Raw genomic sequence first — 46,107 nt, forward strand, 5'->3', positions numbered from 1 at the left:
CCGCCGCGCAGGCTTTTTGCATCACCAATCGAAGAGACTGTGATATCGATCGTCTGCCCGCGCGCATACATCGGCGGCAGGGTGGCGCTTATGGCAACGGATGCAACGTTTTTGACCTTCGGGTCCATCTTCGGCGGCAGCTGAACGCCAAACTGGCGTAGCATGTTCATCATCGACTGGCTGGTAAATTTAACCTGATTTTTATCGCCGGTTCCGGCCAGACCAACCACCAGGCTATAGCCTACGAGCTGATTGCCGCGTACCCCCTGAATGTCCACAAGTGAACCCAGCGATTGTGCCAACGAGGCTGGAACGGCCAGCCACAGCCCGATAAAGACAATAAAGGCCCGATTCATAATGCTACTCCTGGGATGTCGCTGCGGTTAAATGGGAAAGAAAGGATGGTTGAACAGGCGCATTAGCCAGCCTGCCGAATTCGAATCACTCAACGCGCCACGGCCAGAATAAGAGATGCGGGCGTTGGCGATACGCTGTGAGGAAACGGAGTTGTCGCGCTCGATATCCTCCACGCGGACCAGTCCCGAGACGCGCATATATTCATCACCCTGATTGAGGGTCAGCCATTTTTCACCACGGATCACCAGCACGCCGTTGGGCAGCACCTGATGGACCGCAACGGTTATCGCCCCGCGCAGCATATTTTGCTGCTCAGAGCTGGCATCGCCGTTGAATTTACGATTGCCCGACACCGAGCCGCCGAGCTTGTCCAATGATTTGCCGAAGATCTCCGGCACGCCGATGGATGCATCATTTTTCTTGCCGAAGTGAGTGTTGGCCTGTTTGCTCGATTGGGTGGATTCGTCCAGTTTTACGGTCAGAATATCGCCGACACGATAGGCGCGGCGGTCCTGAGTCAGAGACCAGTTATAACCGCTTTGAAACAGCCCTCCGCCGCTGTTTGGCGTAAGAGGCTGGAGCAGGTTTTCAGGCGGCGCGAACGCGGCATCGTCTTTATGCACCATCATCGAAGAGCTTTCACAGCCGCTCAATGACAAAATAATCAGCCCGCTTAATAATTTGTTTTTCATAGGATCTTTTTATTCATCGCGATGCCGAACCTGACGGATTAACATCGCGCAGATGGCGGATTTACAGCGTTTGTGTAGCAAACTTCAGCATGTCGCCCGCGGCCGAAACCATTTTCGCGTTCATCTCGTAGGCGCGTTGAACGGTGATCATGTCGACCATCTCCTCCACGACCTGAACGTTGGAACCTTCCAGCGATCCCTGTTCGAGCTGTCCAAATGACTCTTCGCCCGGCACACCTTCGACAGCTTCGCCGCTGGCCGCAGTTTCTTTATAGAGATTGGAGCCGAGAACCTCCAGACCGCCAGCGTTAACGAAGTTGACTAGCGTAATCTGACCAACCTCGACCGGGTCTGCCTCTCCACCGACGCTTGCAGTCACCGTGCCGTCTTTGCCGATGTGTAACTCTTTGGTATTCGCCGGAATTTCAATCCGCGGGATCACCGGTAATCCTTCTGCGGTGACCAACGTACCGTCCGGGCTGGACTGAAAGTTTCCGGCACGGGTATAGGCAATATCGCCGTTGGCATTTTCGATCTGGAAAAAACCCTGACCTGAAATTGCCAGGTCCAGGTTGCCTTTGGTGACCTGATTCGAGCCTTGGGTAAACTGCTTTTGGGTGCCAACAACTTTAACGCCGGTACCAAACTGAATACCGGTCGGGGCAATGTGCGCCTGATCCAGCTGGCCGCCGGGAGCGCGCTGATTCTGGTAAAACAAGTCCTGGAAGATGACCCGATCGCGCTTGAAGCCGTTGGTATTAACGTTGGCGAGGTTATTGGAGATGGCACTCATCTTGGCATCTTGTGCCGCTAGCCCGGTTTTGCTTATCCATAACGCAGGATTCATGGGGTCTATCCTTTAAATTCAATGAATTGATTAACTGTTTCGCAGTAAACGATCGCCGGCCTCAGCCAGTTCCTCCGCCACTTTCATCATCTTGATCTGTGCCTCAAACTGGCGAGTCAGGGCGATGCTGGCCGTCATTTCGCTGACCGCAGACACGTTGCTGCCTTCAAGATGCCGGGCCTCAAGCTCTACGCCGTCATTGCGTGCGAGGGCGCGCCCGCTTGCCACTAGCCAACCCTGAGCATTTTTGTGCAGACTTTTGGCGGCAATATCCACTAGCTTGATACGGTCGATATCCTGCTCTGCGCTTACGTCGCCATCGGCTGGAATAATGGAAATCGTGCCGTCGCTGCCCACCGAAATATGTTTGTAAGGTGGCAGAATGATGGGGCCGCTATCACCAAGTACCGCCAAACCGCCGATGGTGAGTTCGCCGCTATCGTTGACGTTCATTAAACCATTGCGGGTATAGGCTTCTCCTGCATCGCTGTGAACGGCAATTAGGCCCGCGCCGCGAATAGCGATATCCAGATCGCGACCGGTAATGTCGGCATGCCCTTGCGTCAAATCCACCCCGGCATTTTTCTCCTCCACCAGATAACGAGTGTTGTAACCGGCACCCGTGATGCGCTGCGCCTGCGCGCTTTCCAGATCGGCGCGAAATCCTTGAGTATTGACGTTGCTCAGATTATTGGCGTGGATAACTTGCTGGTCGAGGCTGCGTGTTGCGCCGCTGACAGCGGTATAAATAAGGTGGTCCATTACAGTGCCTGGAACAGCGCGGTCATCATGCTGTTATCTGTACTGATGACTTTGGTATTGGCCTGATAGCTGCGCTGAGCGGTCATCAGTCCCACAAGTTCGGCGGTTAAATCGACATTTGACTCTTCAAGCATTGATGCCTTGATGCTGCCATACAGACCTGTTCCCGGATTGCCGGTCAGCATTTCTCCCGAGGCGCTGGTCTGCTGCCAGGTCGTGTTGTCCTGCGGGCTAAGGCCGTTGGGATTACGGAAGTTGGCCAGCACAAGCTGCCCCTGCAACAAGCGTTCGCCATTGCTGAAGGTGGCATAAACCGTGCCGTCTTCATCAATTCTTTGGCCGGTTTTTTGGCCGGTCGGGTATCCGTTGGATTTATCCTGTGTGACGTCAAATGGCGATTGGTACTGACTGGTCCCGGCATAATCCACGGCAAGTGAAATCGTGGCGGCACCGGTCGTCGGGGTAAAGATCGAGTTCAGCATCAGCGGGCCGGTCGGGGTAAATAATTTACCGCTGCTGTTAAAGGTCAGGCTTTGCGGCGGAGTGCTCGACACTTTACCGTCGGCGACATAGTGAACGTCCCACTTATTGACGCCGGTTTTCACAAAATACTGCGTCAGCTGATGTTTGCCGCCGAGAGAGTCATATACCTCACTGGTGTGTTGCGAATTAAAGCTGCTGGCATCGGCAGGGTCGAACGTTTTTGTGGTCGGCACTTTTGCATTGCTGTCCAGATTGGCGGTAAAGCCCAGTGTATCGCTGGCCTTGGCCGGTATCGCGCCGTTGGAGATTTTCAGATCCGTCAAAGCGCCGGTTTGCAATGCGCCTTTGGCATCAACGCCATGCCCCTGCAACAGCATGCCGTTGCTGCTCAGTCTGCCCTGATTATCGAAACCAAAAGTACCTGCGCGTGTCACGGCCGGCGCGCCTGAACTATCGCGAACGATAAAAAATCCTGCGCCATTGATAGCCAGATGCAGCTCGCTGTCAGAAGCCAAAAAGTTGCCTTTACGGGTTATGCTTTGCGCTATTTTACTGACGCCAACACCCATTGGCTGACCGTTGGCATAGAGGGCGGAAAATTGGGTGTGCCCAGACTTGAATCCCACGGTTCCCGCGTTGGCAATATTATTACTGACACTGTTCATCTGCTGAGTCACGGCGTCTAAACCTGAAGTGGCGATACTGAAGCTCACGATAAAATTCCTTGATTAATAGAGAGTTAAAAGCTGTGTGCAGGCTTGCCATGGGCAGGACCAAACTGGGTGATCCGGTCGTAAGGCACATCACCAAGCCCGTTGATATCCAGTAGTATTTGCCCATCGGCCGGGGAGATCCGTACCGTATTAACCGTGCCAGCCAGCTCGATAGTCGGGCTTTTCTCTCCGGTATCGGTCACGATGCTGAGGGTATATTTACCCGCTGGCAGCCCATTTTTTTGCGGATCGAGAGAGAAACCGTTTTGGCCGACCGGCAGTTTTCCAAGCGATATAGTGTGGTCCGTACCTTGCTTATCTTTGAGATGGAGGGTCACAACCGAGGCCGGGTTTTTTAGCGTTATGCGGGCTTCAATTGGCTGATTTTTCAGGTCAACGCTGTCCGATTGCACCATCACCTGTTTACCTACCAGATTGGCGGTGCTCAACGTTTGCAGGTTATCCATCAACATATTATTGGCGTTCAGCAGCTTCGCCACGGTAGTGAGCGATTCGGTTTGTGCCATCTGCGCGAACTGGTTAGCCATCTGATTGCTGTCAGTAGGATTGCTGGGGTCTTGATGGGTCATTTGCTCAAGCATCAGGCGCATAAACATATTTTCCTTGCCCGCGACGCTGTTGCTTTGTGGCACCGCTTCGGCGGCGTAAGGAGTCAGGTGCTGGCCGGTGGTACGGTTGTTGACGTTCATTTATCAAGCCTCTCCCAGCTTCAGTAAACTTTGCTGCATGCTTTTCACGTTATTCAGGACTTCGACATTGGTCTCAAAACCGCGCGAAGCAGACATCATGTCGGCCATTTCCTCTACCACGTTGATATCAGGATAAAAAACGTAGCCTTGCTTGTTGGCCAACGGATGATTTGGCTCATAGCGCTGCACGCTGGCCTGAGTTTCCGTGACGTCGATAATTTGTACTCTCGCACCGGCAACGGCTTTAAAATCCATCAGCTGACTATTTTGATAAACTGCCGCAAACAGCGGATGGCGTGCCTTGTAAACCGACTGTGCATTGGCTGCCGGGGTTTCAGCATTGGCCATGTTGCTGGCGATAGAATTTAGCCTGACCGTTTGCGCTGTCATGGCTGAGGCAGAAATGCGATAAATATCAGTAAAGGCCATACTTATTTCCCTTCAATGGCTTTCTTTAGCCCGCTAAATTGCAGATTCAAAAAAGCCAAACTTGTCTGATAATCGAGAGTGTTTTTAGCAAACTCAGCCTGCTCAACGTCGAGCGCAACGCTGTTGCCGTCTTTAGACGGTTGATAAGGAACGCGATATTTCAATTGCGCTGTTGAAGCCATTCCAAAACTTTGTCTGGCGCGTTGCATTTCCGAAGAAAAATCAATATCTTTTGCCTGGAAGTTAGGTGTGTCTACATTCGCCAAATTTGCCGCTAACAGCTCTGCTCTGGTCAGTCGAAGCTGTAAGGCCGCAGGATGAACGCCTAACGATTTCTCAAAACTAATACCCATAAAACTTCCCCCCCCAATTTCCCATCGAACCCTGCGCGGGTATTTCTCCATAGTCCATTCATTTGCAACAACTATGCCAGGATGAAATATCATGATTTTCAATGAGTTAAATTTTTATATGTTCCATAAGCGGAAAGGCGTTTTCCTGCGGAATTTCCGCCTGCGTGCATTAATGCTGTTGGGTTTAATGCTCTCGTCAACAGCCTTTTCCGCCACGATAAGTGCGCGTAAACAGGTCTATGCCGAGGCGATTCAGGCGGCTACCGCAAAAGTTAACGCGCAGGCAAAACTGCAAAAGTGGCAAGATTTCAGCGCGAAATTCAGCGTGTTTATACCTGGTGAGATTGCCCAATATTCGTCCTGCCATTCTGCGCTGGTCGCTGCAATACCGGCCAATGACCGCAGCAGTTTTCAGCGGCTGCGTTATGACATTCGCTGTGAGGATGCACAGGGCTGGGAGGTGGCGGTGACGATAAAACCTGATGTTTATCTGCCGGTGTGGGTCGCGAAAAAAAATCTTGCGCGCGGGCGTTGCGTGTTGGCGAGTGATATTGAATTGAAAAAGCGCAATATAACCAACATGAACGGTGGTTATTTAACACAGCCGGAAGATGTGCTGGGCCTGACCTTGAAAAGACGCGCACAGGCTATGCAACCGCTGTCTGCGTCACTGCTTGAACAACCTTTGTTGGTTGAACGCGGTCAGGTCGTGACGATGATTGCCGAAGAACAGGGAATTAGCGCACATACTCTGGGAGAGGCTGCTAAAAAGGGCCATAAGGGCGATATTATCAAAGTCAAAAATCTGGCAAGTCACAAAATGGTCATGGCGCGAGTTACCGAGGCAGGCGTAGTAAGAATTCTTGGTTCAGCAGAAGAAAAAGGCGAGGAGTGAGGGGGGCGGCAGAGCAAAATAATATTAAAGTTTTGCCGATCGGCTGACGCCTGTAGGCATTATGAAAAAAAATTTTCGTGCCCTGCGCTGCAGGGTAACGTTGATGCCTTCACTAGGAGAGTGTGATGAAAATTAATCCGCTGAATTTGAGGCCGATAGATTCGGCAAGAATTGATAAAAAAGCAAAGCCAAAAGAGGGCGTTAACAACTCTTCTATTAAAGAGGCAACGCTTTGCGAGACTCTTAAACAGGCCAGAGAAAAGCTAGCGAACATGCCAGAGATAGATACAGAAAGGGTTGCATGCATCAAGGCGGCGATTGCCGACGGCAAGATGGACGTTTGTCTGGATACTCTAGCCGAAAGCTTGCAGCAATTTTATAAAGGCTGAAGCGAATGGATGGCAATGAAGATCTCAAATCTCTGGTAGTCGTTCTGAATGAAGATAGAAAAGATTACCTGTTGCTGTCTGAACTGCTCAGGCAGCAGAGAGTGCTACTGATTGAACGGCGTGGGAGGGCGTTGATGGCGATGAATCTCAGGCTAATGGAAATCTATGGGCAGTTAAACGATCGCGCGCAACGGCGCCTGCAGCTGTTTAGCCTGTTGGGGCTTCCAGCCAGCAGTATAGGTTTCGAAGGTGTATTGCTTCAGGTTGCGCCTCAACATCACACATCGCTCCGTGCGCTATGGCAGCAGCTGGCTCATCACGCTAATAGTTGTAAAATTCTTAATGAACGCAATGGCGTTTTGCTTCGAATGCAGCAGGCGATTCTGGCTCCTTTGTTGCAGCAGGAGTCAGAAGAACTTTATTATCGTTAAGTGTCGCTACTTTATCTGGACGGATCAGAGACAAATAAGCGCTAGAGCATTCAGCAGATTATTCGTTTTATCTCCCAAATCGTGCTTGCCTGGGTTGGTTTCCTGCTGATTTTCGCCTGCCTGATGAAAGGCAGTGAATATTTTAATTACGCTATCCTCATCCATTGCGATATCACTCGATAAAGCTATCGCCAGCAGTGTTTTTAATTCGTAAATATCAGCAAGCAGCTCAAAATAACAGTCCGTTATGCGGTGAGATACGGTCGGGCTAAACGGCTGATGATACAAGCAATAAAGCAAATAATTACGCCAGATATGCGAGCGCTTTGCGAAATAGGGCGTGCAACTATCTTGCCAGACAGTTTTTATCTCATCATGGCGTTCGGCAAACTGCGCTGGACTCAATAGGGATAGCTCACTCAAAGCCATCTGTAACGCCATTTTTTGCAATTTTGGCAAAGCAAACGCAAAAGACTTTTTACCCAATGTTTTAAAGGCTTTGGCCTGAATTTCCGGCACTGGGGGTAATAAAATGTACTGCTGCTGTAGTTGACCATTTTCAGCCAGCGCCTGTAAATCTGCTGCCATGTTTAACAGAGCGTCGAGAGATTCGCCGGCCTGAGGATCGAGACTTTCGGCTTTGCTGACCAATATTCCAAGGGCAAACAGGCTTTCTTCAAAACTTGGCTGCGGGGCAATCGCCAGATTAATACACTGCTGATTCAAGGCTTGCTCAAACGCAGTAAACTCTTGTCGGACCTGATTTTCTTCTGTATCCAGACTGCTATCATCCAACATAAAAGCCTGGGGATCGAGCAGGACCGCCCGGCAGGCACTTTCACAGCGTAGAGACACACTTTCACGTTGTTGATTTTTCCAGTATTGCGTCACCAACGCCGTTTTTGGAGGCGACTTTTTGCAGCTCAGGCAAGTACAGCATGTTGAAGTTTGCTTGAACTTCACCACATAGTTTGGGGTATAGCGCTTAATCATCGGCATGTTGATTTTCTTCTTCTGAATCTGCGACTCGGGCTTCTTTTCTGAAAAATCGATGGGCTGAATCCAGATATTTTTGCTGTTCTTCATTCCAGAGCGTGGGGCAATAGGCAAAACTCGGGTATAGCGCCAGCCAGGAATCTGTAGCCATCAGGGAAGACCAATATTTATCGAGGCGGTATTCTTCCATCAGCGAGTTTTCTGATAACAGAGCCAATCCCTGTTGATAATTTTTAAGTAAAGTCGAGTAATAAGGCTGGTTGACCGCATAGGCACAGGGCACTTCACCCTGGTTAATTCTAACTACGCGATTTAGGCTGTTTAGTATCGAAATATTTATGTGATCGGCGCCCAGCATCGCGACTTTCCAGTCAATTTGCTGTAGCGCATGAATAAATTTATTCACATCCAACACGGTTTTTTCTTGGCGAATAAATTGAACGTCGTCGCTGAGTAGCAGATAATTTTTCCAGCCTGAGCGCTGGGCCAAAGTGAGAATATCGAGATGGGTCTGGCTTTCGGCAATGGCGTGTACTGAATGCTTATGCAAAGGAAAAGCCATGAGTTGGCTGGGACTCATGCCCAATGCGGTCCACTGTTTTTGCAGGTCCAACCCCTTTTCCGGGTCGTCTGATTCGGTAATCACGATGATTTTTTCAAACGCTTGCCAGTTAACCTTTTGCGATACCGGTGCGTGACTCATGCGCCGGTAGTGGGCTAATAACGTTTTGTCGGTCACCCAGTCTTCCAGCGTGAACTCGGCGGGGGTGGCGCTGCCCATCACAAAATCTTTATCGAAGGTATTCGCGCTGTGCGAGATGCATAAAATACTCTTCTCGGGCGCAATTTGTAGTACCGTTTCTGTAAAACCATTGAGAAAACCGCGCTCTTCGCCGAGCATACATTGATCTTCATAGCGATGATTTTTGAGAAACCGCCGATGACAGGCAAAGGTGCCGTTGAGAGCAAAATTGTCGCTAAACTTGACGGTTTTGTAGATCTTGTTCAGGTGGCTGTACCAGATATAAATCTGCCCGGAGGCCGAAAACATCGCCCGGTTTTTCTTCATCTCGTGCAATGTGTAGCTGATTTTATCTGCCGGATAATAGTCGTCGTCATCCATACAAATAATGTATTCACCTATCGCCAACTCGTTTAATTTATTGCGTTTTTCACCTAATGCCAGTCGTTTTGGGCTGAAAATATAACGAATATTTTCCCCGCTATCGGCATCTACGAGCTGATCGATCAAATCCTGACTGCTGGTCTCTGAATCATCGAGGATCACCAACTCACGTCGGTGCGCCGGATAATCCTGATACTGAAACATATAAAGCAAATAAGGCAAGAAATGGCGACGATTAAAGCTTGGCGTCACGATGCTGACAAAGGGAAATTTATCGGCACTCAGCGGCGCTTGCTCGCGTTGCCTGTCGATGAGCGTGGTTAGTAGGTTTTTGCCTCCAGCACGCGCCATGGTGGTTTTTTTGTTTTTCACACTCAACGGAAAATTCCTTTTCTAAATAGTCTTAAAGAATCTTTGATCGCTGCCGTAACCAGCATTGCACCGACGCCGCATCAGTGAGCTTTTGCTCTTTACGGTCCCGCATTTTGCAATACTCAATGCGTTGAGCCGCGAGCAAAACATCGACCGCCTTTTCTTTGCGAGCTTCGACAAGCAGCTGTTTATTCAATATAAATAGCTGCTTTTCTGCCAGAATCTGCTCCTGTTTTTGCCAGTCAACGATGCGCTGAAGATGGTGCTTATAGCGCGACTGATTGTTCATCAGCACTGCACAATCCCCGGCCGCTTCGGGCGTGTTGTCATAAAGGCCAGTCAGTGCGCTGACATTTTTCTGGAAACGCTGGCACTGCTGTTTTTGCTGCCCCACTTGTCCGACAAGCTTTTCGACAGCTCGCACCCGCATCTGCTGTAGGTGATGCAAAGTATTGATATTGCTATCCATCACAACCCCTTATTCTGTTGAGCCGATGTTGATCACTGTGGCGATAGCTTTTGCCAAGGAGACATTTTCATCAACGGCTTGCTGTAAAAATTGCCCAATTACCGGCTGAAGATTCACGGCACGGTCAATCGCCATTGAAGCGCCAGCGACATAACCTCCCAGAGGGATCAGTGGCCGGATACCCAAGTAATCTGCGTTGAGTAATTTGAATTGGCGAGCGCTGTGCTGATGGCGGGCGGTAGTCACCTGATTCATGCAGCGACTAATCGACTGGTTGATATCAATCGCCGGATAATGTCCTGACTCGGCGAGCGTGCGAGACAACACAATATGACCGTCAAGCACTGCGCGAGCGCAGTCGACAATTGGGTCCTGCTGGTCGTCACCCTCGGCCAGAACAGTATAAATGGCAGTCATCGATCCGTTGCCATTGCTGTTTCCCGCGCTTTCGACCAGCGTTGGAATGGCGCTAAATGCTGAAGGCGGATAGCCTTTGGTGGCGGGCGGTTCACCCAGTGAAAGCGCAATTTCGCGCTGCGCCATGGCGTAACGAGTCAATGAATCTACCAGCAACAGTACGTCGAGGCCCTTGTCGCGGTAGTAGGTTGCGATGGAGTGGCAAAGCTCGGTGGCCTTAATGCGCATCAGAGGGGATTCGTTGGCCGGAGCCGCGACAACCACTGATTTCGCCAGACCGCTGACCTGCAACGCGTTGTCGATAAACTCTTTTATTTCCCGCCCGCGCTCGCCAATCAGCCCTACCACCACGACATCGGCTGCGGCGTATCGGGTTATCATGCCGAGTAGAACGCTTTTACCGACGCCGCTCCCCGCCATGAGTCCGACGCGCTGTCCTTTACCCAGCGTCAGCAGGCCGTTAATGGCTTTGACTCCGACGTCCAGCGGCGTATCAATGGCGCGGCGAGTCAGTGGATGCAACGGTGGCAAGGGTTGCTGTAATGGCGTATCGCCACCAAGTTTTCCCTTGTCGTCTATCGGTTCTCCTATCCCATTGATGACTCTGCCTAACCAACTGTTGCCAATCAGAGGTGCGCTTTCCTTTTCTGCAGGTAAAACTCGCGCCCCGGCTATCAGCCCGGTAGTGGGTTTAAATAGCATAAGAAAGGTCACGCCATGGTTGAATCCGACGACCTGCGCCTTGATTAACTGGCCGTGAAGCGCCTCCACCTGACAGCGCTGACCAATTGCCAGACAGCAGCCCACGCATTCCAGCAGCATCCCGCTAACGCGAGTCAGCCTGCCGGCAATTCGCGCGAGGCTGATGTTTTCAAGGGATTTAAGCGCATCATCGAGATAATTAGCGGGCTTCATACGACGTCTCGGGGAGCAAGTTTGCCTGTAATCCCTGCATGCATTGGTCAAGACGGTGCTTGCAGCCAATATCCAGCTCGGCGCTTTCTGTGATAATCCGGCATTCACCTACCTGCATCTCAGGGTCAGCTTTCAAGCCCCAATCCAAGGTTTTTTCAGGTTCAATATCTTGAATGCGCTGAAACTCTTGGGGATTAAGGTAAATTTTAAGCTGTTCAGGTTTAGTCGGTAATCCTGCTAATGCTTCATCGATCAGCGCCAGAATTTGCGTGGGTTGCAGAGCTAATTCGCAGCGGATCACTTGATGGGTGACCTTTTCAACCAGCTGTAAAAGTTCTTCACGGCGACGGATTTCATGTCCCGCCAACGCCTGATTCATCTGCTCGATAAGCAGAGAAAAAGGGCGTGAGGCTTGCTGAAAAGCGGCTTTTTCAATCTGCTGTGCCTCGATACGGCCTTTGAGATTACCTTCGATAAACCCCTGAGACACGCCCTGAGTAAAGCCCTTTTCACGGCCTTCCTCAACGCCTTTGGCAAACCCCTGACTCACCCCTTCCTGAAAACCCTCGACCAGCCGTTGTTGATATTGCGTGTCGTCGAGCTGTTCTTCATTATCACCCGAAGGCCTTTTACGCAAAGGAGGAAAGGGGTAAAGACGCGGAATATCGCCTGTCGCGGTATCGGGTCGTAACCCATTTTTAAGCACCATTACTCGAGGGTCCTTTCTGCAAAGAGCTGAATCTGAATCTCGCCTTGCTCGGCCATTTCCCTCACCTGCGCCATAATGTCTTTGCGTACCTGCTCGATTCTACTAACAGGCACTGCACCAAGGCGTTCGATGGTGGATTTCAGCAACTGCACCTGGCGTTTGGCCATCGCACCATAAATTGCATTACGTAAAACAGGTTCTGTGCCTTTTAGCGCAATTGCCCAGTTATTTAACGGGATTTCATCAATCAGGCTTTGCAAGGTTTCGCGATTTTGACGGCTGAGGATGAAGAATTCATACATTTCATTCTTCAATTCGTTAACCACTTTTTCGTCGCGCTCCGCGAGGGCATCCAGCATCTGCTGCTGGTTGGCGGGAATACGATTCATGATGTTGGCCGCGCGTTTAATTCCGGTCACTTTTGAACCGTGTTCAGAAAGCATTGCCAACCCTTTTTCTATTAACCTGTCGAGCTCGGCAATCACATCTCGGTTAACGTCGTGGAGCTTGGCAATACGATAAAGCACCTCATCCTGCCGACTCGACTCAAGATACGACAGCACCTCAGCGGCCACGTCCGGCGGTAAAAAAGCCAAAAACACGGCCTGCAATTGCAGATGCTCCTGCTCGATCAACGCCGATAACTGCAGAGTATCGACCCACTGTAAGCGCGCCATGCGAAAGCGAATTTCATCTCCGTAGATGCCGTTAATGACGTTTTTAGCGATTTCTCCACCGAGTGCGCCCTGCAAAATATTTTGCAGATAACTGCGAGAAGCTCCGTTGATGCCGCTTTGCTCCTTATAATCGGCAAAGAAATCATTGATAGCCAAACGCGCCTGCGACAGTTTGATCCCGCGCAGCCGAGCCATAGTTTCACTGGCCAGGATCACTTCCTCGCGACTAAATTTCTGCATGACATTGGCGGCTGCCTCTTCGCCAATGCTTAGCAGTAAAATTGCGGCCTGCTCAACACGGGTGTGATCAGAACCTGGAGAGGCAAATCCCGACATCGGGTTTTTATTAAGAATCAGATCGCTCATTACAGTTAATCCATTGTTTGATAACTTCAGCGACCCGTTCGGTTTCTGAATGGGTCAGGGCTTGCAGACAGCGAATTCTTTCTTCGACCCCAGAGCTTTGTGGCAGGAATTCGTCATCTTCGGCAAAGACGTTTCGTCTGGTGAGATCACTGATGCTTTCCGAAGCTTCCTGAGAAGCCACCTCGACAGGAACTTGCGTATTCTCGGTATTTTCCGAGGATGCTTCTTTGGCCATGAAACGCTGGATCAGCGGGCGTGCTACAAACAGGGCAATCAGCAGTGCAATCAAAGCCATCAATCCAAGTTTGGCCCATTCTTGTGCCGCACTGTCCTGCCACCAACGAACGATCGGCAGAGCGATTTCAGGAGGGTTACTAAAGGCCATCATGTTCAGGGTTAACGAATCACCGCGAGACAGGTCGAGACCCGCTGCATCAATCATCAGTTTGTTCAGTGCAGTAAGCTGCTCGGCCTTCCATTTTGCCAACTGCGGCGCCGATTGATTGAGCACAATCGCAACACTCATTTTTTCCAGGGTATAACCGGGAAAAAGCACGTGGCGAATATTGCGATCATAGGCGTATTTGCGCTGTGCCTGGTTTCGGGTGGAAAGTGCCTGTGGAGAGGACGTATCAGCTTTGTTGATAGGCCGATTACTTAACGAACCGGGGATGCCAAGCGCCAGTTCATTGGTGGTATTTTCCTGATTCACATTTTCATCGCTGACTCGTGGCGCGCCGATATAGCGTTCTTGAGTCTCTTCGACTTTATTGAGATTTAAGGTTGGAGAGACACTTATTCGGAAATTATTGGCACCGACAATTGAAACCAACAGATTGCTCAGGTTGGTAGTGGCTTCATTTCTTAATTTTTCGGCAATATCGTGTCCATTTTTGGCATTGGGAGTGCCTTCTCGCCGGGCAAGATAATTTTCTGAAAGCAGGTTACCGTGCTGATCCACTACACGTACATTTTCCGCTTTCATTCCAGGGACACTGCCTGCAACCAGCTGGATAATCGCGCCAATCTGCTGATCATTCATCTGCTTTCCATAACGCAGATGAATAACGACCGAAGCGCTGCTATCGGGCTGTGAGTTGACCACAAACGAGCTGGATTCGACAATTGCCAGATGAACACGAGCATGCTCAACGGCGTCGAGAACCATAATACTTTTCGCCAGCTCGCCTTCCAGACTACGTTTGTAACGTACATTCTGAATAAATTGGCTGCTTCCAAGCACCTGATCTTTATCCATTAGCTCATAGCCGGTGGGTATAATTGCGCTAATTCCTTTACTGGCAAGCGCCATACGCGCCCTGCTCAGCGCATTTTCTTTTACCAGAATTTGTCCGTTATCTGGATTGACACGATAAGGGATAGCTTCACCGCCCAACACCTCCGCAACCTGTGCCATAGGAATATTTTCTTGCGAACCAAACAGGGCTATAAATCCCTGATTAGAATTCCACAGCGAGAATGTAATTACCGCCGTAAGAAACACAGCCGCGGCGGCAAACATGATCGAATTTTTACTGCTTGGGAATTGCAGTAGTAGTAAATATTGTTTTATTTTCTCAAACACAATTTAGCCTTAAAGAGCGGTATTCATTACGTCATCCAGACCGGTGGTCAATTTATTGCGCACCTGAACTAGTGCCGAGAAAGCCACGCTGGCTTTTTGACTCTCCAGCATGGTGGTCGATAAATCATCGCTGATTCCCATATCGACAGCGGTTTGCTTATTACTTGCGCTAACCTGAATGTTGTTCACCTTATTCAAGGCATCTTCAAGAACATGGGAAAAAGAAATATTCGGAGCAGTCGATATGCCGTTATTAGTAACAGAACGATACGGGGATGCCGTTTCCTGAATGCTGTCAGTGCTTGTTACCATGCGTTGCATATCCTGCAACATTTGCCGTTGGGCATTTTCCATTCCAATTGCGGAGAGCTTTTCCATCTGAACTAATCCTGCTTAAGGGTCGAAAAATGATTTATGAACAACAATCAATGCCGATACCATTTTGTCGCATAGAGGCTAGCCGGTAGCGCAAAGCGCGCGTAGTAATTCCCAGCGTCTGTGCAGTTTTAGACTTGTTGCCTTGGCATTGGCGTAAAAGATCGATGATGTATTGATATTCGGCCAGTCGACCATGCTGTTTAATATGATTTTTTGAGCCATCATCTTGCAGGCCTGACTGAGAAGTTTGTTTAATTGTCGGGATCAGTATTGAGGATTGGCCAGCTATTGGCAGGGCAAGATCTTTGGGCGTAATAAGCGCATTATCGCAAAGAATAATGCCGCGTTGAATAACGTTCTCTAACTCCCGCACGTTACCTGGCCAGGAATATCTCTCAAGCAATTGCAGCGCCTGCAATGAAAGGCGGGCTTTGTTAACGGTTGATGCTTGATACTTTTTTATAAATACCTGTGTCAGCGGAAGGATATCTTCTGGTCGTTCGCGTAACGGTGAAATATGAATTGGCACTACCGAGATGCGATAAAAAAGATCCTCGCGGAAGTTTCCAATTGCAACTTCATTGCCAAGATTTTTATTAGTCGATGCCATTAGGCGGATGTTTAAAGGGATACGCTTATGACTGCCTATTCTTTCGATTTCCTGCTCTTGCAATACTCGTAACAGCTTGGATTGCAAATTTAAAGGCATATCTCCAATTTCATCGAGTAATAGAGTTCCGCCATTAGCTTGCTCAAATTTACCTTTTACACTTTCATGCGCTCCAGTAAAGGCTCCTTTAACATGACCAAAAAGGATTGCCTCAATCATGCTTTCCGGAAGGGCTGCACAATTCACCGCAATATAGGGGAAGGAATCCCCTAAAGCACAATGGTGAATATAGCGAGCAACATGTTCTTTCCCTGTTCCGGTTTCACCAGTAATTAATGTGGGAACACTAAATTTAGCCACTCGTCGTGAAAGAGCCATTACATTCAAGCTGGATTGCGATCGAGCGATATAACCCACGTCATCTTCAGCATCATTGTATACGTGCATTTTCGCTCCACCTATTAGGCTTGATTTCACAGAGGCTGGTCGATGTATTTTCGATATCTTCTGTGTAAGACCAATTGAATTATAAGTAATTTGTATTTATCTTTGAACAGGACTTGTCTGGTAGTTTTTGGTTGTGAGTTTTTTAATGTGATGATAAATGATAAGTTTTATCATTATATTCACGGAATTTAAGCTTATGATTTATATTTTATTCATCGAATGATGATTTCTATTGTTGTGATAATTAAATTTACTTAAATTAATTTATTTTTCACGATGGTTTAGGTGGTATTTATTAACTGTAAGTATATTGTGGTTGCAATTTTAATTTTATAGGTTTCAAATTGTCGAAATAAAATCTCCTGGCAATCTACCTGGTGAAAGAATGAGCGAGATAAGTAATAACAAAAAAATATATCAAAGTAGTGAGTTGTTAAATCTTATTAAACTTGATGTCCAGAAATTAGGCCGGCCTTATCATAAATTGCCCAAGTTGCTTAAATCTTGTTTTGATTTGATTGATGTCAATTTTGTTTGTTATTTTTTAAAAAAATACCGAATGAATATTTCTTTAGAAGATATACAATTCAATGCTGACTGTGTCGATAAAAATGTTGAGGTTTATGGCAATGAGGCGGGACACATAGGGTTTGATCTGGATCGATTTTTATTATTGAATATCCTCAATGATTATTACGGTTTAAACAGAGATGACATCGCCAGTGTATTGCCAAATCTGAAATCCTCTGACGAGTTAACACAGTCCAATATTGTGCCGTCGAAAACCGAAGAGCGGCTGAAAAACAAGCTGGGCATTGAACTGTCGCAAATAATTCTAAATCAAGAAAAGTTTGGTAAACAACTTGAGTCCAGAACCGAGCATTCAGTGATGATTGGCAAATGGGCTTACCGCATCAGCTTTATCCTAGCCGGAGGTAAGGGAGCATTTCATTTATTTTTAGACAGCGGCAATGTTGACCGTTTACTTAATGCACTTCGTCATCCGCAAGAGTTTGGCACCCTAAAAAGTTATACAGTTCTAACCAAAGCTAACGGCGGGCAAGGTGCCTCAACAAATATGCTCGAAACATTACCGGTAAAACTTTACGGCAAATTAAGCAGCCTGACTCTAACTTTGTCACAGCTGATGGAGCTGAAGAAGGGCAGAATACTGCCAATTTCACTCCCTGACTCAATTCCACTGTTTGTTGGTAAACAGCAAATCTTTAGCGCGATGATTGCAGAAGATCGCGGAAAACTCTTCTTTTCTGAATTTCAGGATATTACTAGCGAGATTAAACATGACTGAGCAGCAGGATGGGTTCCAAGCGGACAGCAATTTTGACTTTATTAATTCCGATGATTTATTTACGTTGGACAATAGTATTGGGGATACCCCTGCAACGGCAGAAGTCCTTAATCAGGATCAGAGCACGCCAGAAAATATCAGACGTAAAATGTCGTTGTTTAGCCGTATTCCCGTAACGCTGACACTAGAAGTCGCTTCTGCCGAGTTCTCTCTGGCAGACTTAATGACAGTGAATAAAGACTCGGTTATTGAGTTGGACAAGCTGGCTGGAGAACCCCTGGACGTTAAAGTCAACGGTATATTGTTCGGTAAAGGCGAAGTCGTAGTGATTAACGATAAATACGGGCTGCGATTAGTCGAATTCAACAGCCGCGATCTCAATGAGTTCATTTTATGAGATTGGCGTTACATCCAAAGTTAATAGCTTGTTTACTGCTGGGAGCAGGATTGAGTTTTTCACCTCAGCTTTTAGCGGCCGGAGGTGATATTACTTTGTTCAGCTCTGTCGCACAGGGAGCGGGGCAAGAATACAACGTCAAAATTGAAATTCTGATTTTGATGACATTGCTCGGGCTGCTGCCGATCATGCTGCTGATGACCACCTGCTTTACCCGCTTTATTATTGTCCTGGCAGTGCTTCGTCAGGCATTGGGATTACAGCAAAGCCCACCCAATAAAATCCTCACCGGTATTGCGCTGGCATTGACGCTTTTGGTAATGCGGCCAGTATGGTTGCAAATTTACAGTGAGGCCATTGTCCCTTTTCAGAACGATGAAATTTCACTAAAACAGGGTTTGGCTAAAGCAGAGTTCCCTCTTAAACATTATATGTTGGCGCAGACCAGTAAAAAGGCGCTGGATCAGATGATGGGTATTGCTAAGGTTACGGGGGAAGCTCAGGACCAGGATTTAAGCGTGGTAACGCCGGCCTATGTGCTGAGTGAATTAAAAACCGCCTTTCAGATTGGCTTTATGATTTATATCCCCTTTCTGGTGATCGATTTAATTGTCGCAAGCATTCTTATGGCGATGGGGATGATGATGCTATCGCCTTTGATTGTCTCCCTACCGTTTAAGTTGATGTTGTTTGTGCTTTGCGACGGCTGGACTCTGATTGTCGGCACGCTAACCTCCAGCGTTCAGGGATTCTAAAACATGATGAATCTCGATACGGCCGGAGATATTGTGGCCGAAGGTATGCGTCTGGTGCTAATCATCTCGGCGGTGGCGATTGTTCCGAGCCTGGTGGTGGGCCTTTGCATCAGCATTTTTCAGGCAGTGACACAAATCAACGAGCAGACGCTGAGCTTTCTTCCTCGGCTTGCGGTGACGCTCGGCGTGTTGATTTTCAGCGGAAAATGGATAATTACCCAGCTTTCTGATTTCACCATTGGCATCTTTGTTCAAGCCGCAAAGTGGGTGGGATAAATAATGATGGTGGATATCGATATCAATGCGCTGGTTTCGCCACTGCTGGCGCTGTGGTTGCCTTTTGTGCGTATCCTTTCCTTTTTACATTTCTGCCCGATTCTGGATCAGAAAGCCTTTTCCAGAAAACTTAAAATCGTAGCGTCATTACTCTTATCTATTCTGATGACTCCAATGCTGCATCACCCTCCGTTAATTGGTGAACTGTTTTCAATGAAAGCGCTGGTCTTAATGGGGGAGCAAATCCTCTGGGGCTTGCTGTTCGGTATGATGTTGCAAATGGTGTTTGTCACATTGGAGACTGCGGGAAGTATTTTGTCGATGAATATGGGGCTAAGCATGGCTGTGATGAATGACCCCAGCAGTGGCGCATCGACAACGGTGATTTCACAGATTATTTTCGCAATGAGCGCCTTACTGTTTTTTTCCATGGATTGCCATCTGCTATTTATCACTATTCTCTATAAAGGTTTTACTTTTTGGCCGATGGGTGAGGCAATTAATACTGCTTCATTGCGCAATCTGGCACTTAGCCTGGGATGGATTATGTCAGCGGCGACGTTAATGGCACTGCCTACGACGTTTATTATGCTGACGGTACAGGGTGTTTTTGGCTTACTTAATAGAATTTCGCCTGCGCTTAACCTGTTTTCTCTAGGTTTTCCAATATGTATGTTATTTGGTCTGCTGTGTTTAATCCTGCTGGTTGCAAATGTACCCGAGCACTATCTTAATTTAACCAACGAAGTCTTACGGCATTTAGATTTATTAAGGGGTCAGGATGTCGTCAGGTAGTGGAGATAAAAGTGAAAAACCCACATCGGGAAAGTTAAATAAGGCGCGAAAAAAAGGCGATATTCCACGTGCCAAAGACGTCACTCTGGCAGCAGGATTGATTGCTTCTTTTATTACACTCTCGTTTTTTTTCCTTATTACAAACATCTTATTGAGGAGTCTTTTCTTGCCATGGGCGCAATGGCAGGGCGACAGGATGATAGCGGCGCTATGGGTGAATTTATGCTGCGTAACATGCTTATTCTATTCAAAATCCTGGCAACTTTATTGCCGATCCCCGCTGCTGGCGTCATTGCCTCGTTAATCCCCGGTGGCTGGATATTTTCTCTGGAAAAAATAAAACCTGATATCAAGAAAATAAGCCCAATTGCCGGATTTAAACGCCTGTTTTCGAGCAGTCACGTCATGGAGGTTTTCAAGATGCTGGGCAAGTGCTCAGTGTTGCTGGCGATTTTATACGCAATGATTACCGGTTCTCTGGCGGCCTTTATGCAACTGCAGTCTCTGGGGTTACATGAGGCGATTGTGCGCGGCTTTTCAATTTATGACGATGTGATGCTCGAGATGCTCGGCAGTATTGCCTTATTTGCCCTGATTGATATTCCTCTCAGTAAATTCATGTTTACTAAAAAGATGAAAATGACCAAGCATGAGGTCAAAGAGGAATTTAAAAGTAATGACGGCAATCCGCAGATTAAGGGCCGGATTCGCCAGCTACAGCGGCAATTAGCTCTCGGGCAAATAACTCGTACCGTACCGCTGGCAGACGTTATTATTACCAACCCAACTCATTATGCGGTGGCGCTTAAATATGACCCTAATCGCGCTACAGCACCCTATATTGTGGCGAAAGGGCAGGATGATATTGCTCTTTATATTCGCGAGGTGGCGAGTAACCATCAGGTCGAAATTGTCGAATTTCCCCCTCTGGCGCGGGCTATTTATTACACGACTCACGTTAATCAGCAAATTCCCGCGCAGCTTTATCGGGCAATCGCACACGTATTGTCCTATGTGCTGCAAATTAAATCTTGGCGCACAGGTCAGGCTGAGAAACCGAAGCTGAATAAATGTATTGAGATCCCTACTGAAACGCTCATTCCTCCTGGCGAAATAAAATGATGAAACAAATAATAAAGTTCCTAAAAAATTGCCACGTAGGCGTACCCGTTTTATTACTCAGCATTCTGGCGATGGTGATTTTGCCGCTATCACCGCTGGTGCTGGACATCCTGTTCACCTTCAACATTGTGCTTTCGGTACTGGTGCTGCTGGTCAGCGTCAACAGCCGCCGCCCTCTTGATTTCGCTATCTTCCCGACAGTATTGCTAATCACCACCTTGATGCGACTCACGCTGAATGTAGCGTCTACTCGAGTTGTGTTGTTGCATGGCCACGAAGGCGTTGGTGCCGCGGGGCGAGTCATCGAAGCTTTCGGCCAGGTTGTGATCGGCGGCAATTTCGTGGTCGGATTCGTCGTTTTCGTGATTCTAATGATCATCAACTTTGTGGTGGTGACCAAGGGAGCTGAACGTATTTCCGAGGTCTCGGCACGTTTTACGCTTGATGCACTGCCGGGCAAGCAGATGGCAATTGACGCCGATATGAACGCCGGGCTTATTAATCAGGAGCAGGCCAGACTTCGCCGAAAAGAAGTAAGCAGCGAAGCTGACTTTTATGGCGCAATGGACGGGGCTTCGAAGTTTATTCGTGGCGATGCGGTAGCGGGGATCATGATCCTGTTAATCAACGTCATTGGCGGCATTTGTATTGGTATTTTTAAATACGATCTCGGTGCGGGCCAGGCGTTTCAGCAGTATGTGTTGCTAACAATCGGTGACGGACTGGTCTCGCAAATTCCTTCGCTTTTACTGGCCACCGCGGCGGCAATTATCGTTACCCGAGTCAGCGACGGCGGGGACATGACGGATGAGATCAAGCATCAATTATTAGCGAAACCCACCGTGCTTTACACCGCCGCGCTGGTCATGTTTGTGCTGGCCATCGTGCCTGGCATGCCGCACCTGGTATTCTTATGCTTCACCGCACTGCTGGCGTTTGCGGCGTGGCGTCAGTCAAAAAAAGTAGCCCTGGCGCGGCCTGACGACGAGATTGAGGCCATTACCCAGTCGCTGTCTGCTGACAGTGCCCCGACGGTTGGCTGGGATTCAATCCCTGTGGTTGAGCCTATCGGACTGAATCTCGGCTATAAGCTGGTGACTTTGCTCGATTCGCAGCAAGGTAGCCCTCTAACCCAGCGCATCCGCGGCGTTCGCCAGGTGATTTCTGAAACCTGCGGCGTACTGCTGCCCGAAATTCGTATTCGTGAAAATTTTCGACTGAAGCCGGCGCAATATTCGATATATATCAACGGGGTTCGCATTGGAGTAGGGGAAGTCCACGGCGATAGGCTGATGGCTATCCCGACCCCGGAGATGTACGGTGATATTGATGGGATTGTAGATATTGACCCGGCTTATGGCATGGCGGTCACTTGGATAACGCCGGAAAACAAAGGCAAGGCGTTGGGGCTGGGTTATCAGGTAGTGGACTGTGCCAGCGTAGTGGCCACCCACGTCAATAAAATTGCCCGCCAGCGTTTGGCCGAGCTGTTTAATTATGACGATATTACCCTACTCGGCAATCGCCTTTCACAGCTTTCGCCGAGGTTGGCCGAAGATCTCAACACTAGCCTGAATTTCAGCCAGCTGCTGCGAGTGTATCGCCAACTGCTGCACGAGCAGGTGTCGCTGAAAGATATTGTCACTATTGCTTCAACGTTGCTGGAAACCTCGGCGACATCCAAAGATCCCTTTATGCTGGTCGCCGATGTGCGCTATGCCCTGCGCCATGCAATTGTTAATAATATCAATGGGGAAAACGGCGAACTAGCGGTATATACCCTCGACAGCGCGTTGGAAAATATCCTGCTGGGGGCATTAAATCAGTCACTTCAAGCCTCGAAAGTGCCACTGGACGGTTTTCCGGTCGATCCCAATATCCTGACGCAGTTACAAAATAATATGCCCTTGCTGTATGAGCAGATGAAGGCGCTGGGCAAGCCGCCAGTGTTGCTGGTAACACCACAGCTGCGGCCTTTGTTGTCGCGTTACGCCAGCCTTTTTGCCGCAGGACTGGCGGTGCTTTCCTATAATGAAGTCCCCGACACTACTTCACTGAGCGTGATAGGTACGCTGGCTTAAGCATTTTCAACAAATTGATTAACCGATCTGATGCTGATTATCTTCCGTGCAGCGGGTATACTGTCCGACTCTTTATAAACTCACTTGTCTCGCGTGCGAAACCAACATGCAAAAGTTTGATACCAAGACCTTTCAGGGCCTGATCCTGACACTTCAGGATTACTGGGCACAACAGGGCTGTACTATCGTGCAGCCATTGGATATGGAAGTCGGCGCGGGAACTTCCCACCCGATGACCAGCCTGCGCGCGCTGGGTCCGGAGCCGTTTGCTGCCGCCTACGTTCAGCCTTCTCGTCGTCCTACCGATGGCCGTTACGGTGAAAACCCTAACCGCCTGCAGCACTATTATCAGTTCCAGGTGATGATCAAACCTTCACCGGAAAATATCCAGGAGCTGTACCTCGGCTCGCTGAAAGAGCTGGGTCTGGATCCAACCATCCACGACATTCGTTTCGTTGAAGACAACTGGGAAAACCCGACCCTGGGCGCCTGGGGTCTCGGCTGGGAAGTCTGGCTGAACGGAATGGAAGTGACGCAGTTTACTTATTTCCAACAGGTTGGCGGCCTTGAGTGTAAGCCGGTGACCGGCGAGATTACCTACGGTCTCGAGCGTCTGGCGATGTACATTCAGGGCGTAGACAGCGTTTACGATCTGACCTGGAGCGACGGCCCGCTGGGTAAAACGACCTACGGCGATGTATTCCATCAGAACGAAGTGGAGCAATCTACCTACAACTTCGAATACGCCGACGTGGATTTCCTGTTCCATAGTTTCGAACAGCACGAAAAAGAAGCACAGAAGCTGTTGGCGCTGGAAAAACCGCTGGCTCTGCCTGCTTACGAACGCATTTTGAAAGCGGCACATTGCTTCAACCTGCTGGACGCGCGTAAAGCGATTTCTGTGACTGAACGTCAGCGCTATATTCTGCGCATCCGTACCCTGACCAAAGGGGTAGCTGAAGCCTATTACGCTTCCCGCGAGGCGCTGGGCTTCCCGATGTGCAAAAAGAACGAGAAGTGAGAAACAGTGATGACTGAAAAAACATTTCTGGTGGAAATCGGCACGGAAGAGCTGCCACCAAAGGCGCTACGTAGCCTTGCCGAATCTTTTGCCGCCAATCTGACCGCCGAGCTGGTTGCTGCCAATCTGGCACACGGCAAGGTGGAATGGTTCGCTGCTCCGCGTCGTCTGGCGGTTAAAGTTTCCAATCTCAGCGCGGCGCAGGCCGATCGCGAAGTTGAAAAACGTGGACCGGCGATTGCTCAGGCGTTTGACGCCGAGGGCAAAGCGACCAAGGCGGCTGAAGGTTGGGCGCGCGGCTGCGGGATCACCGTTGATCAAGCCGATCGTCTGGTTGGCGATAAAGGCGAGTGGCTGGTGTACCGCGCACACGTTAAAGGTGAGAGCGCGCAGGCGCTGCTGCCTGCAATGATTGCGACCTCACTGCAAAAACTGCCTATTCCAAAACTGATGCGCTGGGGCGACTCCGACGTGCAGTTTGTGCGTCCGGTTCACACCGTGACCATCCTGCTGGGCGATGAACTGATCCCCGGCACCATTCTGGGCATCGACTCTGCGCGCACTATTCGCGGCCATCGTTTTATGGGCGAGCCGGAATTCACTATTGATAACGCCGACCAGTATCCGCAAATTCTGGCCGAGCGCGGTAAAGTGATCGCCGATTACGAGCAGCGTAAAGCCACAATCAAGCAGGGCGCAGAGAAAGCGGCCGCCGAGATTGGCGGTATTGCTGACTTGAGCGAAAGCCTGCTGGAAGAAGTGACCTCGCTGGTTGAATGGCCGGTGGTATTGACGGCGAAGTTCGAAGAGAAATTCCTGGCCGTTCCAGCGGAAGCGCTGGTTTACACCATGAAGGGTGACCAGAAGTATTTCCCGGTATACGACGCCGCGGGCAAGCTGCTGCCTAACTTTATCTTCGTTGCCAACGTAGATTCAAAAGACCCGCAGCAGATCATCTCGGGTAATGAGAAGGTGGTACGTCCACGCCTGGCCGATGCTGAGTTCTTCTTTAATACCGACCGCAAAAAGCGTCTTGAAGACAACTTGCCGCGCCTTGAAACCGTGCTGTTCCAGAAGCAGCTGGGTACTCTGCGCGACAAAACTGACCGTATTCAGGCTTTGACCGGTTGGATCGCCGACAAAATCGGTGCCAACGTCGAAAACGCCAAACGTGCCGGTCTGCTGTCAAAATGTGATCTGATGACCAACATGGTCTTCGAGTTCACCGACACGCAGGGCGTGATGGGCATGCACTATGCGCGTCACGACGGCGAAGCTGAAGAAGTTGCTGTTGCGTTGAACGAACAGTATCAGCCGCGCTTTGCCGGCGATCAGCTGCCAGAATCGCTGGTGGCCTGTGCCTTGGCAATCGCCGACAAGATGGACACCCTGGCCGGTATCTTCGGCATCGGTCAGCATCCAAAAGGCGACAAAGACCCGTTTGCGCTGCGTCGTGCTGCGCTGGGCGTGCTGCGCATCATCGTAGAGAAGAACCTGCCGCTGGATCTGCAAACCCTGACTGAAGAAGCTGTGCGTTTGTACGGCGACAAGCTGACCAACGAAAAAGTGGTCGATGATGTGGTTGATTTCATGCTCGGTCGTTTCCGCGCCTGGTATCAGGAAGAAGGCCACGCGGTTGACACTATTCAGGCGGTGCTGGCGCGTCGTCCGACCAAGCCGGCCGATTTCGACGCTCGCGTTAAAGCCGTGACCTACTTCCGAACTCTGGATGAAGCCGCTACGCTTGCTGCCGCAAACAAGCGCGTATCCAACATTCTGGCTAAGTCTACAGAGGCACTGTATGACCAGGTTCACGCATCGGTATTGAAAGAAGCTGCTGAAGTTAAGCTGGCAACTCATCTGGTGGTGCTGCGCGACAAGCTGGAGCCGCTGTTCGCTGCCGGCCAGTATCAGGAAGCGCTGGTTGAATTGGCTGCTCTGCGCGAGCCGGTTGACGCCTTCTTCGATGGTGTGATGGTGATGGCCGAAGACGAAGCTGTGCGTATCAATCGCCTGACGCTGCTAAGCAAGCTGCGCGAGTTGTTCCTGCAAGTCGCGGATATTTCAGTCTTGCAGTAATCGTGTGCGAAAGTCGCATAGCTAAAGTCGAATAGCTGAATGTTGAATAAATAAGTGAAAACCGGTTCCGGCCCCGCGCCCGAGCCGGTTTTTTTCACGGTAAAGTAATCCACGCAGTTCCAATATAATGTTTTCTAAACAAGAGTTATAAAAAATATAAACCTGCTGATGAAAGTAAATATATCCTCTGGCTTGAAATTAGTTTTTATTTCTCCCGTATAAGTCAGTAGTCCGGCAATAACTTTGAACAGGAAAACGATGTAAAAGAAGTTTGGCGTATATCATGGTCTTTTTAATTTTTTCATTCATTTAGCCGTACGGATTTCTATCACTTCTGCAGATAAAGTTATTTATGATATTCGTTTGGCATATAAGAGCTGCGGCACTTATTGATGGCCTTATTACCTGCTAACATAAAATTGAATATTCATATTTTATAACCAGGAACGCCTTATGATAAAGCCAGTCAATCATTCCTCTCTCGGCATGCGTACTCTCGCGGTGCACGGTGGTCAGCGGCCTGACGCGCAGAGCGGAGCGATAACCACACCGATTACGGCGACGTCTTCCTTCTCTTACGGCGATTTCGACAGCGGCGCTCGTCGATTCAGCGGCGAAGATCCGGGTTATATGTATAGCCGCTTTGGCAATCCAACAGTGACGGCGTTTGAAGAAAGAATGGCGGTGCTGGAAAATGCGGAATCAGCCGTAGCCTGCGCCAGCGGAATGGCAGCGGTTAGCGCTACGCTGTTTGCGTTGCTGAAAACCGGTGATGAAATTATTCATATCGGCGCGCTTTATGGCGGCACGGAAGGCGTGATCCGCAATCTGCTGCCGCGCTACGGCATCAAACCGGTTTTTGTTGCCGATCTCGAATCGCTGAAAGATGCGTTCACCGCAAACACCAAAATGGTGTTTGTAGAAACGCCAGCTAATCCGGTGATGGGTATTATTTCGCTGCAGGAAGTGGCCAGACTGTCGCGTGAAGCTGGAGCGGTTAGCGTGGTTGATAACACCTTCGCGACCCCTTATCTGACCCGCCCGCTGGAACTGGGCATCGACGTAGTGCTGCACTCGGCGACCAAATATATCAGCGGTCACGGCGATGCAACCGGTGGTGTGGTCGCCGGGCGTCGTGAGCTGATCGACCCAATTCGTACCCTTTGTCTCAAGCAGTTTGGCGGCTGCCTTAGTCCATTCGAGGCGGCGCTGATGACTCGTGGGTTAAAAACGCTGCCACTGCGCGTCGAAGCCAGCGCCAACAGTGCACAAAAAATTGCCGAATACCTTGACGAGCATCCGGCGATTGCGGCGGTGTTTTATCCGGGTTTGGTCACTCACGCGGGTCATGAAGTAGCACGCCAGCAAATGAGGCTGTTCGGTGGGATTATGGCGGTGGAACTGAAAGGTGGCAAAGCAGCGGCGCGTCACTTCCTCGATCATCTTAATCTGGTGACTCAGGCGGTTTCGCTCGGTGACACCGATTCGCTGGCCTGCCATCCGGCGACTACCACTCACAGCGCAGTTTCGGAAAAAATCCGTCTGGAAAGTGGTATTACCGATGGACTAGTGAGGATCAGTATCGGCATCGAAGATACTGAAGACCTGATTGCCGACTTCAAACAGGCGCTGGAAGGGCTCTAACTTCCTTGCTGTGCCAGCCGTCGTATCCCCTGCGGCGGCTGACCCGTCAGGCGAATAAAGGCGCGGCGCATTCGTTCCGGATCGATAAATCCGACCTGCCGCGCAATAGTTTCCAATGTGCCGTGGCCGCTTTCTATACGTTCTCGCGCCGCTTCAACACGCAGTTGCTCAATAATCTTGGCCGGTGTCTGGCCGGTTTCGCTGCGAAAAAGCCGCCCAAACTGGCGTAGGCTTAGGCAGGCGGCGTCGGCAAGATCACTGACCGACAACGGCTGAGCCAGATGCTCGCGGGCATAGCTCAAAGCAAGGCGGATGCGGTCAGACGCGGGGTCCAATTCTTGCAGCACGGAAAACTGTGACTGACCACCGGCGCGGCGTTGATAAACGACTAATTGCCTCGCAGTTCTGGCGGCAACCTCTGCGCCATGATCTATCTCAATCATCGCCAGAGCCAAATCGATCCCTGCGGTTATGCCTGCCGAAGTCCAAAGCCGGCCCTGCTGTATGAAAATCTTATCCTGATCGACCTTGATGGCCGGAAAAATCTGCTGCAAACGCTGTGCCTTAGACCAATGAGTCGTAGCACGCTTGTGGTCGAGCAGGCCGGTAGCGGCAAGAATAAATGCCCCCGAGCAGACGCTGGTGACTCGCCGCCCCAGACTGTGCTGATAACGCAGGAAATCCAGCAACGGTTCACTGCTCATCGCCTCGGCAATACCGCGGCCACCGGAAATAACAATCGTGTCGTAGTCGTGACTATTGTCGAGCGGCCGAGTCATCACCTCAACGCCCGGCGTGCTGGAAATTAATCCTCCGTTCACTGACAAAGTGTGGCACTGATAAAGCGGCGTGGGCAAATCCCGCGACACGGTATCAAAGGCGGTCAGCGGCCCGGCAAAATCCAGTAAGTTGAAATCCGGGAAGACGATAAATCCAAGCTGCTTCATAACGGGCACCCTAATAATGTGGCGTGATATGAGGGAAATATGACCTTTGCGTCAATTTTAATGCAGGTATTCTGAAGATAACACCCTAACTTGCAGGAGTTTGTGATGAATAAACCATTAACTATCGTTTTTCCGCTTTATCCCGGCGTAACTCAGCTCGATTTTACTGGCCCATGGCAGGTTCTTGCGCGACTCTCGAATGCGCGACTGATAGCGGCCTCGTTGCATGGCGAAAGTGTTGAATCGGAAGGGCTGCATTTTGCCGAGCTGGCGTCGCTTGATGAAATTGTAGATTGCGACGTGCTGTGTGTTCCTGGCGGCGGTGGCTGTACCGATGCAATGCAAAACACGGATTTTATCGCGCAAATTCAAAGGCTGGCGAGCAAAGCAACTTATATCACTTCAGTTTGTACCGGTTCGTTAATTCTTGCCGCTGCCGGATTGCTGCAAGGAAAACGTTCCGCCTGTCATTGGATGTATTTGGATACTTTGGCGTGGTTTGGGGCGATCCCGGTATCAGAACGGGTGGTGCGCGACGGCAAGTTTATCAGCGGCGGCGGCGTGACGGCGGGGATTGATTTTGCTTTAACGCTGGTCGCAGAGCTTGAGGACGAGGACGCCGCGCAGAGAATTCAGCTGGGGTTGGAATATGCGCCCGCGCCGAGCTTCAACGCAGGGCATCCGGACGTAGCACCGGTTAAAATTGTTGAGCAGTTAACCAGCAGGATGGCGACGCAACGCGAGCAGCGCCGCCAGATAATCCGCGCCATCAGCCTACACTAGCTGCTTGCTGGTCAGCCGTTGCAGGGTGCTCAGCGGCGCAGCCTCCGGATTGTGCATATCTTTTACCGACTACAGGAAGGTTTGCTCGAGCATAAACTGGCCGCCCATTGCCGCGTGCGGAGTCTGATCAGAGAAACAAATCCAGGTACTGCCCGGCGGGAAACGCTGAGTTATCTGTTGGCCGTTTTTCTGATAATCGGCATCGGACTTCATCTTGTCGTGCATCTGTAGCATTAAATGATCGTAATGGCTGCGCGGCGTTTTGGTGATATGCAATTTATGCTGCAACCAGCTTTTGAATGGCGAAAAACCGTCCAGCTGTGGTAAATAACGTGCTGCCAGCTGTGGGAAAGGTTCACCGATGCGCCATACGCGATCTTCACCGTTTGGATTGATGTTAGTAAAAATACGCAGGATGCGTTCGCCATAGTTCGGTCGTGAAGGGAAGGCATCAACGTGCAAACGGGTATCGTCTTTGCGCCATGAACTGTTATTAGTCCATTCGCTGACCGGATGCAAACGTAAGCTATTGACCGGCTTGCGTAAAACTGCCTGATATTCTGGCAGTACCGTCTCGATTAATCCGAGAGAAGACTGGTAAAAATCTTCCAGCAGTTTTCTGATCTCCGGTTCTTTATCCGCACTGGCGACTCCTTTGATCTGGTGGCTACCTGCGTCATAGCTGATATTTTTTCTTTTCGGATCAACCAAGGCAGGATCTAGCAATTTCTGCTGATCAGGGGTGAGAGAGAATGCCAGATGGGGGAAAAATAAAACTTTCCCCTGTTCCAGCTCATTTACAGCTGCGGATGCGGCAGCTGAGCTTCCTCTCCAGTCACTGTTTGGATAAGAAACAACAGTCTGTGGTTCTATTAAATTATGTTCGGCCATTTTCCCTAACTCGCAGCGTAAATGTTAATGAGAGTTATTTAAACATAGTTAGACAACAATCAATACACCATAAGAGCGGCGACATAGTGGAAAAAATCCTAAAATACCGCTCACTCAGTGTGAGCGGTGCGGTTTTATTCCTCGATAATCAACAGTGTCTGGCCAGCCTGCACCTGCCCGCCCGGTTGGCGAGACAGGCTCTTCACCGTGCCGCTGACAGGGGCAGAAATCGGGATCTCCATCTTCATGGATTCGAGTATTCCCAGCGTTTGGCCCTGCGTCACTTTATCGCCGGGTTTAATCAGCCATTGCCAGACACTGCCTGCAACCTGGCTATCTACACCGTAACAACCTGCGGGTATTGCCAGCTCATCCTCCGTTGAAGAAGGCTGCAAGCTGCTGTCGTAGGTAAATTGACCCTCCGCCCGCCAGCGCGCCAGCTCTTGATCAAACGCCCGTTGGCGCTGTTGCGAAAACGCCTCTATTTCCTGTGCCTGCGCCGCAAGATCCTGCTGATACTGGTCGAGGCGGAATGTCCCCTCCTCGACGCGCAACGGATAATTGCCGTAGGGGAAGGCTGAACGAATAGTTTTCAGCTGGTCGGCGCTAACCGGATAAAAACGGATTTGGTCGAAGAAACGCAGTAGCCACGGTTTTACAAAGGCCGATGTCTGGCGGTCGCGGTTCCACATTTGCAGCGTTCGGCCCACAAACTGATATCCTCCCGGGCCTTCCATACCATAGACACACAGGTAAGCGCCGCCGATGCCGACCGAGTTTTCTGCCGTCCAGGTGCGAGCTGGATTGTACTTGGTGGTCACCAGGCGATGGCGCGGGTCCAACGGCGTGGCAACGGGCGCGCCCAGATAAACATCACCCAGCCCCATGACCAGATAACGGGCGTTGAAGACCGTGTCTTTGACCTGCTCAATGCTGCTCAAGCCATTAATTCGACGGATAAATTCGATATTACTCGGGCACCACGGCGCGCCGGGCCGCACGGACTGGGTATATTTTTCGATTGCCTCGCGGCAGGCGTCGTCGTCCCAGCTTAGCGGCAGCCACACGGTGCGCGATGGCACTTCGGCCTGTTGTAAATCGCCCAGTGAAGCTTCTGCTTGCTGCAAATGGGCGATTAATTGCTCGCGCGGACACAGCAAGCTGTCGAAATGAATTTGCAGCGATCGAATTCCCGGCGTGAGTTCCTGCATGCCCGGTAATGGATGATTTTCCAGCCATTGCATCAGCGCGTGGGCACGAAAACGAAGGGCGATATCCAGGATCGGATCGCCGTATTCCACCAAAATAAATCGATCGCCTGCGGCGAGATAAGCCACTGACGGCAGCGCGCCTTGCTGCGCACGCTGCCACAGAACTGGATTTTGCAAAATTGTCGCGATCCCAGCCTGCGGCTGGGAATGCAGCGTTGAGAGTTCCAACTCAGCTTCGCGAGACAGTTGGTCGGCATCTTGCAGTGAAACCGGTACAAAACGGATCTTGTCACCTGACTTGAGCTGCCCGAGCATCCACAGGTCCGCATTGATAACCGTAGCGGGGCAGACAAAACCGCCGAGCGAAGGCCCGTCGGGGCCGAGAATTACCGGCATATCGCCAGTGAAATCGACAGTGCCAAAGGCATAGGCATTGTCGTGAATATTCGAAGGATGCATTCCTGCTTCACCGCCGTCGCTGCGCGCCCATTCAGGTTTAGGGCCGATCAAACGGATACCAGTGCGGCTGGAATTATAATGTACCTGCCAGACAGCTTCGAAAAATTGCTCGATATCTTGCTCGGTGAAAAATTTCGGCGCGCCCTGCGGGCCATAAATGACCCGCAGGGCGCGCACCTCTTGCCACTCTGGCAACAGCGATGCCGGCAGGCTCTGCTCGGCCCTTGCGACGGGAGCCACAAGATGCAACACGTCACCGCTGCGCAATTGTCGGCCTGCATGTCCGCCAAATTTCCCTAAGGTGAAAGTGCTGCGGCTGCCGAGGTACTCTGGGCAATCGATGCCGCCCGCCAACAGTAAATAGCTTCGGCAGCCTTCACCGTCTATCTGCCCAAGGCTCAGGGTTTGACCCGCCGACACATTACAGACTTGCCACATCGGCAGCGGTTGATTATCAAGACGGACATCTATTGTCGCGCCACTAATGACGATCGCGCAGTCCTGATTAAAACGCAGTGTCGGGCCGCGCAAGGTAATTTCCAATCCGGCAGCCTGTTCATCGTTGCCAAGCAGGCGATTGCCAAGACGGAAGGAACGGCTGTCGAACGGGCCAGATGGCGGGACGCCGACGTGCCAATAGCCGCGGCGGCCGGTGGCATCCTGAATGCTGGTCAGCGTGCCCGGCGCGATCACGTCCAAGGTCGCGGGCTGATACGTAACACATCCCAGCGTTGCGGTGATAACTTTTCCCTCGCGCACAGCCGGTTGATTGAGCAGATGGCGCAGATAATCCAAATTGGTTTCAATGCCGTACAGCGAGGTGTTTCGTAAAGTCTGGCTCAGCGCATTCAGCGCCTGATGTCGATTGGCGGCGTGAATAATGACTTTTGCCAGCATGGGATCGTAGAAAGGCGAAACCTCACTGCCGCTGTCTATCCAGCTATCGATGCGCAGCTCGGCATCTGCAGGGGCCAAAGGGAAACTGACATGACTCAGCAGACCGGCGCAAGGCTGGAACTGTTTGGCCGGATCTTCGGCATAGAGTCGCACTTGAATCGCATGACCCTGCGGAGCACTCACTGCCAGCGACGAAAGTGGCGGTAAACATCCGGCCCCAAGTTGCACCATCCAACTGACAATATCGACGCCGTAGACCATCTCGGTTACGCCGTGCTCGACCTGCAATCGGGTGTTAACTTCAAGAAAATAAAACTGCTCGCTGCTGACATCGTAAACATATTCCACTGTGCCTGCGCTGCGATAGTTTACCGCTTTGCCGAGACGTACGGCAGTTTGCGCCAGCGCCTCGCGTATCGGCTGGGGCAGGTTTGGTGCCGGAGTTTCTTCAATCACTTTCTGATTACGCCGCTGGGCCGAGCAGTCTCTCTCGCCCAGGGCAATCACGTTGCCTTCGCCGTCACCAAAAATTTGTACCTCGATATGGCGTGCATCAGCGACGAATTTTTCTAAAAAAACGCCATCGTCGGCGAAATTATTGCCCGCAAGACGTTTTACGCGAGTGAATGCTTCGCTGAGGATCTCTGCGTCATCGCAACGCTGCATGCCGATACCGCCTCCGCCCGCAGTGCTTTTCAGCATTACCGGATAACCGATTTCCCTGGCAGAAACCAACGCCTGCTCGAGATCTCGCAGCAAACCGCTGCCCGGCAGTAGCGGCACTTGATTATCCTGCGCCAGCTGCCGCGCGCTGTGCTTGAGACCAAAGGCCGCCATCTGCTGCGGCGTCGGGCCGAGAAAAATGACTTCCTGCTGGCGGCAGCGCTCAACGAAGCTGGCATTCTCCGAAAGAAATCCATAACCGGGGTGAATAGCTTCGGCACCGCACTGCTTGGCGATAGCGAATAATTTGTCCTGATCGAGATAGGTTTCGCGCACACTGCCATCACCCAGACAGAAGGCCTCATCGGCCTGACGAACGTGCAGCGAATGCCTGTCGGCTTCGGCGTAAACCGCCACGGCGCGCACGCCCATCTGTTTCAAGGTACGGATGATGCGCACCGCAATGGCGCCGCGATTGGCAATCAAAACGCATGTAAACATGGTGGACTCTCTATGCTTCGTCGCGCAGGTCGTCCTGCTGAGTTTTTGCGTGACATTCTGCGGGTCGTCCCGAAGCACGCGTTTAGCGGGTTGGATTTACCAGACGGCGACTTCAATCGGCGTCGGATTATAGCCATTGCAAGGATTGTTAAGCTGCGGACAGTTGGAGATCAGCACCAAAATGTTCATTTTCGCCACCAACTCGACGTATTTCCCCGGTGCAGAAAGCCCGTCGGCAAAAGTCAATCCGCCCTGCGCGGTTACCGGTACGTTCATGAAAAAGTTGATATTATGGGTAATATCTTGTTTGGAGAGGCCATACTGCGGATGTGCGGCAATCGCCAGCATCCAACTGTCACGGCAGGCGTGCATATGGCGCTTTTCCAGCGAGTAACGCACGGTGTTGCTTTCGGTGGAGCAAGCCCCGCCCAGCGTGTCATGGCGGCCGCAGGTGTCGGCGACAATCTCCAGCATTGGACGATCATCATTGGAGCGCAGCACGGTTCCAGCGGTCAGAAACACATTTTTTTGCCCGCGCAGGGTATCGGTCATGCTGTAGCGTTCGCCAATATCATCGGCGTTGAAAAACAGCGTATCGGCAGCCTGATTCCCCTCGCTGTCGACGATACGCAGTGTTTGCCCGGCTCCGATGCGATGCAGCCAGTAATCACCGGCACCAACCTGCGCGCGGTAAACTGCATCTTTAATAAGGCGTGAACTGGTCTGGATCATCGTTGTGCCTCCTGGCAGCAGGCGGTGTGGCGATAGAGGGCATTATTGGCATTGCCGCGACGGTTTTCCTCTTGGCTCAGACAGTGTGCCGGCAGCGGCGCAGTATTGGCGAGCAACTCAACGGTGACCGCTGCGCGGGGATAACTGTCTGATTCAGTTAATGGATGCGGGCAAGTATGCATAATCACCAGCGTATCCATGGCGAAACGCAGCGTGATGCTGGCGGTTGGCTTTGGACGAGCATCCAGCGCAAGATTGCCCTCATCATCGACTGTGACTTTGGAAAACCAGTTGACGCAGGCGGCCATATCTCTTTTGCCTAGCCCGTATTTCGCCAGTTCGACTAAAAAGCTGTCGTAGCCATTTTGATGACGCTCGTTGCGGGCTTGCTGATAGTTCAAAGCGCCAAAACGCTGTTCGGCCAAGCAGGCGTTCATCGTGCCACAGACGGTGTCGTGCCAGCCAAAAGTGTCCTGTTCAATGCCGCAAAAGATACGTCCCATGTCGGAATACAGGCAATGGCCTGCGGTGAGTCTGAAGGTGTGCTGACATTTAAGAGTGTCGGGCGCGTTATATCTTTCAAGCAGGTTTTCTGGATTGTAAAAAAGCATGCCAAGATTGGCGTTGCCTTCGACGTCGGTCAGGCGTAGCGCCGATCCTGCTTTAACCCGCATTGACCAGTGTGACCCGCCGGGGAGCAGGGTCTGATATAAGCTGTCGCTGGATTCGTTCATCATATTTTCCTCTCTTGATAAGGGGTCAAGCCACGCGCGCGGTGGAATAAACACGCTCGCTAATTTGCTGTTGGGTCAAGGCCGAGGGGCCTGCGGCGGCCTGTCGGTCTAAGGGGATGTCATAGGTTATGCTCGCGCCCCAAGCGTCGGGAGCCTGTGGATCGTGGCGAATTTTGTCGAACACCCACAGGCGCGAGCCGAGTGAAAACCCCTCTTTCAGGTCGTGAGTAATCATAAAAATTGTCAACTGATGCTCTTGCCACAAGGTGGTAATCAACTGGTGCATGTCTTTTCGGATACCTGGGTCCAGCGCGCCAAAAGGTTCGTCGAGCAGCAAAATGCGTGGTTTCTTGGTCAGAGCCTGTGCTAGCGCCAAACGCTGCTGCATGCCGCCAGAAAGCTGGTGCGGATACTTATCCAGTGCGTGTCCCAGCCCAACCTGTGCAAGCATCTCGGTTGCACGTTCGGCAATCGCCCGCCGCTTGCTGCCCCACACCCGGCCTAACCAGCGCGCCTGCACAAACTCCTCTCCGAGCATCACGTTTTGCAGCGCTGTCAGGTGTGGAAACACCGAATAGCGCTGAAACACCACACCGCGATCCTCGCCCGGCTCTTGTGGGATGGGTTTGCCGTCGAGCAAAAGTTCGCCTTTGCTAGGACTTTCTGTGCCAAGCATCATCTTCAAAAAAGTGGTTTTCCCACAGCCAGATGCCCCAACGATCGACACAAACTCGCCTTCCTGCACCTCGGCATTGACCCGTTCCAGCACCACCTGATTGCCGTAGTGTTTTTCCAGATTGCGCATACTCAGTAAGCTCATAGCGTGCTCCGTTTTAAGCTCATTTAACGTAATACCACGGCCAGCAGCGGCGGCTAATCAGGCGCAGCAGGGCATCCAGGGCAAAGGCCAGCAGGGTAATCCAGGCGACGTAGGGCAGAATGACGTCCATCGCCAGATAACGGCGCATCAGGAAGATGCGATAGCCCAGGCCTTCGGTGGCGGCGATTGCTTCTGCGGCGATCAGGAAAAGCCACGCAGAGCCTAAGGAGAGGCGCACGGCGTCGAGCAGGCGCGGCATCAGCTGTGGCAAAATAATACGCCACAGGATTTGCCCGCTGTGGGCGCTGAGAGTTTGTGCCTTGATTAGCTGTTCCTGTGGGATCGATTGCACGTGCTGCTGTAAATCGCGGGCGATAAACGGCGTCACGCCAACGGCAATCAGCACCACTTTCGACAGCTCCCCCAACCCGAACATAATGAACAGGATTGGCAGCACTGCCAGTGGAGGAATAAGGGCGAACAGCGTCACCAGCGGAGAGATAAGCGAACGTACAGCAGGCAACGCGCCGCAGAAAATGCCCAGCGCCAACCCGAGAAAAGCGCTGATCAAGATGCCACTGAGCAGGCGAATCAGGCTGGCGTAAGTGTCGGCCCACAGCAGATATTGGCCGGTGCGCGGGTCAGGCTCGAAGGCGACGCGGTAAAGTGCATCGCCCATTGAACTAAAGCTTGGAAGCAGCTTGTCGAAAGCATTGACCGACAGACGAGCATCCGACGCCATCAGATACACCAATACCAGCAGCAGCAGGGGCAGCAACCCTAGCAGGCTGCGTGACAGGCGTTGGGGTTGGTAGTTGATCATTTTGCGCATCGAATGCTCTCCTTTAACGATCGTGGTCTGGCGATTACAGTTTGTTAGCCGCGGCGAGCTTCACAAATTCATCGGTGAAATGCAGTTTCTGGTTAGCCGGATTGCCCCAGTTACCCGCAGGCGTTGTGATACCAACGGTCGTGGCATCAGGCGCGCCTTCGCCAAGCAGGCCGTGCGCGAAAGAGAATTCGGCTACCGACTGCATGGTGGTTTTGATTTGTGGACCGTCAATGAAATCCAGGGTTTGCCTGGGTGTGCCAAAGAGGTAGGTGTCGGCGATCTGCTCGTCGAAACCTTTAAGGTCAGTGCCCGATTCGTGCGCCATATAGGTGCGCGCCTTAACGGCATCCGGGCCATTACCTTTCATGGCGTTCAGCGTTTCATACCAGGCACCGGTCAGCGCTTTGCCCAGCTCGGGGTGAGCTTTCAGGGTTTTGCCGTTGACCACCAACAGGTCGAGGATTTCACCGGGAATTTGTGCAGAAGAGAATATTTCGTGGCTGTCTGGCTGCTTTTTAGCTTCAGCCAGCAGCGGGTTCCAGGTAACGATGGATTTTACTGCCGGAGTACCGAAAGCGGCGACCAGATCGGCATCGGCGGTATTCACTACAGTGATATCTTTTTCGCTCATGCCGGATTTCTCCAGCGCGCGGGCCAGCAGATATTCTGAGACTGAAAGCTGAACCAGATTAATTGACTGACCTTTCAGTGATTTAACATCACCGCCGCCTTTAAGCATGATGCCGTCGTTGCCGTTGGAGTAATCACCAACAATCAGCGCGGTGCTGTCTACGCCACCGGTTGCCGGAATAGTCAGGGCGTCCATGTTGGTCATGGTGCAGCCGTCAAATCCGCCAGAAGTGTACTGATTCACCGATTCGATGTAGTCGTTGACCTGTACGAACTGAATTTTGATGCCGTACTTATCGGCCCATTTCTTGAGGATCCCACTTTGTTGGGCAAAGTCCCACGGCATCCATCCGGCGTAAATAGACCAGGCGATTTTAAACGTAGGTTGGGTAGCGGCCAGAACGGGCTGGCTGAGAAGGGCAGCAAAGCATAAAGCGCAGAGCAGCAGGCGTTGGCAAGCTTTAATCATGACATTTCCTCTGACGTTGACCACGGGTAAAGTGCAGGAGGTCGGCGGCGAGAATGGTTCTCGCTTTGGCCTCCCGGGCTTTTATCCCGCCGTGTAACCGCCAGAGGGCGGTCGGTCACTCTCGGACCAGCCATCTGCGTATTGCAGACCGGAACCCTAGTGACCTTATTTCAAATTGTATGGCGACACCGGTTTCCCGCTATCGCTCCTGCTGGATAAATACAGGCAAGATTCTTGCCAGATCTCCTTAAATCATGAATAAATCACAAAAAAATCAGGTAATAATCATTACAATACAAAGTAGTAAAGGGTTTTTAGTCTCTGTGAACGTTTAGCCTCGATGAAATGGATGCGATAATTTGCGGATGTTTTTTAGGCAGGCTTCACCGTATTTGTGCAACCTGCACTGGCGCGGAGCAGTCGCTTCTTTGCTGTATCCTAAGGCCACAGGATGTTCTATCCTACTAAGCTGGGATGTCAGTAATTAATAAGAATATTGAATCAGGAGTCTGGAAATGGCTGTAGGGATCAGGAGCAGGACCTTCGCGCGCTGGCTGGCGCCTGTAGTTGCATTACTCGTGGTTTTTCAACTCACCGCCTGTGGCGATAAAGAGCCAGAGCAAAGGAAAGCCTTCATCGACTATCTGCAAAATACCGTGATGCGCAGCGGGCAGAATCTGCCTACATTGAGTGAAGATCAGCGACAGAAATTTGGTAATTACGCCAACGATTACACCATCATTTTAAACTTCTCACGTCAGTTGAAGCAGTCCATCAACGAAGGATTGGCTCCTGCGGTTAACACTATCGCGCAGATCCACGTTCCGCAGGACTACTTGCAGCAGAAAGGCGCATTGCAGCAGGCCGCGGGTTCACTTAACAGCGTGACGCAGCAAATTCAGACCGCCAAGGCCACTGCCGACACGGCTCAGGCCGCGCTTAAACAACCTGACGATCTGAAAGCCGTTTACAGCAAAGTCTATGCGCAAGACGTGACTCAACCGGCTAACGCGCTGCTTCCGGTGGTTCCGGCTCTGGCAGGCTTCACCCAGGATATTGCAGCGGTTGGTGATTTCCTTTCCCAGCAAGGAACCCAGGTGGCCTTTGCCAACGGTTCGGTCCAGTTGCCGACTCAGCAGCAGGTTGCACAGTACAATGCTCTGATGACGGGCCTGCTTGGTAAGCAACAGTCGCTGGTGGATGCACAAAAAATCATTGCCGGTAATTTTTAATAACTTACTGAATAGATAGATTTTATTGGAAAGCCACGTTCTGTTACGTGGCTTTTTTGTCAAGAAAATCAGCAGGATTAATAAAAGTTCACAATTTAGTGATGCCAGCCAGTGACGTAATCCTTTAGTTTTTATGTCATCTAACTGTTCTAAATTTTGAAAAAATTTAAGCCGAATATTTTAAGGAAGTCTTTTTTATGAAACGTCACATGATGACATTGCTGGCTGCGCTTATCGCCACGCCAGGCATTGCGGCCGCCGCAGACAGCAGCGCTAACTTTACCGATGCGCAGCAGCAGGCGATTGGTAAAATCGCTTCTGATTACATCATTGCTCATCCAGAAGTGCTGGTGCAGGCAAGTCAGAAACTTCAGGCCCAGCAACAGCAGCAGCAGGCTAGCGATTCGCTGGCGGCGGTAGTGGCAAATGCGCCAGCCCTGTTGCAGGACAAAGATACTCCGACTTATGGCCCGAAAGATGCCAAAGTGGCATTTGTAGAATTCTTCGATTATCAGTGTATGTACTGTAGCCGTATGGCGCCGCTGGTTGAGCAAACGATTAAAGCCAATCCAAACGTACGCTTTGTTTTCAAAGAATGGCCAATCTTCGGCGATCGCTGGAAAGCGTCAATCACCGCAGCTGAAACCGGTCTGTCGATTTGGAAACAAAAAGGACCTCAGGCGTACCTGGCTTATCACAATGCGATTTATGCAACCGGGCATGACGAAGGCAAGCTGACTGACGCAGACATTTCTGGTGCAGTTGAGAAAGTTAACGGCGCGCTGCCAAGCGAAGCACATCGTCAGGAAACACACGCTGCGCTGGCGAAGAATGACGATCTGGCAAAATCGCTGGGCTTCCAGGGCACCCCTGGTTTCATCGTAATGCCAGTGAGCGGTGCGAATGCCAACAACACCACCGTGCTGCCGGGCGCTGTGTCTGCAGAAGATTTGCAGGCTGCGATCAGCAAGGCACAGGGCAAGTAATTGTGCTTGAGTCGATGATGATAATCCATTAAATATCATTGCCTTAATAAAACGCAGAGCTCAACTTGGCTCTGCGTTTTCTATTTTGACTCAATATCTAGATTCAAAATTACTGATTAATTTTTATTGTCCGGACCCGTCGCCATTACAGATATGCAAGTATCAAGATTTTGGGCCGCAACGGCCTTCTGCCGAGGGCTCAGTGACTTATATCGTTGTACTGAAACCTGTGCCACGTTTGCATCAAATTTCACCTTATTAATCGAATAATCACTGTTTTCGTTATCGATCACAATATGGATGTTATTGGAAAAATCTGCATCATCCGCAGACGCCTGGTGCATGACGTCTACTGCTACACAGGCCGCCGCATCGTAATGAGGGTCATGAGCTGGTGTGCGATTGAACCACCAAGCGACCAGGCCAACAATAACGGCAATAATTACTACCCATAGCAGGGATCTTTTTTTCATCACAAACACTCATTTTGCAGGGGAAAATCCAATGGGGCCAGAATAAAGATCTACAAGCTTAAAAGCTAGCGCTGAGAAATAGCCTTACTAGGAGTAATAGCAGCTTCTAACTTAACAATTACATAATTATATTAATCTTCGGTTAACATTTTAGACCGAGGTGGTCGAAATGTTAATTTACAATAGTTATTAATTTTTATTTTTATCAACTAAATGTATCGCCATAATATTAAGAAACTTGTTCCTGATAATGTAACAGGATATTCAATAACTCAGGCTGATGAGGTGTTGCTGCTAATTTCACAAAAGTTGGGAAGAAAATATTTGGTGCGGGATAAATATCGACAATATGGCAATATTCTTCTGCCTGTGGGGGAACCTCGGAGGCTGGCATCATTGATGCAGCGGCTATTCCGGATGCTATCAGTTCGTACACCATTCTAGGTTCGTTGGCAGAGATAATAATATTAGGGCGAACGCCTAATCTAAGTAGCTGATTATTAATATATTCGAAAGTCCCTTCTCCATTAATTCTACGGATTAAGATTAACGGCAGCTGGCCAAGTTCAGAGAGCAACACCTGATCTTTCGGCGGGCTAGGCAGCAGCTTTTTCGAGATGAGCGCGACGGCCTTAACCGGCTGCATGCTGATACACTCATAACTCCCTGCCATGGTGGGCTGTTGAAATAGGCCAATATCGATACGTTTTTTGTCGAGCATGCCTTCAAGCGTGCTTGAATCGGCAACAATAGTTTCAATCTTAACGCCTTCAAGTTGTTGATAAAACTGTGCAACTAGCGGACTGAAATGGCGTTGAAACAGGTAAGAAATCCCAATCCGCAGCACTTCTTTTTTATTGTTGGCAACAAAGATGGCTTCGCTGCGCGCTTCTTCGACGTTACGTAAAATGTCACAGGCGCGCAGGTAGAGCACCATACCGGCTTCAGTAGTAGTGATGCCGCTGCCGTTGCGTAATACCAGCGGTGTCCCCACTTCTTCTTCCAGTTCTTGCAGGCGTTTACTTAATGGAGGCTGGGAAATATTAAGTATTCGAGATGCTTTGCTGATAGAGCCTTGTTCTACAATGACACAGAAATAGCGTAAACGTTTTAAATCCATACAAAACCTTTATTAATATTATTGTCTATAATGAAAAGATTTAACTAAGTAAAAATAGAACTGTAAAACGCCGAAACAGCCTTGATGTAGATCATGTTAATTAATCTAACATACTACTTTTTCGGTATGGCTTACTACCGTAAAACAGTATTCCCACCTTATTTAATTTTATGGTTAGTCTTAAGTCTCGAAAATAAGGTTGAAGACGTTGGCAAGGTTCATCAATGAATAAATCTACTGTAAAGAAAGATAGCTTGAAGTTGATATGGGATATTTCGTAGCAGATTGCAAACCCTAAACCAGCGCTATGACCCGCAGAGTTATTTTGACTCGGCACAGATTCGCTCGCCCATATTTTAAGAAAAACAGTAGTTATGACTACCTGGAGAATTATTGTGGAAAAATATAAAAATCAACTATTTATCAATACAGTATGTCTTTCAGGATCGACTGAAGACAAGCTGCGAGCCGCCAGTGTTGCCGGATTTAATCAGGTCGAGCTATGGCGTCAGGATGTGCAAGCCGCCGATGGTGATACCGCAGGGATTAAAGCCCTGTTGAAAACATTACCGTTGGGACTGACAGATTATCAGGTTCTGCTGGATTTTGATGGCGCACCGGACAGCATTCGAGCCGAGAAAAGACAAGAAGCTTTGCGCATGCTCGATACTGCGGTGGCATTGGGCGCAACGACTCTTTTGACGCCAGCCTGCACTCATAAAGATTGCGTCAAAGAACGCGTGGAAGAGGATTTACGCTGGCTAGTCGCCGAGGCAGCTAAACGTGGACTGCGTATTGCCTATGAAGGAATGGCCTGGAGCACCTGGATAAATAATACTGCCGATGCCTGGAAAATGGTGCAGCGCATCAACGCGCCGAATCTCGGATTGGTGATCGATGCTTTCCACATCTTTGTCCGTCACCGCACTGCTGCGGATCTTGATGGTATCCCGATGGACAAAATTTATCTGGTCCAGCTCTCTGATCTGGCGATTGATCCAGCACCTGAGCATCTGATTGATATCGCGCGACACAGTCGTTTGCTGCCGGGAGAAGGCAAGTTTCCTATCCACACTATTATTGAACGTCTGGAAGAGGGCGGATGTCACGGTCCGATTGGCCTGGAAGTTTTTAGCGATGAACTGAAAGCGCAAGAGCCTACCGGGGTTGCCCGTAAGGCGATGAAAGCTTTGCAGTCAGTCTGTTTTGGCAAGACGGCGCAATACACACTGTAATTCGAGGTGTTTTCATCGTTAAGGAGAAGCAGGATGTCCGAGTTACATAGTGCACTTAATGTTGATTCTCAGGCCGTGAAAACGGCCCCACAGGGCAATAAACCGGCCGAGCACGGCATTCCCACCCAGCGTGCGCTAGTTCTTGTCGGTATTATTTTGGTATCGCTAAATCTGCGTGCCGCCGTGACGTCGCTCAGCGCTATATATGGCATTATCAGCCATGATATCAGCGGTTTTAACGCCAATATTCTTGGCATTCTACCGCTGCTGTCCTTTGCCGTATTCGGATCGCTTACCTCCACGGTTTCACGTCGTTTGGGTTACGAAGGTGCCTTGCTGTTGTCGATGCTGATGGTGTGTGCGGGTATCGCTTTACGCACATTAACCGGCAGTTTCCCCGTTTTTATGGCCTGCAGCGTGTTGGCACTGGCGGGGATGGGGTTTGGTAATGTATTGGTGCAGCCGACCATCAAGAAGTATTTCCCTGATCACGTCGGGGCGTTGACCGCGACCTACGCGGTGATGATCGCAGTTTCGGCAGGGCTACCTTCGGCGATTGCCGTTCCGCTGGCTCAGAATGACGGCTGGCGCGCCAATGTGGCGTTGTGGTCAGTTACCGCATTGATTGCGGCATTACCTTGGCTTTTTCAACTACTGCGTATTCATCATCGTGGCCAGAAAGGAGAGGTAAATCATACTATTGCAAAACCGGTGATCCCACACGTTGCAGTATGGAAATGGCCGATTGCCTGGTCGATGGTGGTGCTGTTTGGCGTTAGCATGATGAGCATGTACGCAATGCTTAACTGGCTACCCACCTATCTCATTCAGAATGGAATCAGTGCAGCCACCGCGGGCAATATGCTGTTTGTTTACAATATCGTCGGGATAGCGCACTCCATCCTGGTGCCTATCTATCTGGGTCGGATGAAAAAACCGTATATCGTGGTGGCAATCGGCGGCGTAATGCAAATTGTCGGATATATGGGCTTCCTTTATATGCCGGGCGCATCCTGGGTATGGGCGGTCGTCGCGGCGCCTGGTTTGATGACTATTCCCGCAACCTTTCAGCTTATAAATCTACGCACACGAAGTGTTGAAGGGGCTGCATCGTTGTCTTCCTTCACTCAGGGGATAGGCTACGTCTTTGCCGCCGCTGGCCCGTTTTTCTTCGGCCAGCTTCATCACTCTACCGGTGGATGGCATGTCTCGTTCTGGTTCCTGACCGTGATGTCCGCTGTGATGCTTTTGGCCGGAGGCGCGGCAGTCCGCAATAAATATCTGGAAGATGCGCAAAGCTGAATCCTTCTTTAACAAACATACCCAACCTCGATTTTAGTCAAACCAACTACTAGCCTTATATCTTGAGGGATCCATTTTATGAAACGCCGGGAATTTATGAAATCAGGCACCGCACTGATTGCGGGAGGCTTTATTCTGAAAAACGCCTCTGCTGCCATTATCCATCCCAACAGTCTGACATCGTCAGGGGTAACTGCAGCGCCAACAGGGGAAAACAAGCGCATGATTAAATTATTGAAGGTGAAAGGGATATCGATAGGTGAGGGCGCACCAAAACTGATTGTGCCGACAACGGCAACCCAGGAGTCTGAGGTATTGGACTCAGTACGACAATTTGCAGCAATTAAAGATATCGATGTTGTTGAATTTCGGCTCGATTTTCTGATTAACGCGTTAGATAAAGCCAGTGTCGCAAGAATGACTCGTCAGGTAGCCGATCTATTGCCTGACAAGGTGCTTTTAGTGACCTTCAGGACCCAAGCCGAGGGCGGTGCAACGACAATCAGCGATACGGCTTATGGCGATCTTTATCTGGAAATTCTTAAGAATGGTAAAACTGACCTGCTGGATGTTGAAATGTTTCGTAGTGAAACCGTAGTGCGCAACATTGTCTCACAAGCACATCGGCAGGGAGTTGCCATTGTTATGTCTAGCCATGATTTCAAGAAAACGCCGCCGAAGGAGGAACTCATTCGCCGCCTTCGTCACCAGCAGGCGTTAGGAGCCGATATCTTGAAAATTGCCACCATGCCTCATGACTCGGGAGACGTGTTAAGCTTGATGAATGCGACGTGGGAAATGCATCATCAATATGCCGAAAGGCCGCTGCTGACGATGTCGATGAAAGGTTTAGGTGTCGTGTCTCGCCTATCCGGAGAATTAACCGGTTCGGCTTTGACCTTTGGCATGGTTGGTAAACCGTCGGCTCCAGGCCAGATTGATGCAAGCCATTTGCACCAGGTGCTAGACGTTATTCACCTAGCTAGTCAGTCGGTATAAATAAGCAATTTATCTGCGTCTTTAGAAAGTCTTGGAAATACTTTTCTTATTACCAAGCTATACGTTTTCTATCTATTTTTTTATCAATAAGCTGCATTGATGAAAAGACAGTTGGATATTTTAAGCTTTTTTAAATAAAGTATTTTTTATTAAATTCAAATAAAAAAAGCCCCTTATTTCTCGGCGAGATAAGGGGATGCCAAATGGCCAACACCAGGGAATTGCTTTCACGGCGACTATAGCCGTTTGATATTTATTCAGCGGTAATCGTTAATTCAACCTCTTAGACTTCACTGTACTTAAGTATAGGTGTGAATACAAATAAAACCTAAGCTTTTTATCTAGCATTGGTGGAATTATTTTAGTGATTATAGTTTATTTAAAATAACATTGATTTAGATCAATTTTTTGCTTTTAATTTCTTAAAAGTTAAAATGATACTCATCAATAAATAGATGATTTTAAATACACTTAGAACAATCGCTAGAGTCGCCATGACCTTTTGCTCCTTTGTCAGCGTTTTTTCTCTTGTTTAATGCCATTAAATATCAACTAATTAGTATGCGAGCCAATCAATTATATGA

The 46,107-nt window shown here is 50.1% G+C and carries 44 protein-coding genes, 2 pseudogenes and 1 riboswitch; of the genes and pseudogenes, 19 read left to right on the forward strand and 27 right to left on the reverse strand.

Annotation, left to right across the window (positions count from 1 at the left end; translation table 11 throughout):
* From SPM24T3_RS20865 to flgB, 8 genes are all read right to left on the reverse strand, one after another.
* A partial coding sequence (locus tag SPM24T3_RS20865) for a flagellar basal body P-ring protein FlgI (protein WP_009638813.1) occupies positions 1-356 on the reverse strand: 356 nt, incomplete at its 3' end.
* A gap of 27 nt (positions 357-383) precedes the next feature.
* Positions 384-1,049, reverse strand: coding sequence for a flagellar basal body L-ring protein FlgH (gene flgH / locus SPM24T3_RS20870; RefSeq protein WP_009638814.1), 666 nt, complete (start codon positions 1,047-1,049; stop codon positions 384-386).
* Between the two features lie 61 nt (positions 1,050-1,110).
* Positions 1,111-1,896, reverse strand: a complete 786-nt coding sequence (gene flgG, locus SPM24T3_RS20875; protein ID WP_009638815.1) for a flagellar basal-body rod protein FlgG — start codon at positions 1,894-1,896, stop codon at positions 1,111-1,113.
* Positions 1,897-1,926: 30 nt separating this feature from the next.
* Complete coding sequence (locus SPM24T3_RS20880) at positions 1,927-2,658, reverse strand: flagellar basal body rod protein FlgF (RefSeq protein WP_009638816.1); 732 nt, start codon at positions 2,656-2,658, stop codon at positions 1,927-1,929.
* On the reverse strand, positions 2,658-3,854 hold the full coding sequence (gene flgE / locus SPM24T3_RS20885) for a flagellar hook protein FlgE (RefSeq protein WP_009638817.1): 1,197 nt from the start codon (positions 3,852-3,854) through the stop codon (positions 2,658-2,660). The genes SPM24T3_RS20880 and flgE overlap by 1 nt, the downstream gene beginning before the upstream one ends.
* A gap of 26 nt (positions 3,855-3,880) precedes the next feature.
* Entirely contained in the window at positions 3,881-4,564 is a 684-nt protein-coding gene (locus tag SPM24T3_RS20890; protein ID WP_009638818.1) for a flagellar hook capping FlgD N-terminal domain-containing protein, read from the reverse strand.
* A gap of 3 nt (positions 4,565-4,567) precedes the next feature.
* On the reverse strand, positions 4,568-4,993 hold the full coding sequence (flgC, locus tag SPM24T3_RS20895; RefSeq protein WP_009638819.1) for a flagellar basal body rod protein FlgC: 426 nt from the start codon (positions 4,991-4,993) through the stop codon (positions 4,568-4,570).
* A gap of 2 nt (positions 4,994-4,995) precedes the next feature.
* Positions 4,996-5,346, reverse strand: coding sequence for a flagellar basal body rod protein FlgB (flgB, locus tag SPM24T3_RS20900; protein ID WP_009638820.1), 351 nt, complete (start codon positions 5,344-5,346; stop codon positions 4,996-4,998).
* Positions 5,347-5,464: 118 nt separating this feature from the next.
* Here flgB and flgA point away from each other — a divergent pair, with 118 nt between their 5' ends.
* The 3 genes from flgA (at position 5,465) to flgN (ending at position 7,061) form a co-directional block, all read left to right on the forward strand.
* Positions 5,465-6,241, forward strand: coding sequence for a flagellar basal body P-ring formation chaperone FlgA (flgA, locus tag SPM24T3_RS20905; RefSeq protein WP_237713125.1), 777 nt, complete (start codon positions 5,465-5,467; stop codon positions 6,239-6,241).
* 125 nt (positions 6,242-6,366) lie between these two features.
* Positions 6,367-6,630, forward strand: coding sequence for a flagellar biosynthesis anti-sigma factor FlgM (flgM, locus tag SPM24T3_RS20910; protein WP_009638822.1), 264 nt, complete (start codon positions 6,367-6,369; stop codon positions 6,628-6,630).
* A 5-nt stretch (positions 6,631-6,635) separates the two neighbouring features.
* Positions 6,636-7,061 carry a flagellar export chaperone FlgN gene (flgN, locus tag SPM24T3_RS20915; RefSeq protein ID WP_009638823.1) on the forward strand — a complete coding sequence of 142 codons (426 nt, stop codon included), beginning with the start codon at positions 6,636-6,638 and terminating at the stop codon, positions 7,059-7,061.
* A 24-nt stretch (positions 7,062-7,085) separates the two neighbouring features.
* Here the strand turns inward: flgN and SPM24T3_RS20920 are convergent, their stop codons facing one another.
* From SPM24T3_RS20920 to SPM24T3_RS20960, 9 genes are read right to left on the reverse strand one after another with little or no spacing between them, the layout of a single operon-like run.
* A complete protein-coding gene (locus tag SPM24T3_RS20920; protein WP_009638824.1) occupies positions 7,086-8,060 on the reverse strand; it encodes a hypothetical protein in 975 nt (324 codons plus the stop codon).
* Positions 8,047-9,555, reverse strand: coding sequence for a glycosyltransferase family 2 protein (locus SPM24T3_RS20925; protein ID WP_009638825.1), 1,509 nt, complete (start codon positions 9,553-9,555; stop codon positions 8,047-8,049). Before SPM24T3_RS20925 ends, SPM24T3_RS20920 begins: the two co-directional genes overlap by 14 nt.
* 31 nt (positions 9,556-9,586) lie before the next feature.
* A complete protein-coding gene (gene fliJ, locus SPM24T3_RS20930; protein WP_009638826.1) occupies positions 9,587-10,024 on the reverse strand; it encodes a flagellar export protein FliJ in 438 nt (145 codons plus the stop codon).
* Between the two features lie 9 nt (positions 10,025-10,033).
* Positions 10,034-11,356, reverse strand: coding sequence for a flagellar protein export ATPase FliI (gene fliI / locus SPM24T3_RS20935; RefSeq protein WP_009638827.1), 1,323 nt, complete (start codon positions 11,354-11,356; stop codon positions 10,034-10,036).
* Positions 11,343-12,065, reverse strand: a complete 723-nt coding sequence (gene fliH, locus SPM24T3_RS20940; RefSeq protein WP_009638828.1) for a flagellar assembly protein FliH — start codon at positions 12,063-12,065, stop codon at positions 11,343-11,345. The genes fliI and fliH overlap by 14 nt, the downstream gene beginning before the upstream one ends.
* Positions 12,065-13,078, reverse strand: a complete 1,014-nt coding sequence (locus SPM24T3_RS20945; RefSeq protein WP_237713126.1) for a flagellar motor switch protein FliG — start codon at positions 13,076-13,078, stop codon at positions 12,065-12,067. Before SPM24T3_RS20945 ends, fliH begins: the two co-directional genes overlap by 1 nt.
* A 10-nt stretch (positions 13,079-13,088) precedes the next feature.
* Positions 13,089-14,693: a flagellar basal-body MS-ring/collar protein FliF gene (gene fliF / locus SPM24T3_RS20950; RefSeq protein ID WP_037379348.1), complete on the reverse strand. Its 1,605-nt coding sequence runs from the start codon at positions 14,691-14,693 to the stop codon at positions 13,089-13,091.
* Positions 14,694-14,702: 9 nt separating this feature from the next.
* Positions 14,703-15,071, reverse strand: coding sequence for a flagellar hook-basal body complex protein FliE (locus tag SPM24T3_RS26190; protein ID WP_009638831.1), 369 nt, complete (start codon positions 15,069-15,071; stop codon positions 14,703-14,705).
* Between the two features lie 34 nt (positions 15,072-15,105).
* Positions 15,106-16,128, reverse strand: coding sequence for a sigma-54-dependent Fis family transcriptional regulator (locus SPM24T3_RS20960; protein WP_037379351.1), 1,023 nt, complete (start codon positions 16,126-16,128; stop codon positions 15,106-15,108).
* Between the two features lie 385 nt (positions 16,129-16,513).
* On the opposite strand from SPM24T3_RS20960, the gene SPM24T3_RS20965 reads away from it, so the two are divergent.
* The 10 genes and pseudogenes from SPM24T3_RS20965 to SPM24T3_RS21010 all read left to right on the forward strand — a co-directional run bounded on the left by SPM24T3_RS20965 (position 16,514) and on the right by SPM24T3_RS21010 (position 27,607).
* Complete coding sequence (locus tag SPM24T3_RS20965) at positions 16,514-17,437, forward strand: FliM/FliN family flagellar motor switch protein (RefSeq protein WP_009638833.1); 924 nt, start codon at positions 16,514-16,516, stop codon at positions 17,435-17,437.
* The gene (gene fliN / locus SPM24T3_RS20970) at positions 17,430-17,834 is read left to right on the forward strand and encodes a flagellar motor switch protein FliN (protein ID WP_009638834.1); all 405 of its coding nucleotides are present in this window, start codon (positions 17,430-17,432) and stop codon (positions 17,832-17,834) included. The genes SPM24T3_RS20965 and fliN overlap by 8 nt, the downstream gene beginning before the upstream one ends.
* A complete protein-coding gene (gene fliP, locus SPM24T3_RS20975; RefSeq protein ID WP_009638835.1) occupies positions 17,831-18,589 on the forward strand; it encodes a flagellar type III secretion system pore protein FliP in 759 nt (252 codons plus the stop codon). The genes fliN and fliP overlap by 4 nt, the downstream gene beginning before the upstream one ends.
* 3 nt (positions 18,590-18,592) lie before the next feature.
* The gene (fliQ, locus tag SPM24T3_RS20980; RefSeq protein ID WP_009638836.1) at positions 18,593-18,865 is read left to right on the forward strand and encodes a flagellar biosynthesis protein FliQ; all 273 of its coding nucleotides are present in this window, start codon (positions 18,593-18,595) and stop codon (positions 18,863-18,865) included.
* Positions 18,866-18,868: 3 nt separating this feature from the next.
* The gene (fliR, locus tag SPM24T3_RS20985; RefSeq protein WP_009638837.1) at positions 18,869-19,660 is read left to right on the forward strand and encodes a flagellar biosynthetic protein FliR; all 792 of its coding nucleotides are present in this window, start codon (positions 18,869-18,871) and stop codon (positions 19,658-19,660) included.
* Positions 19,647-20,782 (forward strand): annotated as a pseudogene (flhB, locus tag SPM24T3_RS20990) (flagellar biosynthesis protein FlhB). The gene fliR and the pseudogene flhB overlap by 14 nt, the downstream one beginning before the upstream one ends.
* Positions 20,779-22,863 (forward strand): flagellar biosynthesis protein FlhA, encoded by a 2,085-nt coding sequence (locus SPM24T3_RS20995; RefSeq protein ID WP_037379354.1) that lies wholly within the window; start codon positions 20,779-20,781, stop codon positions 22,861-22,863. The pseudogene flhB and the gene SPM24T3_RS20995 overlap by 4 nt, the downstream one beginning before the upstream one ends.
* A 106-nt stretch (positions 22,864-22,969) precedes the next feature.
* A complete protein-coding gene (gene glyQ, locus SPM24T3_RS21000) occupies positions 22,970-23,884 on the forward strand; it encodes a glycine--tRNA ligase subunit alpha (protein ID WP_009638840.1) in 915 nt (304 codons plus the stop codon).
* A 9-nt stretch (positions 23,885-23,893) separates the two neighbouring features.
* Positions 23,894-25,963, forward strand: a complete 2,070-nt coding sequence (gene glyS / locus SPM24T3_RS21005) for a glycine--tRNA ligase subunit beta (RefSeq protein ID WP_009638841.1) — start codon at positions 23,894-23,896, stop codon at positions 25,961-25,963.
* 453 nt (positions 25,964-26,416) lie between these two features.
* On the forward strand, positions 26,417-27,607 hold the full coding sequence (locus tag SPM24T3_RS21010) for a PLP-dependent aspartate aminotransferase family protein (RefSeq protein WP_009638842.1): 1,191 nt from the start codon (positions 26,417-26,419) through the stop codon (positions 27,605-27,607).
* Here SPM24T3_RS21010 and SPM24T3_RS21015 read toward each other — a convergent pair.
* Entirely contained in the window at positions 27,604-28,554 is a 951-nt protein-coding gene (locus tag SPM24T3_RS21015; protein ID WP_009638843.1) for a GlxA family transcriptional regulator, read from the reverse strand. The genes SPM24T3_RS21010 and SPM24T3_RS21015 overlap by 4 nt on opposite strands.
* Positions 28,555-28,659: 105 nt before the next feature.
* Between SPM24T3_RS21015 and SPM24T3_RS21020 the strand changes: the two genes are divergently transcribed.
* A complete protein-coding gene (locus SPM24T3_RS21020) occupies positions 28,660-29,337 on the forward strand; it encodes a DJ-1/PfpI family protein (RefSeq protein WP_009638844.1) in 678 nt (225 codons plus the stop codon).
* On the opposite strand, the pseudogene SPM24T3_RS21025 reads toward SPM24T3_RS21020, so the two are convergent.
* From SPM24T3_RS21025 to SPM24T3_RS21055, 7 genes and pseudogenes are all read right to left on the reverse strand, one after another.
* Positions 29,329-30,228, reverse strand: a pseudogene (locus tag SPM24T3_RS21025) (Kdo hydroxylase family protein). The gene SPM24T3_RS21020 and the pseudogene SPM24T3_RS21025 sit on opposite strands and share 9 nt — an antisense overlap.
* 134 nt (positions 30,229-30,362) lie before the next feature.
* Positions 30,363-33,959 carry an urea carboxylase gene (uca, locus tag SPM24T3_RS21030; protein ID WP_009638846.1) on the reverse strand — a complete coding sequence of 1,199 codons (3,597 nt, stop codon included), beginning with the start codon at positions 33,957-33,959 and terminating at the stop codon, positions 30,363-30,365.
* 96 nt (positions 33,960-34,055) lie between these two features.
* Positions 34,056-34,691: an urea amidolyase associated protein UAAP2 gene (locus SPM24T3_RS21035; RefSeq protein ID WP_009638847.1), complete on the reverse strand. Its 636-nt coding sequence runs from the start codon at positions 34,689-34,691 to the stop codon at positions 34,056-34,058.
* A complete protein-coding gene (locus SPM24T3_RS21040) occupies positions 34,688-35,425 on the reverse strand; it encodes an urea amidolyase associated protein UAAP1 (RefSeq protein WP_009638848.1) in 738 nt (245 codons plus the stop codon). Before SPM24T3_RS21040 ends, SPM24T3_RS21035 begins: the two co-directional genes overlap by 4 nt.
* A gap of 25 nt (positions 35,426-35,450) precedes the next feature.
* Positions 35,451-36,245, reverse strand: a complete 795-nt coding sequence (locus tag SPM24T3_RS21045; RefSeq protein WP_009638849.1) for an ABC transporter ATP-binding protein — start codon at positions 36,243-36,245, stop codon at positions 35,451-35,453.
* Positions 36,246-36,264: 19 nt separating this feature from the next.
* Entirely contained in the window at positions 36,265-37,077 is an 813-nt protein-coding gene (locus SPM24T3_RS21050) for an ABC transporter permease (RefSeq protein WP_009638850.1), read from the reverse strand.
* Between the two features lie 34 nt (positions 37,078-37,111).
* Entirely contained in the window at positions 37,112-38,176 is a 1,065-nt protein-coding gene (locus tag SPM24T3_RS21055) for a putative urea ABC transporter substrate-binding protein (RefSeq protein ID WP_009638851.1), read from the reverse strand.
* A gap of 68 nt (positions 38,177-38,244) precedes the next feature.
* Positions 38,245-38,347: riboswitch (guanidine-I (ykkC/yxkD leader) on the reverse strand.
* A gap of 344 nt (positions 38,348-38,691) precedes the next feature.
* Between SPM24T3_RS21055 and SPM24T3_RS21060 the strand changes: the two genes are divergently transcribed.
* Both SPM24T3_RS21060 and SPM24T3_RS21065 read left to right on the forward strand, forming a co-directional pair.
* On the forward strand, positions 38,692-39,408 hold the full coding sequence (locus SPM24T3_RS21060) for a DUF3053 domain-containing protein (protein WP_009638852.1): 717 nt from the start codon (positions 38,692-38,694) through the stop codon (positions 39,406-39,408).
* Between the two features lie 197 nt (positions 39,409-39,605).
* A complete protein-coding gene (locus SPM24T3_RS21065; RefSeq protein ID WP_009638853.1) occupies positions 39,606-40,394 on the forward strand; it encodes a DsbA family protein in 789 nt (262 codons plus the stop codon).
* Between the two features lie 116 nt (positions 40,395-40,510).
* Here SPM24T3_RS21065 and SPM24T3_RS21070 read toward each other — a convergent pair whose 3' ends face one another.
* Both SPM24T3_RS21070 and SPM24T3_RS21075 read right to left on the reverse strand, forming a co-directional pair.
* Positions 40,511-40,867, reverse strand: a complete 357-nt coding sequence (locus tag SPM24T3_RS21070; protein ID WP_009638854.1) for a hypothetical protein — start codon at positions 40,865-40,867, stop codon at positions 40,511-40,513.
* A 229-nt stretch (positions 40,868-41,096) separates the two neighbouring features.
* Complete coding sequence (locus tag SPM24T3_RS21075; protein ID WP_009638855.1) at positions 41,097-41,987, reverse strand: LysR family transcriptional regulator; 891 nt, start codon at positions 41,985-41,987, stop codon at positions 41,097-41,099.
* A 374-nt stretch (positions 41,988-42,361) separates the two neighbouring features.
* Here SPM24T3_RS21075 and SPM24T3_RS21080 point away from each other — a divergent pair, with 374 nt between their 5' ends.
* The 3 genes from SPM24T3_RS21080 (at position 42,362) to aroD (ending at position 45,523) form a co-directional block, all read left to right on the forward strand.
* On the forward strand, positions 42,362-43,222 hold the full coding sequence (locus SPM24T3_RS21080) for a sugar phosphate isomerase/epimerase (RefSeq protein ID WP_009638856.1): 861 nt from the start codon (positions 42,362-42,364) through the stop codon (positions 43,220-43,222).
* A 33-nt stretch (positions 43,223-43,255) separates the two neighbouring features.
* Positions 43,256-44,524 (forward strand): CynX/NimT family MFS transporter, encoded by a 1,269-nt coding sequence (locus SPM24T3_RS21085; protein WP_009638857.1) that lies wholly within the window; start codon positions 43,256-43,258, stop codon positions 44,522-44,524.
* Between the two features lie 78 nt (positions 44,525-44,602).
* Positions 44,603-45,523, forward strand: coding sequence for a type I 3-dehydroquinate dehydratase (gene aroD / locus SPM24T3_RS21090; RefSeq protein ID WP_009638858.1), 921 nt, complete (start codon positions 44,603-44,605; stop codon positions 45,521-45,523).
* Positions 45,524-46,107: the final 584 nt, after the last annotated feature.

Source organism: Serratia sp. M24T3 (genome assembly GCF_000257645.1).
In the GTDB taxonomy this organism is placed as follows: domain Bacteria; phylum Pseudomonadota; class Gammaproteobacteria; order Enterobacterales; family Enterobacteriaceae; genus Rouxiella.

Bases quoted from the DNA above. Each gene is read 5' to 3' on its own strand.
- aroD (WP_009638858.1), top strand. From the start codon at position 44,603: ATGAAACGCCGGGAATTTATGAAATCAGGCACCGCACTGATTGCGGGA.
- SPM24T3_RS21035 (WP_009638847.1), bottom strand. From the start codon at position 34,691: ATGATCCAGACCAGTTCACGCCTTATTAAAGATGCAGTTTACCGCGCG.
- SPM24T3_RS21080 (WP_009638856.1), top strand. From the start codon at position 42,362: ATGACTACCTGGAGAATTATTGTGGAAAAATATAAAAATCAACTATTT.
- flgA (WP_237713125.1), top strand. From the start codon at position 5,465: ATGTTCCATAAGCGGAAAGGCGTTTTCCTGCGGAATTTCCGCCTGCGT.
- SPM24T3_RS21050 (WP_009638850.1), bottom strand. From the start codon at position 37,077: ATGCGCAAAATGATCAACTACCAACCCCAACGCCTGTCACGCAGCCTG.
- SPM24T3_RS20965 (WP_009638833.1), top strand. From the start codon at position 16,514: ATGAGCGAGATAAGTAATAACAAAAAAATATATCAAAGTAGTGAGTTG.
- fliI (WP_009638827.1), bottom strand. From the start codon at position 11,356: ATGAAGCCCGCTAATTATCTCGATGATGCGCTTAAATCCCTTGAAAAC.
- fliP (WP_009638835.1), top strand. From the start codon at position 17,831: ATGAGATTGGCGTTACATCCAAAGTTAATAGCTTGTTTACTGCTGGGA.
- SPM24T3_RS26190 (WP_009638831.1), bottom strand. From the start codon at position 15,071: ATGGAAAAGCTCTCCGCAATTGGAATGGAAAATGCCCAACGGCAAATG.
- glyQ (WP_009638840.1), top strand. From the start codon at position 22,970: ATGCAAAAGTTTGATACCAAGACCTTTCAGGGCCTGATCCTGACACTT.
- SPM24T3_RS20890 (WP_009638818.1), bottom strand. From the start codon at position 4,564: ATGAACGTCAACAACCGTACCACCGGCCAGCACCTGACTCCTTACGCC.
- SPM24T3_RS21040 (WP_009638848.1), bottom strand. From the start codon at position 35,425: ATGAACGAATCCAGCGACAGCTTATATCAGACCCTGCTCCCCGGCGGG.
- fliR (WP_009638837.1), top strand. From the start codon at position 18,869: ATGATGGTGGATATCGATATCAATGCGCTGGTTTCGCCACTGCTGGCG.
- SPM24T3_RS20920 (WP_009638824.1), bottom strand. From the start codon at position 8,060: ATGCCGATGATTAAGCGCTATACCCCAAACTATGTGGTGAAGTTCAAG.
- flgG (WP_009638815.1), bottom strand. From the start codon at position 1,896: ATGAATCCTGCGTTATGGATAAGCAAAACCGGGCTAGCGGCACAAGAT.
- SPM24T3_RS21075 (WP_009638855.1), bottom strand. From the start codon at position 41,987: ATGGATTTAAAACGTTTACGCTATTTCTGTGTCATTGTAGAACAAGGC.
- SPM24T3_RS21070 (WP_009638854.1), bottom strand. From the start codon at position 40,867: ATGAAAAAAAGATCCCTGCTATGGGTAGTAATTATTGCCGTTATTGTT.
- SPM24T3_RS21010 (WP_009638842.1), top strand. From the start codon at position 26,417: ATGATAAAGCCAGTCAATCATTCCTCTCTCGGCATGCGTACTCTCGCG.
- SPM24T3_RS21045 (WP_009638849.1), bottom strand. From the start codon at position 36,245: ATGAGCTTACTGAGTATGCGCAATCTGGAAAAACACTACGGCAATCAG.
- fliH (WP_009638828.1), bottom strand. From the start codon at position 12,065: ATGGTGCTTAAAAATGGGTTACGACCCGATACCGCGACAGGCGATATT.
- SPM24T3_RS21020 (WP_009638844.1), top strand. From the start codon at position 28,660: ATGAATAAACCATTAACTATCGTTTTTCCGCTTTATCCCGGCGTAACT.
- flgM (WP_009638822.1), top strand. From the start codon at position 6,367: ATGAAAATTAATCCGCTGAATTTGAGGCCGATAGATTCGGCAAGAATT.
- flgB (WP_009638820.1), bottom strand. From the start codon at position 5,346: ATGGGTATTAGTTTTGAGAAATCGTTAGGCGTTCATCCTGCGGCCTTA.
- SPM24T3_RS21015 (WP_009638843.1), bottom strand. From the start codon at position 28,554: ATGAAGCAGCTTGGATTTATCGTCTTCCCGGATTTCAACTTACTGGAT.
- SPM24T3_RS21065 (WP_009638853.1), top strand. From the start codon at position 39,606: ATGAAACGTCACATGATGACATTGCTGGCTGCGCTTATCGCCACGCCA.
- SPM24T3_RS20945 (WP_237713126.1), bottom strand. From the start codon at position 13,078: ATGTCGGGATTTGCCTCTCCAGGTTCTGATCACACCCGTGTTGAGCAG.
- flgH (WP_009638814.1), bottom strand. From the start codon at position 1,049: ATGAAAAACAAATTATTAAGCGGGCTGATTATTTTGTCATTGAGCGGC.
- flgN (WP_009638823.1), top strand. From the start codon at position 6,636: ATGGATGGCAATGAAGATCTCAAATCTCTGGTAGTCGTTCTGAATGAA.
- SPM24T3_RS20960 (WP_037379351.1), bottom strand. From the start codon at position 16,128: ATGCACGTATACAATGATGCTGAAGATGACGTGGGTTATATCGCTCGA.
- SPM24T3_RS21055 (WP_009638851.1), bottom strand. From the start codon at position 38,176: ATGATTAAAGCTTGCCAACGCCTGCTGCTCTGCGCTTTATGCTTTGCT.
- SPM24T3_RS21085 (WP_009638857.1), top strand. From the start codon at position 43,256: ATGTCCGAGTTACATAGTGCACTTAATGTTGATTCTCAGGCCGTGAAA.
- SPM24T3_RS21060 (WP_009638852.1), top strand. From the start codon at position 38,692: ATGGCTGTAGGGATCAGGAGCAGGACCTTCGCGCGCTGGCTGGCGCCT.
- fliN (WP_009638834.1), top strand. From the start codon at position 17,430: ATGACTGAGCAGCAGGATGGGTTCCAAGCGGACAGCAATTTTGACTTT.
- uca (WP_009638846.1), bottom strand. From the start codon at position 33,959: ATGTTTACATGCGTTTTGATTGCCAATCGCGGCGCCATTGCGGTGCGC.
- fliQ (WP_009638836.1), top strand. From the start codon at position 18,593: ATGATGAATCTCGATACGGCCGGAGATATTGTGGCCGAAGGTATGCGT.
- SPM24T3_RS20880 (WP_009638816.1), bottom strand. From the start codon at position 2,658: ATGGACCACCTTATTTATACCGCTGTCAGCGGCGCAACACGCAGCCTC.
- SPM24T3_RS20995 (WP_037379354.1), top strand. From the start codon at position 20,779: ATGATGAAACAAATAATAAAGTTCCTAAAAAATTGCCACGTAGGCGTA.
- fliJ (WP_009638826.1), bottom strand. From the start codon at position 10,024: ATGGATAGCAATATCAATACTTTGCATCACCTACAGCAGATGCGGGTG.
- glyS (WP_009638841.1), top strand. From the start codon at position 23,894: ATGACTGAAAAAACATTTCTGGTGGAAATCGGCACGGAAGAGCTGCCA.
- flgC (WP_009638819.1), bottom strand. From the start codon at position 4,993: ATGGCCTTTACTGATATTTATCGCATTTCTGCCTCAGCCATGACAGCG.